Source organism: Paenibacillus sp. FSL R5-0475 (assembly GCF_038004585.1).
Classification (GTDB): domain Bacteria; phylum Bacillota; class Bacilli; order Paenibacillales; family Paenibacillaceae; genus Paenibacillus_AQ.
In genome coordinates this window covers 6,572,683-6,630,353 of record NZ_JBBORK010000001.1, presented here as the reverse complement: position 1 = coordinate 6,630,353, position 57,671 = coordinate 6,572,683, and the positions used below count along the sequence as shown (strand labels likewise).

Below are 57,671 nucleotides of genomic sequence, written 5' to 3'. Positions count from 1 at the left end.
GTATGACCGGAACCCGCGAGCCTTCAACTGGAACTGTGAATTGGGGGACTAAGGTAAAGGTCGCTTATTATGATCAGGAACAGACCCGCCTCAATCCAAAGAACACAGTAATGGAAGAGCTATGGAGTGAATATCCAATGATTGAGGAAGCCAGAATCCGTACGATCCTTGGCAACTTCCTCTTCAGCGGTGAAGATGTTCTTAAGAAGATATCCGCGCTGAGCGGCGGCGAAAAAGCACGCGTTGCATTATCAAAGCTCATGTTGCGCGGCGCAAATATGCTCATCCTAGATGAGCCAACCAACCATTTGGATTTAGTCAGTCGTGAGGTTCTAGAATCAGCTTTAATTGATTTTGAGGGCACATTGCTCTTCATTTCTCATGACCGTTATTTTCTCAATAAAATGGCTGAACGGGTGCTTGAGCTTCATCCCGAGGGGATCGATCAATACCTTGGCAACTACGATGACTATATCGAGAAAAAACGAGAATTAGAAGAAATTGCGAAAGATGCCGCTGAATTAGCCGCCAAAAACGTCAACAAGGATGCTGCAGTTCCTGAAAAAAACGCTGTTTCCTCCTTCGAAGCGGACAAGCAAGCCAAGCGTGAAGAGCGTAACCGGAAGCGGCGTATTGCTGAGCTAGAGGAAGGCATTGCCTCACTAGAAGAGTCGATCGCTTTTATAGAGAATGAAATGACTAAACCTGAAGTTTATCAGGATTATTTAGCACTTCAAGGTCATGAAGAGGATCTGAAGAACAAAAAAACTCAGCTTACCGATTTATTTAACGAATGGGAAATCCTTGCTGACGAATAATGTAAAATCCGCTTCATAAATATTTTTTCATATTTCTTATTTTGTTCATAAAGAGTTATCCACAGCTCTATGCACAGGTTTCGTGTATAACTCCCTACTAAAAAAGCCCCTTAGGGGCTTTTTTTATGCGTTAAATCGGTATTTTCGAATTACAGGAATTATTATCCACCGAATTATCCACATTATCCACAATTCACACAAGGTTTCATTGCTAACAAAAATGGTTATAAGGCCATTTTAAAAAGAGCTGACATTGCTGATTTTACGCACTTTTTACACAATTCGTAGAGAATATGTGGATAACGTTGTCCACAACTTGACAAAAGACATAACCCCACCTAAAACCTGTCATCAAAAGCTAAAAAAGAACCCGCCATCTCTAAATCAGACAGCGGGTCGATGTATATTAAACGATTTGTGTAGAGAGCAGGGCAGCGTTACAGGCTGCAATATAGGCAATCCCTGCTGCCATGATAATATCTTGATGCGTAGCTGTGCCTCTAAATTTAAGACCTTCCCACTCTACCATCACAGCCGCCTCCGCCTGGGCGTTCTCTCCACTTCCAAGTGAATGCAGCTCAAGTCCCGCAAAATCGATGTCCTCTGAGATGCCTTGCCCAATAGCAGCGATAATGGCTTCAAGCGGACCATCTCCAGTACTAGTATGAGAAGTTTCCTGTCCAGACTTCAAATGGCGAACCGTAACCGCGGCCACCCGGCGCTGAGCACTGCCTGCCAATACCTGAACCTCACCCAGTTCATAGACCTGAGCTTGCTGTCCAGTTGTACTGCTCACCATTTGCAGCAACTGGTCATCACTCACTACCTTTTGGCGATCAGCGGTCTCTTTAAACGATTCATAAAGTGCATCCAGCTCCGCAGGCTCCAGCGTAATACCATACTTCGCCGCCCGGTCCTTCAGCGCATGTCTGCCAGAATGCTTGCCCAGAATGATCATGCTACGCGGGATACCCAGCCGCTCTGGGTCCATAATCTCATAGGTGCTACGATCCTTCAGCAAACCATCCTGATGAATCCCTGACTCATGCTGGAAGGCATTTCTTCCGACGACTGGTTTGTTATAGGCGATTGGAAAATGCATCGCTCCGCTGATCAGCCGCGAAGTATCATACAGCTTATCAAGCACAATGCCTGTTTCTGCTCCAATCGCATCCCCGCGGGTTTCGAGCGCCATCACAAGCTCTTCCAGTGCGCAGTTCCCGGTACGCTCGCCGACTCCGTTCACAGTGACTTCGATCTGCGTCGCACCTCCATCAATTGCTGCCAGACTGTTGGCTACAGCCAGCCCCAAATCATTGTGACAGTGGGCACTGTAGCTTACCGTTTCTCCACCTCTTGCTCCTAGCCGCACACGTCGGAACATTTCCCCATATTCATGTGGCAATGCGTAACCGACCGTATCGGGCAGATTGATAATAGAAGCGCCCTCCTCAATAACAGCTTCAATCATTTCAATCAGATCATCGATTCCTGTTCGCGCAGCATCCATCGCCGTGAATTCAACGACATCAGAGAATTGACGCGCATAAGCCGTCATCTCGCGGGCTTTGGCTACGACTTCAGCTCTGCTCATACGCAATTGATGCTGCAAATGAATATCAGAAGAGGAGATGAACAGGTGAATCCGCCGGCGTTCAGCATCTTGGGTTGCCCGGACTGCCGCGTCAATATCCCCTTTAACCGCCCGTGCAAAACCGCAAATTTCCACATTTCGCACCTTACGAGAAATCGTCTGTACTGCTGCAAAATCACCAGGGCTCGATATCGGAAATCCAGGCTCCATCACATCAACACCCAGATCCGCAAGCTTATAGGCCAGCAGTATTTTTTGCTCTGGGGTTAGACTTGCACCCGGAGCCTGTTCACCATCTCGCAGAGTCGTATCGAAAATTTGTATACGTTTCTTTACTGGAATAATCATCTGAATTCCTCCTGTTTTCCTCTTATTAGATTCCTTACCCTAACCTATGCTTCAGCGCAGATCCACACGTCGACTTGTGGTCCTGCTAAATTCCCCACCCACTGCTGCCGGCAGCTGATACGAATGAATCCTCTCACAATTTGGAATGTGCAGAAGGTTCACTCTTGGCGTCTTATATAGCGCCTGAGTCCATAACCCGAGTCGCTTCAATAAGAACGCAAAAACCCGCCGTCTCTAATAAAGAGACGGCGGGTTACCCCTCCGCGGTACCACTCTTTTTGACGCATAGGCTATTCATATAATCAAGCCGTTAAGCTGCGTCCAGCTCTTCTTCCCGGTCCATCCTGAGGGAGTCAGGATATCTGGAAAGGTCCGATAACGGGGACAGCCGTAGGCAGCGTACTCTTATTTCCGCCGCTCCGCTCCCGGGCGAGATTCAAGACTTTCGGTGACTGCGTCGCACCACCCCGCAGCTCTCTGTTCACCGTCATTCCCTACTACTCCCGTTCTTAGCGTGTATTATATACATTCTCACTACTCAAAATCCATACAAAAAAGCCTGCCATCTCATTCAAGAGACGACAGGCTGTTAACCTTCGCGGTACCACTCTTGTTGATGCTCTGTACCGGTTAAGTTACTGCCGATTCCAATTGAACATCCACTTTACGGTCCAGTATTTAGATACTCGACCACCCTTTCACGGAGGTTACCCGTAGACGGTGTACGAACGTTCCGGCGACAATTGCCGGTAATGCTTCCACCGTTCCGCTCCCAGACGAGTTCAGGTCCCCTTCGACTGCGTCGCACCTACCCGCAGCTCTCTTATCCCAGAGTATCCTTACTACTTCCGCTCATCGCGTTTCCTTGTATAATTGAACTGATTATACTCGTTAGCTCCAAATGATGTCAATAGGCGGATACAGACCATTGTTCCAATGAGAATCCAGGGTCTGCTACCATATCCAGCGGAGTACCGCCATCATGCTGCCACTTCACGTATGCAGCAGCTCCAATCATAGCTGCATTATCCGTGCAGTATACCGGAGGTGGAATAATAAGCTCAATCCCCTCCGCTTCACAGCGTGAGATCAAAGCCGTGCGCAGGCCAGCATTAGCAGCAACACCTCCACACAGCAATAACTGCTTGGAGCTAGTAGCTTTAACAGCGCGTACCGCTTTTTCCACCAGCACCTCAACCACAGATTCTTGGAACCCGCGGGCAATGCCTGCGACATCTGGTGTGAGACCCTTCATCTTGCTCTGATTCACAACGTTCAGCACAGCCGACTTTAAGCCACTGAAGCTGAAATCATAAGAACCCGGCTCCAGCCATACTCTTGGTAACGGTACAACCTCAGTCGCCTCGCGGGCCAGACGATCCACATGAGGTCCACCGGGATAAGGGAATCCTAGTGCTCGTGCCACTTTATCATATGCTTCGCCTACGGCATCATCACGGGTGCGTCCGATAATTCGAAACTCACCCTCCCGCTCCATATGAACCAGTTCAGTATGTCCGCCGGACACCACTAGTGTCATGCATGGATACTGTAACTCTGCCACTAAACGGTTAGCATAAATATGCCCTGCAATATGATGTGTGCCAATTAGCGGCTTACCCCATGCGAGGGCAAGGCTCTTGGCAGCTACTACCCCGACAAGTAAAGCCCCCACCAAACCTGGGCCTTGTGTAACCGCCACCGCCGACAACTGATCTGGTGTAACCCCTGCTGTAGCGAGTGCTTCTTCTATCACCAGTGTAATTACTTCCACATGCTTACGGGAAGCTACTTCTGGTACTACGCCGCCGAAGGCGCGATGTGTCTCAATCTGACTCGAGATGATGTTGGATAACACTTCAGAGCCATCTTTGACTACAGCGACCGACGTTTCATCACAACTCGTCTCAATAGCAAGTATTAGTACAGGCTGAGCTGCGCCCGTTTCTGTCTTCATTTCAAGTCCACGCTTCCTTCCATATTCCCATGCTCCTCGTACTCTGGCAGATCCGCCCACATAATGAGCGCATCCTCACGATTATCGGAATAATATCCTTTGCGTGTGCCAGCAGATCGAAAGCCTTTTTTACGATATAAATTCTGTGCTACCTCGTTCGATACCCGTACCTCAAGCGTAATGGATTTCATCCCCACATAAGATGCCGTCTTCATAAGTTCTTCAAGCAGGCGCTCGCCCCATTTACGTCCACGATAGGCTTCAAGCAGGGCTATATTCGTCACATGCGCCTCATCCACGATGGCCCACATACCGGCATAACCGATAATATGACCTGCCAGCTCCATAACCATATATTTTGCAAAATGATTATGCGTCAGCTCGTTGCGAAAAGCTTCCTCTGTCCAAGGCATCGTGAAGGCTTCCCGTTCAATGATAAGAATGTCAGGAATATCCGTTAGCTTCATCAAACGAAAAACAAGTTCAGCCTCTTGAGCTATCATTGATTCCGCTTCCGTCATGGTTTCTTTAAGCCCCCTTCTCTGCTTAACCGCAGATTGGCCTCCGCTTCTGAGATCTGAGTATAGTTAGGGATCAAGCTATGGATATCATCTTTCTCTACCTGAAGCCGCGCTTCTCCAAGAAATCCTGTCCAGCGGCCTTCCATTTCATAAGGAACTGCAATAGGAACACCAAGATCCTTCAATGGACGAAGCGAATCCTCACTGCCATGAACTGCAGTCTCCCCAACAAACCAAAGAACAGCGGGCTTATTGCCTTCGACTGAAGCCTGTCCTAAACGTTCAGCTAAGTACTCCACCCAATCTGCCATCAGGCGGATGGCATCAGGTTCAAGACGGCTAGGAGCATTATTTCCCTCAGCTGCGAATAATCCTGTATACACCTGTCCTCGGCGCGCATCCATTAGTGGAATGATCCAATCAGGCCCGTAGCTGTTATTCTCGGTAGTTTGTTCCGACGCTTTGGTCATCACGTTATTCTTGAGGGCTGTTTGATATCCGCCCCATGCTACTGCATGTAGACTCGAAATACCGACCACTGGGACATCCCATGCCCATGCCAGCGTTTTGGCAGCGGTAACTGCGATACGCGTCCCCGTATACGATCCGGGACCCACACCAACAGAAATCCCGTCCAGCATTGCAGCAGTAGTTCCTGTTGCTTGCAGCGCCTGCTCAATGATCGGGAGTAAATGCACCGAATGATTCCGTTCTCCGGAAGCATTTATTTCATGCAGTAGTTCCCCATTCTCTGTAACTGCCACGCCTAATACTGCAGTTGATGTATCCAGCGCTAAAAGCCGCTTGCGCGGCTCTGTATTCTGATTCGTCATATTCCTTAACCCCACTTCTGGATCAGCTGCCGGCAAAGCTCACCATACGGCTCCCCGATTCCGGTCACCGTAATCATTCTTTCATCTGGCCCCACTGTTTCCATGTATATATGCATATGCCGCGGCGGCATTAAATCCGTAATAATACTGCTCCATTCCACCAAACAGACCCCTTGCCCGTAGAAATACTCATCAAGTCCAAGCTCGTCCGCTTCCTGAAGCGAAATCCGATATACATCCATATGATATAGGGGCAGACGGCCCTCGTACTCTTTAATAATTGTAAAAGTAGGACTGTTTACGATCCCCTTTACGCCGAGATGCCGAGCGTACCCTTGCGAGAATGCTGTTTTTCCTGCGCCCAGATCGCCGTCCAAACCGATAATCATCCCTGGTGTTGAAGCAGTAGCTAGAGCAGCTGCAAGCAACTCCGTATCCTGGAGGCTGTAAGAACGGTAAGTGAACACCGTTTCGTCTGTATTGTCCAACTACAACTACCACCTTTTAAAATATACCTGCCAAAAACCATTACTATTAATTATATCGGTATGCTCCATCCATCGCAACAACTGTCCCAATTCAATCTCCCATGCCAGTATGCCAACAATAGAAAAAGAGACCTCTACGCAAAAATAAGCATAAAGAGTCTCTTTTATAAAAGTGTAATTTAGCTTATCTCAGCTCTTTGAACAAACGCTTGTTAATGATCTTGCTCCTCTAACCGTTCAACGCCTACCGTATGCGTATTCGTTGGTCGAGAGCCCACTTGAACCGTAGCCATTCCGTTCTGTGCATCCACATGCTCAATCCATACAGGTTCTCCATCCAAATGTACACTTACCGTCTCTTTAGAAGCATAAATATCCTGTGCTCGTTTGACGTCCACCACTGTTCTCCTCCTTTATTTTACCTAAATCTCACGATTCTAATGGCGAAGTTTCTTCGAGGGTTGATTCCGCATCAAGCTTCTCCGAGTCCGAGACCTGACTTGCTTCCGATGGAGCTATAATGCTGTCCCAATCCACAACTGTCGCTGGAATATCCTGCTCGCTCAGCGCATCGATCCACTCGTTTCCACGCGGTTCCATGACTTAGTATTCTCCTCCTCAGCTTTATTAGCCTGATTTTATATTTTCCCATGCTTCACAAAAAATGCACCCGGCTAGAAAAGCCTTTCCTGCCTCATACTAACCCAAAGCAAATAACTTAGATCAGGAGGCGTTTCTCATGCATACCGTTTGGAAAGGAGCCATCAGCTTCGGGCTAGTGCATGTTCCGGTTAAAATGTTCTCCGCTACGGAAGACAAGGACATTTCTCTGCGTTATATCCATAAGGAATGCGGCAGCCCACTGTCGTATGTACGTAAATGTCCGGTGTGTGACAAAGAGGTGGCTTGGGAAGAAATCGGCAAGGGGTATGAATATGAAAAAGGGAAGTTTGTTCTATTCGACAAAGAGGAACTGGATCAATTGACCGACGAAAGCAGCAAAAGCATTACCATACTCGACTTTGTTGATCTGACGGAGATCGATCCAATTTATTTTCAAAAAACCTATTACTTATCTCCGGATCAGGCTGGTACAAATGCATATCGGCTTCTTATGGAGGCCATGCGTCAAACTGGTAAAATTGGCATCGCCAAAATATCGATTCGTTCAAAAAGCAGTCTGGCTGCTATTCGTGTGCTGGAGGATTGCCTCGCTATCGAGACTATTTTTTATCCTGATGAAGTGCGACCGGTCTCGCAAGTGCCTGGCCTGCCAGAAGCAGGGACGGTGAATGATAAAGAGCTGGATATGGCCAAGCTGCTCATTTCACAGCTATCCACGCCTTTTGATCCGGCAAAATATACCGATGATTATCGCCAGCGTATGCTTGATCTAATCTCACATAAAATTGCAGGCGAGGAATTTCATATCGCTCCTGCCAAACAGGAAAGCAATGTAATTGATCTAATGGCAGCATTACAGGCCAGTATTCAGGCTGTACAGCATATCCCTACAGATCCGGGTCCTTCATTAACAGGTACTAAGAAAACAAAAACTAAAGCGGCTCCGGCTGCCAAAAGAAAAACAGCCAAGTCTAAAGCAGCTGAGCCTGCTGATCAGCAAAACGAGGCTTCTGGAACTATTCCTGTCATTGCACCAAAACCGAAACGCCGTAGCCCAAAAAGTAAAACAACCGTATCTTAGGAGGCTCTGCTGATGAAGCTTCAGCCTATTATTCCTTTTGAACCCATACTGGCTGGGCAGCTTCCAGCAGGCAACCAGTGGATCGCACAGATTAAATGGGATGGCGTTCGTATGTTGTCCTATTACGACGGAAGCACTACTCAGCTTATTAACAGACGTGGCAACTATCGTACAGCGCAATATCCTGAGCTTACTGATGTATCTGCTTACTGCAAGGCTGATTCCGTTATTCTTGATGGTGAAATCATTGCACTCAAGGACGGCAAGCCCTCATTTCACGAAGTTATGCGGAGGGATAGCTTAAAGAATGGCTCCACCATTTCCGTCGTTAGGTATCAGGTTCCTGTCATTTATATGATTTTTGATATTCTGTTTTATAATGGCCAATCGACGATGGATCAGCCTTTATTCTCACGGCAGCAGCTGCTAAACGATATTCTGCTGCCGCATCCCCATGTACAGGCCGTACCCAGTTATACCGATCCCACAGAATTATTCGCCGCTGCTCAGAGTCAGAGCTTAGAGGGAATCGTCTGTAAGGATATCAACAGTACTTATGCTCCCGGTGGAAAAGATAAACGCTGGCAGAAACGCAAAATCATTTCTGATCTTACGGCAGTAGCCGGGGGTGTAACGTTCCGAGACGGCATCGTCAATGCGCTACTTCTTGGGCTGTATGATGATAAAGGGAATTTGCATTATATCGGACATGCCGGGCCAGGAAAATTGACTGTACAGGATAAACGCGACTTAACTGCAGAGGTACAGCATTTAAAAATAGATCAAATGCCCTTTACAGCTGATCCCCAGCGAGGGAAGGGTGCTTTTTGGATAAAACCGAAGCTTGTCTTCAAAGTTCATTTTTTGGAATGGAATACCTCAGGCACTCTTCGTCAGCCGGTTACTCAAGCTAGGGTAGATCTTCCTCCCGAATCATGTACTATGGAGCAAAAAGGATAAACTCTTTCCAAAAAAACGTCCTCCCGAATTTATCGAGAGGACGTTTCTTATTGCGCTGTAAGACTCGTTACAATGGTCTCCAGCTCTGCTTTTGTCTGCGCAGTATTTTTCGTATTCGTAAGCGTATAATCAATACTTCCATCCGCACTGGACCATACAAGCTGGACTTTTAGATCTCCATGGTGAGGACCAAACACCGTGTAAACTGCTTCAACCCCGTTGATGGTCAAATTTTCATCCTGGTCGCCAGGCAGCTGCGCTAAAGTAACCCCTTCCGGAAGCGTATATGCTGGAGCTGATTTTAGATTCAATCTCTCCCCATTTCGCAGATAAGTGATAGAAGTTTCTGTATCGCTCCACTTTAAGCTTTGTGAGATTACTTTTTTACCAGCAGCTTGTGCTTTAGCTTTTACCTGATCTCTGAGGGTTTTATACTCTGTACTGAAAAACTTCGGAAGCACTGGATTTAAAATGACATCCTGTAGCTTATATTCGTCTGGTAGAGCAGCGGGTATCAGGAGTGAATTCCCAGTTAATGAAGATAGCTTCTGTGCTGCTTCGTTTATAGAGCTGAATCTGTATGGCATATAGCTTACACTCAAATCTTCCTCTGGATTAGATTTTTTGTCATTAACATAGAGAGCCTTAATTTCTCCCGTTTGTAGGGGAACAGCATATTCTTTGGCAATCAAATCCTTAATCGTTGGCGATACCGGTGGTGATTTCTGCTCAACTGGAACCGTACCTTTGCTTTTATTATTGCTCCCTGCAGGCACTGCGCCTGCTGTTCCACTTACCGCGCTCATTAACACTAGCAGACTCAAAACCGTGATAGCCGCACTTTTTTTAATCATCTTTATAATATCCTCCTTTAACCCCTTGGTTATTTGATCATGCTTTTAGCTACAGCCAACATTTCATTTGTCGTCAGTTTACTGACCCGATTGTCTGAAAGGGTATATTGTATCGCGCCTGATTTATCCAGCCACACTAGCTTAGTGTTGAAACTTGCTTCTTTAGCCGAATCGGTTGTAAGAATTACTTTCCTACCGTTGACCGTCAGTTCTTTCTTAGTTTCCGAAGCTCGTACAAAAGGCACCGCTCCTTCGGGAAGTTTGGCGGGCGGCACTCCAGTTACAATGCTAAAATTGGCTTTTCCTTTGGCATACAGCTGCATAGACAAGTTCGTCTGGCTCCAGCTGATGATCTTGCTAAACAACTGTTTGTTGGGATCACCTGCCGCCGCTGCTGCCTTTAGTTCCTGCTCTAATTGCAAATACAGCTCTGAATCGTTTGCTACAGACGGTGGATAAATGATGGCTGTCGCCAGAGCAAAGCCCTTAGGAAGATTTCCAGGCTGTGGTGTAGCTGGACCCTTCAACGCTTTGAATTTAGCAGCAAAGGATTTGTAGTCTTTAAAAACAAATCCTTTGCCAGAGAAGCTGATCGTATCCTGAGGGTTAGAGACTTTGTCACGTACGTAGTAGGCCAAGTACGTCCCTTCCTTCAATCCCGCTACCAGGGCCTGCAGTTCCTTCTGGAGCTTCTGATCGGTTGGTACTGCAGTCTGCTGCCCAGAGGCAGCTGCGACCGAAAGAAACAAGCCAGGCGCAACCCCACTTACAACTACTCCTGTTCCTAACAAGGTTGCTGCCGAGAGCGCGATCAGTGTTTTTTTGAGTTCATCATTTAGCTTCAATTTCTAACATCCTCTCCTTCTAATAGGGTGAATGTAAGCTCACCCTGTTTTCAACTACACTTCTATAACACTCCAGCATGAGAAAAAGGGACTTTTTCTCACAAAAAAAGAGGCCGCCCCAAGCAACCATCATGGCTTTTGGGACAGCCTCTTTTTTTGTTCTTAATATTACAAGTGACGCGCCAAGTGATGCAATATGTGAAGCACCTATAGAGTAATTGGGGAATTTCTCCCTAAAATTCAGCGATTTCTGTTCATCGGACTTATAATTAGGGAAAACTTCCCTGAAATTTGGCCTATTCGGCAATGAATAAAGAAATTCATATGATTATTAGGGAGGAATTCCCTGATTTCGTTCATTTAGAGCGAATATCGGTTATTTTTAGGGAGTTTTTCCCTAATTAGTTTAAAGCACGTAAATCACACATAGCATATCGCCCCAACCAGTAACATAGAACACTACGCGTGGCATATCGTCACATGGCACAGTAAAATCCATTACTTTTCCTATTCCATAAAAAAAGCTGCCTCCCAAGTAGATTTCACTACTTTTGAGAGACAGCTTCTCATATTGTACGGATAGAACAACAGTAACTAGCGAATAAAACTATTGGCAATCACTTGCCATTGTTCACGGGTTAAACTGTTATTCAATCCATCATTTAGACTACGAATCGTCTGGCTGGATTCATCATACCAATACAAACGATTCTGGGAAGACCAAGTCTGCTCCCCCTTCTCTGTACTCGCAGCGATAAAAACTGCTTCTTTACCAGTACCTGTCACAGACCATTTTTCGGCAGTCTGACCTTCCAAGATAGACACTTGCGTTATACCACCCATATAGGCGCTCTGACTTAAGGATAGTTCAATTGTTTGATCCTCCTTATGGTAGGAAACCTCAGCACTCTCTATGGCATTCACAGCGATCTTCTCCATAAACAGCTTTTGGCCTGTTTTATCGACCTTTGCTTTTTTTTGAAATTGTTCAAGCATTTCTTTATATTCCTTGTCTATCGGCCAGTAAGGAGGAGCGGCTTTAAAAGTGGCGTACTCAAATTCATAACCATTAGCGAGTATGGAAGGCAGCTCGGGCCAGAAATCGCCAGTCCCTTTTAATTCTTTTACGAAATCTTGATATTTAGAATACACCGGAGAACTGAAAGCGAACTGCAATTGATTTCCATAGCCTAAACCTTTGGCCAACTTAGTAAACTCAGTATCATTCACATAATAAGCAGCCATTTCTCCAGCATTCAAGTGAGCAAGCACCTGCTCTTTATAAGTCGCTAATAAACTCAGATACTTCTCTATCGCAGGAGAGGTCGAAGGAATAGGGGTATTATAGTGCACCGTCTGTACAATAGCCTTCCCTCCGCTGTTCACTAGCGTAATAGCTCCATCCGGAGGCTTGGTGATATCAATTGTAGACTGGCTACCATGCTCCGTTAAACCTCCAAGTCCAGACAGCTGAAGGGCACCAAATCCGATCATCCCCAGCAATATAGCTGCGGAGACCCCTGAGAGAATTCTTTTCCTAAATTTAGATGGAAGCGGGATAGTCTTCTCTTGCATCTGCATAACGGGATCTCCCGGTTCTCCGAATGACTCCAGCTCGTCTCTGAGGTTCGTCATTTCTCCGTCCATCGTTTTCTGTTGATCATGAATTGCCCTTACCCGATTCATAACTGCTGCTTTTACATCTAGTTCGTCGCAGTTCCCCAATGCGTCCATTTTCTTTATCATTTTCTCTTCAACACAGCTTCGTTGCCCCACCATTCCGTCCCCCCTTTTTGAGCATTCATCATTTTGCCAAGCTTCGTAATCGTACGCCTGTATTTCTTCTTCACAGCATCAGTATTCTTATCGAGGATCTCCGCAATCTCCGGGAAGCTCTGTTCCTCAAAGATTCGCAGAACTAACAGATTTCGTTCATCTAATTTCAATTTCAAGAGGGCAAAGGTGAGATGTTCGTTAAATATGTAACGGTCCATCAACTGTTCCGGGCTTTCTGCAGGAGGATCCGGTTGAAAAAGCGCCATAATCTTCAAATGTCTTTGACGTTTGCGGATCAGGCTGAGGCAATGATGATAGGCAATTTTATATAGCCAAGAAGAAAAGCTCGTGATAGGGCGATATGTGCCTATGTGCTGATATGCCTTCACTAGAATATCCTGTACCGCATCCTCCGCTTCTGTTCGACTCCCAAGCAGCCGGCAGCAATAGCGGTAAATCGGCTTTTGAAACGCTTCGACGATAAGGGCATAGGACTCTACCTCGCCTGCCTGTACCCGAACGACGGTGTGTTCGATCCCGTCCAAAATCAGCAAACTCCCCTTTCACATAACCGTATAACCTTATAACTCTTATGATCATCCAAAAGGGACACTTTGGAAATATTTTTTTCATGAAAAGGAACAGACTGGCACATAATACCCTCATTCCTATAACAGAGAGGAGGTTCAGGATGCCAGCAGCCATCAAAGGCACAATTACTGTAGACGGCCAAGAGATAACCATCACCAACCCAGAGAAGCTGCTATGGCCGGATTGCGGGATTACGAAGCGGATCTATCTGGAAAAGCTCGCCGCCCTCTCTCCCTACCTGCTGCGTTATTGTCGAGATCGGCTGCTAACCGTAATACGTTATCCGCACGGTATCTCTGGAATGTCCTTTTATCAGAAAAATGCACCTGATCCTCTTCCAGCCTTTGTCCAGACCGCTGTTCACGAGAATATTAACTATATTAAGCTGCAAGGTTTACCTGAGCTGATCTGGCTGGGTAATCTGGCTGCTTTGGAGTTTCATCCTTCTTTGCATTATGTAGGTAGCGAGCTGCCTTGTGAATGGATGATTGATCTAGACCCGTCACGTGAGGTCGAGCCCCGTATCATGGAAGCAACTGCAATCGTAGGGACGGTCCTAACCTCCCTTGGTTTATCCTCTGTGCCCAAAACCTCCGGGGCTACCGGGGTACAGATCATCGTGCCTATCGAGACTGGCGTTACTTTTGATGGATTGCGAAAAATCGGACACTTTGTGGGTCGTTATGTTACTGAAAAGCACCCCGATTTATTCACCTTGGAGCGTCTGAAGAAGAATCGGGGAGATAAAATCTATTTTGACTACCTCCAGCATTACAGTGGCAAAACATTAGCTGCACCTTACACACCACGTGCCAGGCCGCTTGCTACAGTATCCACACCATTGCTCTGGAAAGAGGTTCAGCAGAACGTATCTCCTACTGATTTTCATCTGCTCAATATTGAGGAACGCCTGCAACAGATGGGAGATCTTTTGGAAAAAGTGCCACCTCAGCCCGTCAAACAACTCATTGCTAAGCTTCCATAGGGATGGAATGCCACGAATAATGAGCCCCAAAACAGCAATAAGCCCGCAGCATCATTTCATGCTACGGGCTTATCAGGCGTCCCACTCAAGGACAGAAGGTATATTGTATAAGAATACGGCATATCGAGTCTTGTTCACCGTATTTATTGCTCCATTATTCGTAAAAATACCTTCTTTCAGTTAATAGTACTAAAGTGCCAAGCTAAAACGCCTGCGGCGTCCTTTTAGGATGGTAAGCTAATGAATTGCTTTCTTCTTGAAACGGCCACCTTTAACATCATGAATGTTACCTATTGCGATGAATGCACCAGTATCCCAATCCTCAACAATGGATTTAAGCTTAGCTTCTTCCAAACGGGTGATAACCACGAAGATCACTTTCTTATTCTCCCCGGAAAATCCGCCTTCTCCATCTAAATAAGTAACACCACGTCCAAGACGTTCCGTCAAGGCTTCACCGATATCACGGAATTTATCACTAATAATCCATACCGATTTCGACTGATCCAGACCCTCAAGTGTAATGTCAATTACCTTGAATGCAATGTAATAAGCAATTAGTGAGAACATCGCATTATTCCAACCGAACACAAATCCAGCTCCGGATAAGATGAACAGGTTGAAGAACATAACAACTTCACCTACAGAGAAGGGAAGCTTCTTGGCTACTAGAATCGCAACAATTTCTGTACCATCTAGAGATCCGCCAAAACGTACAACTAGCCCTACACCTACACCAAGAATGATCCCCCCAAAAACGGCAGCAAGCATTGGCTCAACCGTAAAAGCATTCACATGATGCAACATTGAAGTACCAATAGACATAAGCACAATTGCATATAAGGTAGATAAGGCAAAGGTCTTACCGATTTGCTTATACCCGATTAACAAGAACGGAAGGTTTAACAGCGTCAATAAAATCCCCAGAGGAATGTCGAATAGATGTGATAAAATAATGGAGATACCGGTAATCCCACCATCAATCATTTGATTCGGTACGAGGAATATCTCAAGTGCAACAGCCATCATTGCTGCCCCAATGGATAACATGATCATTCGCTGCGCGAACTTAGCCATTTTATGTGTTCCGGTCTTCTGCAGCTTGTTCTTTTCCTCTTTGGCAATCATTTGTGGACTCACATTCATAGAACTCCCCCTACAATTTAACAGTATAGTGTTGAAACATTCGGAAGTATAATTATAATCTATACTTTCTTACATTTCTTCTTATACAATTATTATATCACAAAATAAGCCCTAATAATGAATGGAACACGTTATATCCTTCGAAAAATTCAGATTTAGTCCTCTTTCCGCTCATAATAGCGGAGATAACAACTGACACAGCCCTTCACCGAGTTTGACAATTCGCCCTCTCTCCTTAAACTTTACAGGATCAATAAATTCACTGTGCTTTTGATCCTTCTCAAACCCTGTGACTAGAGGGGATATAGCATCAGGATGTAGCAGCACAGCAGTCAATTCAAAGTTAGAATAAAAGCTGCGCATATCCAGATTTGCACTCCCCACTGTAGCGAGCAGATTATCGATAATCATGATTTTGGCATGCATAAATCCTTTAGTATAGCGGTAGAATTTCACTCCAGCGTCTTGTAAATTTTCTAAATAAGACAAAGAAGCATGATAGACAAGCACATTATCAGGCTTCGCAGGAATGATAATTCTTACATCCACTCCACGAAGTACTGCACTTTTCAAGGCCCGGCAGATGGCAGGATCAGGAATAAAATACGGTGAAGTAATCCAAATCCGCTGTTTAGCTGCACATAAGGCGGCAAAATACATCTCTTGAGAGGCGTCCATTGCAGCATCCGGACCACTCCCTACAATCTGCACGGCTTCTTGTGACTCACAATTATGTTTTGGGAACAGACGCGGATGGCTTGTGCTTTCGCCAGAGGCCAATCTCCAATCCTTTAAGAAGACATACTGAATATAATATACTGAGTCTCCTTCGAGACGCAGATGGGTATCACGCCAGTATCCCATTTTGAGATCCTTCCCCAAATAATCATCCCCTATATTCATTCCACCCGTGAAGCCAACGAGGCCATCTACCACCAGGATCTTCCGATGATTACGGAAATTAAAACGACGGTCTAACAGAGAACTAATCGGAGGTAAAAAAAAGTGGAACTCCACCCCAGCATTTCTCATCGTTCGAATAAACCTACGACTTAATTTATGACTGCCCAGACCATCACAAAGCAAGCGTACTTTAACGCCCTGTCGCGCCTTCCGAATCATAACATCTTGAAATTGCTCACCGATCTCATCATCACGATAAATATAAAATTCCATATGTATATGTTCTTTCGCTTCTTCCATAGCTTCCAGCATAGCATCATACGCTTCTCTCGCAGATGATAATACCCTGCTCTTGTTATGACCAGTAATTGGTCCTTCTGCGATCTTAGAAAGCAAACCCAATAGACCCTTATTATTCTCAAACTGAGCGTTCCCACTCTCAGTAACATCCTTTACTACCTTAATATTGCCAGAGACATGCGAACGAATTTCACGAAATAGTGTAGTACATCTTTTGTTTAATTTTCGATTCTGTCTATAATCACGGCCCAGAAAATAATAGAATGCCAGACCCAGCGGCGGACAACAGAATGAAATGAACAACCACGCCAAAGCCCTTTGCGGGCGACGAAACTCCATAAATACAATTACTGCGACCTGAATAATAAAAAGACTTAGAATTATCGCAAAAATCTTCAATTCCCTACCCCCTTCATTAATAAAACAGTTACCAATAGACTCGCTGCGACGATTCTATTACTGGTTTTGCCGTAACTCTCTTTCTTTATTCAAACAAACCGTTGTCATGTTCCTGAAAGATATGGAATACATAGAGTAGTAAGACAATTCGGGATGAGCCTAATGCAAGTAAGGTCGTTAGCTTCGTGTATCGTAAGGCGGCTGCCATATGCCGCAGAAAGGAGAAGCCATGAAGAGTCAGCCAGATCATAACCGGATTACGCTGCTCGTCGTAAGGGATGCCGGACGCCCAGTCAAACAACTCCAGATCTCCAAGCCACTTGCGTTCGCCCTGCCGGCAGCAGCAGCCCTGTCCCTCTCCAGTCTGGTCACCTCTATGCATTTCCATGCCTCGCAGTCGATCTCACAACTGGAAGCTGAGGCAGCCGCACTATCACTAACCAATCTCCGCATGGAAATGAAGGTCGCTGACAAGGATAAGGATCTAATGCAGCTTCGTACTCAAGTCAGCGAGCTATCAGAAGAGGCAGATAATATTAAAGACAAGCTGAAGAGTGTAAATGCGCTGGAACAGGAGTTGCAGTCTTTGATTAACAAAAGCAAAGGCTCCGCCGCTGAAACAAAAGAATCAAAAAAGGGATCAACCGCTTCAAACTCAACCTTAGGCTTATCGAGCCGTAACGCTGTGCCAATCCCAAATGAGACATCTTCTAAAGCTACAATCACATCACAGGTAGGCGGAGAATATATCGCGTCTTATCAGAACGAATCGCTGAATCTAGTGGAGGAAACAAAAGACGATTTCGAAGAGATCCACGGTATGCTCGATGAAATGGTGGAAAGTATTACTCAAACTATCACTCTGGCGGAGCATGCGAATAACGTTCAAGCAAATCAACAGGCAAAAAAAGCTCAAGCTGAAAAAGCCAGACTAAATGCAGCGGTACTCTGGCCAACCGATTCTAGGGTCATCTCCTCAAGCTTCGGCTACCGAACAGATCCTTTCAAAGGCTTATCCGCATTCCATTCAGGTGTCGATATTGCCGGGAACTTAGGCGATCCTGTATATGCCGCCTTAGACGGGGAGGTCGTTACCTCCGAGCAGATGGGTGCGAGAGGCAAGTATGTCGTGATCAAGCATTCGAACGGGCTTGAAACCTGGTATATGCATCTGCAGGCAATGAATGTATCTGCGGGAGACAAGGTTAATAAGGGGCAGAAGATCGGCTTGCTTGGAAACACTGGTCGAAGCACAGGACCTCATCTTCATTTCCAGGTAGTGAAGCAGAATAAAACTGTGGATCCATTGGATTATGTTAAACCCTAAACGTTAATGTAAAAATATATGAAATAGGAGGAATATATACATGTGGAATAAGCGGCAGCAGCGTGCCTCTATCAAGTCTACTGACTCTCTGATTGGGCATGGGGGTACGCTCGAGGGTAAAGTACATTGCGATACGAACCTGAGGATTGAAGGTACCTTTAGCGGAGAAATTATATGCAGTGGTGTAGTCACTGTAGGTGAGGAAGGCACGGTGCGCTCCAGTATTAGAGCAGAAGAGATCGTTATCGCTGGTAAAGTATATGGAGATGTTACCGCAGACCGTAGGCTCATTATGACCGGTACTGGCGAGCTGCACGGTAATATTTCTGCAGGAGCACTCAGTATTATGGAAGGCAGCCTGCTTAATGGGTCCATCGCCATGCAAGAACAGCCCACCTCTGAACAAGCAGGTGAGCTCAAAAGTAGTACGAAAAAGGACAAGACAGCAAAACGTTCCTCCAAAGCAGAAGAAACGCTTGAAGCCGGTTAATCCTATTTTTATCCAGCAACGTCCCGTTTACGGAAGACAAACCAGGAAACTGCTAAGAATATAACATAATACACTGCCAGCACAGCAATGGAGAAGCCTAGTGTAGCACCACCTGGACCAATATCAGATCCCATGTAGACCCTTAGATCCATATGAGTGAAAATTAAATATCTGGCCCATTCGAACACATCCGGATTAAGCAAAGCAGCGAAAATACCTTGGGCAAACATGATAAACATAGATAACCCTATCGCCAATCCACTTGCACGGAATACGGAAGAGATCATAAAAGCAAGCGTAACCGTCAAGAAAAGAGTGACATAGCGGCATAGGAGATCTATAAAGGAATACTCAGCAGGACTCCAAGCTGTAATCGAAGACAGTGTGTCTCCAGTTGGTGAGGCGAAAATAAACGATGAAGCTAAACCAAAAACAATCAATACTGCAGTACAAAGCAAGCTAAACAACACAATGCTAATGTATTTCGAGAGCAAGATCTGGGAACGGCTCCACGGGCGAATCAGCAGCATTTTGATGGTTCCCCAGGTAAATTCGCCCGCTACGGAGTCAGCGGCTATAACAACAACGAAGATCGTATTCAGGAAGAATACAACACTCACTATCATTTGGAAGCTGTCCCAAACGCCTAAGCGCGATGCAGGGTTATCCGTTGTGAAATACATAAGAGCCGGAAGAAACGCACTAAACACTGCTAGAATAATCAGCATAATCCATGTGCGAGCACGACTATATATCTTGATGTTCTCATTATGTATCAACGCTGTAAAATTACTCAATTCCTTCACCTCCTGTAACCTCTAAGAATTGATCCTCTAGCGTACGGGCAAGTGATTTGATACTGTACACTTTAATCCCACCAGCCACTAGTCTGGCATTAAACTCAGCAATTTCTTCACGTGCGGCCTCAACTACAAGCCCACCGCTCTTTAATGTTCCTTGTCCAATGAGAGCAAGTGCAGCTTCGGCATCGTCAACCTCAAACAAGGTTTCTCCGATAGGCATTGTAACATTGCCTACCTCTTTTAGCTGTTTTACCTCAAGCAGTTGCCCATTCTGAATAATGGCTACACTATCACACATGAGCTCCATTTCGGAAAGTAAATGGCTAGAGACAAATACGGTTGTTCCTTCTTCACGACAGAGTAGGCGCAGATAGTCACGAAGCTCACGTATGCCTTGTGGATCAAGCCCATTGGTTGGCTCATCTAGAACCAGTAGCTTTGGTCGGTTTAGTAGCGCCTGAGCTACTCCAAGTCTCTGACGCATACCTAGGGAATAAGTCTTCACTTTGTCATGAATTCTTTGACCAAGCCCGACCAGCTCCACAACCTCATCAATCCGTTGCTTACTGACTCCCGGTACCATCCGTGCAAATTGTCTAAGATTCTGATACCCGGACAGAAACTTGTACATTTCAGGATTCTCAACAATAGCCCCAACACTTGCAATAGCCTCTTTATAATTATTTTTAATACTATGACCACTAATCAGGACATCCCCACTACTAATGGAAATTAATCCCACCATCATTCGTATTGTTGTCGTCTTCCCTGCTCCGTTTGGTCCCAAAAACCCGAATATTTGACCCGGTGGGATATCCAGCGTTAAATCGCTCACCAGCGTCTTAGAGCCTATTTTCTTGGTAACTCCCTGCAGACGGGCAACAGGTTCAGACAGTATTTCTGTATTTGACACAGTATCACTCCCTTTCATTTACAAACAAGTTTACCATACCGTTTTTTTCAGAAAATTACAAAAAAGAAACAGTCTAACGTTGTTTAGACCGAGGATTCGATTCGATTTGAACAAAAAGGGACCTGGCCTCCCGCAAACGAAAGAGTCCAAGTCCCTTATATCTCTTCATTCAATATTACCTGTTTTTTTCAGAATGCAGGTATTTAGCCACCTACACGTGCAAGCTCCCGCATATTCGCTTCAAATGCGGCCATCAAAGCAGCCTCGCCGGTCAATCCGGTTTGCTCCACTTTGCGAATCTGCTCCATCATCCGTTTGTAATCCTTCGGAATGACACGAACAAACTTCGGCAAGCTATCTGCCCACTGATCCAATACCCGCGCTCCCGCCTTACTGCCTGTAAGCTCTACATGACGGCTAATCAGCTCGCGCAGCTCTTCGATCTCTTCTGGCTCTTCCACTCTCTCGAGAAGTACCATCTCGAGATTGCAGCGGCCGATGAAGGATCTCTCTGGATCGTAAACATAAGCGATACCACCTGACATCCCTGCCGCAAAGTTACGGCCTGTTTCACCAAGAACAACCACACGGCCTCCAGTCATGTATTCACAACCGTGGTCACCCACACCTTCTACAACAACCTTCGCTCCAGAATTACGAACGGCAAAGCGTTCACCGGCGATACCGTTGATATAAGCTTCTCCAGCTGTTGCTCCGTAGAATGCAGTATTTCCGATAATGATATTGTCCTCAGCTGCAAAGGTAGCTTTTGGAGATGGTTTGATAATAATCTTACCACCCGACAGTCCCTTACCAACGTAGTCATTGGAATCGCCTTCCACCGTAAGTGTGATCCCCTTAGGAACGAATGCACCCAAGCTTTGACCAGCAGAACCGGTGAAATGAAGACGAATTGTATCATCAGGCAAGCCGGCTGCCCCGTATTTACGTGTCAGCTCGCTACCAAGAATGGTTCCAACGGCACGATTAACGTTCGTAATCGGTAACGATGCTTCTACAGCCGTTCCAGATTCCAGTGCAGATGCAGCCAGATCCAGCAGTTTAGAGACATCAAGCGTCTCTTCCAGACCATGATTCTGACGTTTACTGCAGAAGCGTGTGCTTCCCTCTGGCATTTCCGGTACATGCAGCAGACTACTCAAATCTACGCCCTTCTTCTTCCAATGCTGCGAAGCTTGAGCAGCGTCTAAGCAATCTGTACGGCCAACCATCTCTTGAATCGTACGGAAGCCAAGACTCGCCATAATTTCGCGTAAATCCTGTGCCACAAAGGTCATAAAGTTAACTACATGCTGTGGATCACCCGTAAAGTTCTTACGAAGATCTGGATTTTGTGTCGCTACACCAACCGGACAAGTATCCATTTGGCAGACACGCATCATGATACAACCCACAGCTACTAACGGAGCAGTAGCGAAACCATACTCTTCAGCACCCAGTAATACAGCTACGGCTAGATCGCGTCCGCTAAGCATTTTTCCGTCTGTTTCCAGTACAACGCGGTCACGCAGATTGTTCAGCATCAACGTCTGATGCGTTTCGGCCAAGCCAAGTTCCCATGGAAGACCTGCATGACGAATGGAGTTCATCGGAGATGCACCTGTCCCCCCGTCATAGCCACTTACCAGGATAATATCAGCGCGCCCTTTGGCTACGCCAGCAGCAATCGTACCTACTCCGACTTCAGAGACGAGCTTAACATTAATGTTTGCACGTGGATTGGCATTCTTCAGATCGTAGATCAGCTCTGCCAAATCCTCAATCGAATAAATATCATGATGCGGCGGAGGTGAAATCAAGCCCACACCAGCTGTTGAACCGCGCACTTCAGCCACCCATGGATAAACTTTACGTCCTGGAAGCTGTCCGCCTTCCCCTGGTTTAGCACCCTGAGCCATCTTAATCTGGATCTCATCAGCGTTAACAAGGTAGTTAGATGTAACTCCAAAACGTCCGGAAGCTACTTGTTTAATCGCACTGCGACGGGAATCGCCGTTGCTGTCCGGGATATAGCGGGCTGGATCTTCTCCGCCCTCACCAGTATTACTCTTACCACCGATCCGGTTCATTGCAATAGCGAGGGTCTCATGCGCTTCCTTACTAATGGAACCAAAGGACATCGCACCCGTCTTGAACCGTTTCATAATGGACTCCACTGGCTCTACTTCTTCTAATGGAATCGGTTCATAAGCTGACTTGAACTGTAATAAGGAACGAATCGTCAGATGCTTCTCACTTTCACCTTGAACAAGTGCAGCATATTTCTTGTACATCTTATAATCTCCACTACGCACGGAGTGCTGAAGCAGATGAATGGTCTGTGGGTTGAACAAATGATCTTCCCCATCGTTTCGCCATTGATAATCACCACCGGAATCAAGCACTTTATCATTTCCGTCTTTTTCCGTGAAAGCACGGTTATGATGGATAAGTGCCTCGGTTGCTACTTCCTCCAGACCAATACCGCCAATGCGGGAAGGTGTCCAAGTAAAGTAACGATCCACGAATTCCGAGTTCAGACCCACAGCTTCAAAGATCTGCGCGCCCCGGTAGGATTGAATAGTCGAAATCCCCATTTTGGAAAGAATCTTAACTACGCTCTTAGTCGCAGCTTTAATATAGTTCTTCACAGCCTTCTCATGCGAGATTCCCCGCAGTAAGCCTTGGCCGATCATATCATCCAAGCTTTCAAAGGCCAGATACGGATTGACTGCACTCACACCATAACCAAGCAGAAGTGCATAATGATGGACTTCACGAGGTTCACCGGATTCAAGCAAAATACTAACTTTTGTCCGTGTTCCTTGCCGGATCAGATGGTGATGCAAGCTCGATACCGCAAGTAGAGCAGGAATCGCAGCATTCTCACGGTCCACACCGCGGTCCGTCAGAATCAGAATGTTATGACCTTTAGCCATAACGCGATCAGCAGCCTCGTTCATACGCTCAAGTGCGATACGCATTCCTTCTGCTCCGAGCTCAGCTGGGAAAAGAATCGGAATAGACATCGACTTGAAGCCTGCACGACGAACATGACGAATTTTAGCAAAGTCTTCATTCGAAAGAATCGGTGTGTGCAGCGAGATTTGGCGACAGCTTTCTGGTTCTGGTTTAAGCAAGTTACGCTCTGGTCCAATTGTAGTCGTAGTAGAGGTAACCAGCTCTTCGCGAATAGCATCGATTGGTGGATTCGTTACCTGAGCAAACATTTGTTTGAAATAGTTATATAGACGCTGCGGACGGTCTGAAAGCACAGCGAGCGGCGCATCATAACCCATGGAACCTACAGCTTCAGCGCCAGTAGATGCCATTGGTTCAAGCACCTTGCGCAAGTCCTCAAAAGTATAGCCGAACGCTTGCTGCAGCTGCTGCACATTGTCATGCTTAGGATTTGGTAGCTCAGGCGCATCTGGAAGCTCTTCGAGACTAATCAAATGCTCATCCAGCCATTGGCGGTAAGGCTTCTCAGTCGCGATAGCCGATTTGACTTCCTCATCGGAGATAATACGGCCTTCCTTCGTATCCACGAGCAGCATGCGTCCAGGCTTCAGGCGGTCTTTATATAAGATGTCCTCTGCTGGAATGTCCAGTACACCCGCTTCGGAGGATAGAATAATCATGTCGTCCTTTGTTACATAATAACGAGCAGGTCGCAAGCCGTTACGGTCCAGAATAGCGCCGATTTGCACACCATCTGTAAAGCCCATTGCAGCAGGTCCGTCCCATGGCTCCATCAAAGTGCTGTGGTATTCGTAAAAAGCTTTCTTGTCGGCGTCCATACTGTCATGATTGCTCCATGGTTCAGGAACCATCATCATGGCTACTTGTGTCAAGGAGCGTCCGCTCAAATAAAGAAACTCAAAGGTATTATCGAACATTGCAGTGTCCGATCCATCCGGGTTTATAACAGGTTTGATCTTACTCAGATCTTCGCCGAACACTTCACTCTTGAACAGCGACTGGCGAGCATGCATCCAGTTCACATTTCCGCGCAAGGTATTGATCTCACCATTGTGGATCATAAAGCGGTAGGGATGCGCACGTTCCCAGCTTGGGAAGGTATTCGTACTGAAACGGGAGTGAACTAACGCGATTGCTGATTCCAGCTCTTCGTTCTGCAAATCCAGGTAGAATTGTCCGACTTGTTCTGTAGTCAGCATGCCTTTGTACACGATCTTACGACATGACAAGCTTGGGATATAGAAGGCTTCAGCCTCTTCTACACCACCGTAGCGAATCGCAAGCTCTGCACGTTTGCGGATGACATAAAGCTTACGCTCAAAAGACAATTCGTTCGTAACCGAGGCCGAGCGACCGATAAACACTTGGCGCACAAAAGGCTTTGCAGCCTTCGCAGTTTTGCCAAGCATTTCATCATAGGTAGGTACATCACGATAGCCGAGTACTTCCTGACCTTCTTCAGCAATAATTTTGCTTAAGAGAGCCTCATGTTGAGCCCGAACTTTCTCGTTATGAGATAGAAAAATCATACCTACGCCATAATGGCCTTGTTCCGGCAAAGCAAAGCCAAGCTTCTGGGCTTCACTAGCAAAGAAACGGTGCGGAATTTGAAGCATGATACCTGCTCCGTCACCAGAGTTGGGTTCGCTACCTTGTCCGCCACGATGCTCCATATTAAAGAGCATTGTTAAAGCGTTACTAACAATATCATGGGACGGTTTGCCTTTAATATGGGCTACAAATCCCATGCCGCAAGCATCTTTTTCGAACTGGGGATCATACAGGCCCTGTTTTCCGGGCAGTTCAGTGTGTCTCATCGAACGCAACCTTTCTATTATAAAGTATGGCGTAATCTTTGGAAAATTTTTCAGATTAAAATTTTAATAATTATTCAAGCCAGATTAGTGCTATTATTTTATCACCGGGGTGACAACAGCGCAATTTAAACTTTTTTATGATGCTGATTAACATTTCTTTTTGCGACACAGCTTTAGTGGACAAAAGTTTAAAAAAACTCATCTATGTATAATTATGCATAAATGACGCATAAGAACTTATGCAATGAAAGCGTTTCAAGAATTTTCATCACCCTTGAATGTTTGCAAGAAAAAGGGTTCTATGATTTAAACTCAAAAAAAAAGCGCCTCCCGGAGGAGACGCTTTTTAATTACTTTTTTTCAAATTATACAGTCATAGCTTGTTCACTGTTCATTCCAGCTTCATTGTCCCGACTGCGGGTCATGAAGTAAGCGAAAGTAAGAGCAAGGAACCCAAGACCGAAGATTGCAAGAACACCTACGTCACTCCACATTGCACTGAAGTCCCCTGTAGAAATTACTGATTTAAGACCACTAACTGTGTAAGTCATAGGAAGCAGTGGGTTAAAGAATTTCATCCAGTTCGGGATCAATTCAAGTGGGAATGTTCCGGCACTAGTTGTTAATTGGAAAATAAGAATAACGATAACAACAAAACGTCCCGGTTGATCCAACCAAGTAACAATGGATTGAACTACCCATGTGTAAACTAGACTAGTCAAGAATGTAAATAGGAAGAATAGCGGTACACTTTGTACTTCTAGTCCAAGTCCGTACAATACAACCACAGCAGCCAGCATAGACTGGATAAAGCTCATGATTGAGAACGTAAGCGTACGGCTGATAAAACGATTCATACGGCTTGCGCCTATTACAGCTGATTCACGCATTGGAATAACAATTGTAGAAATCAGTGCACCTACGAACAAACCAAGAGATAAGAAGTAAGGAGCAAACCCTGTTCCGTAGTTTGGTACATGATTTACAACTTGATCCTCAATCACAACCGGTTGTGCGAACATTTCCATCATTTTATCTGACTTATTCACGCTGCCTGTTTTTTCAGCAGCATCGCTAAGCTTAGTTGCCAGTTCTGTTGATCCAGATTTCAGATCATCCATACCATCTTTCAGCTCGCCTGCACCGTCAGCCAGTTTTTTCGAACCATCTGCTACAGCACTGATACCGGAACCTAGTTCGCCTACACCACTTAGCAGTTTTGAGGTACCATCGCCAAGCGCTTTACCGCCTTCAGCCAGCTTGCTGCCTCCAGCTGCAGCTTCTTTAAGCTTCGCACCAAATTGTTGCATCCCTGCATTCAGCTTATTGCCACCTGTTACAAGTGCAGATGCGCCTTGTGCCAGTTTTTGCTGTCCTGTCAAAAGCTGTGTGCTACCAGCATTTAATTGCTGTGCTCCATCATGCAACTGAGTTACACCAGCAGCTACCTGCTGTGAACCTGAGTGCAGTTGAGTTGCACCTTGTGCCAGTTGCTCTTGCCCACTGTGGAGTGCAGTAGCACCCTGTGCCAGCTGCTCTTGACTTTGTTGCAGTTGCTCACTACCTTGTGCAACAGCTGCACTAGCTGCTAGGAGCTTCTGTACGGCCGGATTCTGTGCCAACTCAGGACTAGCCTGTGCCAATTGCTGCAAGCCTTGAGCGACCGCTTTAGCGCCCTCAGTAACCTTTGTGCTACCTTCTGCGGAAGCCTGCAAGCCTGCCTCTAGCTTCGCGCTGCCATCCACGGAAGAGGTTAGACCTGCTTCCAGCTTCGCGCTGCCGTCAACTAAAGATTGTGTTCCTGCTTGTAATTTAGTAGTACCATCTACAGCAGACTTCGTACCTGCTTGAAGCTGTGTGGCACCTGTTACAGCTTGCTTCAAGCCGTCACTAAGCTGTTTACTGCCGGCAGCGCTTTGTGCAACGCCATCTTGAAGCTGTGTATGAGCAGCCGACAATTGTTGCAAACCGCCTGCCAAAGTGCTAGAACCCGTTTGAATTGCAGTAGCACCTGAATTTAAATCAGACACACCTTTAGTAAGTGGTTCTACACCATTTTGAAGTTTACCTGTACCATCTGTCAGTACAAGAAGATTATCTTTCAGCTTCAAGGCTCCGTCATCTAGCTTACCAGCGCCATCTGCGATCTTGGAAGCTCCATCTCCCGCCTCGCCCAATCCATCAGAAACTTCTGTAATCTGATTGAATACAGACTCCACATAAGCCTCTGTTACCTTAGCGGATACTTTAGATTTAATTTCTGATACAGCCGTTCCACCGATCTGTCCGGCCAGGAAGTTGTAGCCTTCATTTGGCTCATAAATAATTTTTGCCGGTTGTGGTTCATCATCCAAAAGCGTTGTTGCTTTAGCAGAGAAGTCTTCTGGAACAATAATCGCCATATAATAGGTATTGTCCTTCATTCCTGCTTGCGCTTCTTCTAGTGAAACAAAGTTCCATTGAAAGCCATCGGTTACCTTAAGCTCCTCAACCAGATCATCTCCGGCCTGAAGTTGTTTTCCTTCATAATTAGCACCGACGTCTTGGTTGACCACAGCAACCGGTAACTCATTCATCTTGCCATACGGATCCCAGAATGCCTTTAGGAAGAATCCGCTATACATCACCGGAATAAATAGGATGGCAATCATCGGAATCAGCACCTTTGGATTTCTCAGTGCTGCGCCAAGATCCTTGGTAAATACGGATAATGATTTCATTCTGGTTCTCTCCTTATGAGCTTATGCTCTCTTTAAAATGCTTTGTTTGCGAAATATTACGTAACACTAGGTGACCGTTTTCCCCATTCGGTCAATTTAGGGGATAAAAAAACGCCTTTCGGCTCTTCTTCAATGCCTAAAACAGCTTGGAAATTGTTAAGGGAAAGCAATCTAATCACGCCATCCCTATCCTGAATCAACGCTTACTGTGCCAGTCCTTCGGCGAGAAACAAATGAAAGTACATCTTGATCTGTTCCTTGTCCAAGGGAGTATGTGTTTTATTCAGTTCAGCAGTCAATACAATATATAGCCTGAACATGACTACAGATACGATTTTAGGATCGCAAGGTTTGATTTCTCCCTTTTCAAGGGCTTGTTGCACCTCCCGTTCTAAATATTCTAAAACTAAGTTCTCGATCTTCTCGAGCCCTTCTCCTGCCTGCGGCGTTCCGAATTCGCGACTCTCCTGGGAAAGCTTGATGAATAGCTCCTGCTCACTTCGAAATTCCAGCAGGGCATCCAGCACACGATGCAGGTTATCAAAGAAAGGTCTGTCTCGCCTGATCTCGCGATCAGCAATCATCTTCATTTCTACCATCATATCGCGCAGGATCTCATCAAACAATTGCTCTTTGTTTGTAAAAAAGGTGTAGATGGTTCCTTTCCCGACATTTGCGATCTTAGCAACCTGATCCATGGTAGTCGCCTTATATCCGAATAATGAAAATGATTTTGCTGCGGCCTGAAGCACCTGCTGTCTTCGATCCACCACTGCCACCTGTGCCCACTTCCTTTCTCCAGAAAATATCATTACCGCTGACTATCTGACCACTTTACTAATCCGGTCAATTGGTCATTCATTACTTTAACATGTAGCTTTGCAGTTTGCAATACTTTAGAAAATCTTTTATTTTTTTATTTATTGCAGGGTTTTAACTTTCTATTTACGTCTTATTTGTATAATGTGAGTAGAGAACAGTTTTCCCTCATCTATTTAAGAAGAAATTCCGCATTTCTATTGAAAAGGAAAGTAGCAGGTGAACTTATGCGAAAGAAAAGAGTACTGCTGTTTTCGGAAGGCTTCGGTACGGGCCACACAGGAGCAGCCTATGCTCTGGCCGAAGGAATAAAGCTGCTGAATCCGGATGTCCAGTGCCGAGTCATCGAGCTAGGTAAATTTCTTAACCCGATGGTCGCCCCATGGATTCTTTCCGCTTACCGAAAAACAGTTAGCAGCCAGCCTAAGCTGGTCGGCATGATGTATAAGACACAATATCATAAATCATTGAACCCGTTGACTAAGATGGCACTTCACCGGATTTTTTATACACATGCCTCTCAAGTGATCGAACAGCTAAAGCCTGATTTGATTATTTGCACACACCCCATTCCGGCCGCTGTCATTTCCAGACTAAAGCGTCGTGGATTGGAGGTTCCGCTGTATACGTTAATTACAGATTATGATGCACATGGTAGCTGGGTAAATTCCGAGGTCAATCGATATCTCGTCTCTACCCCACGCGTCAAATCAATTCTAACAGGCCGAGGGATTGCTCCTGAGCTTGTAACGGTCACAGGCATTCCTGTGCATCCGAAGTTCTGGGAACGATCCAACAAGACGCTGCTCCGCAAGGAACTAGGTCTAGCCGATATCCCTACTGTTCTCATAATGGGTGGAGGCTGGGGACTTATGTTCGGCAAAGAGATTATGAATTCACTCACAGCCAGAATGGATAACATCCAACTCATCTTCTGTATGGGCAGTAACGAGAAGCTTATAGCCAAAATGAAGTCCAATCCAAGGCTTAATCATCCTAACGTCAGGATTCTTGGATACACCAGTGAAATCAATAAACTGATGGATGCTTCCGACCTTCTAATCACAAAGCCTGGCGGTATGACCTGTACCGAAGGTCAGGCTAAGGGAATTCCAATGCTCTTCTATAAAGCTATTCCAGGTCAGGAAGAGAAAAACTGCCAATATTTCGTAGAGCTAGGACTAGCAGAGGTACTTGACTGTGAGGTAGTGAACAAATGGTTCTCTATGATGCTTCGTGAGTATTCTGTTCTCGAAGAGCAGCGTAAACTCCGTCTAGCCCCTGATAAACATCAACCGCAAAGTTGCGCGACTACCGTTCTGCAGATGTTAGGCAACCCCGCAGACAAAACAGCTGATATCAGAGGAGCAAGATCTCAAGCCCGAGGCGAAGAGCCTGTGTGCATTACACCATAAAGAAAAGCAGGTAGCCAGGGAAATTCCCGGCTATCTGCTTTTTTTTGTATAGACATGTAATCAGGATTTATTAAATTTCTATACTTTCACCAGCTTTAAGCGGGAATCCCTCTATCCCCTCTTGTCGCAGACGATTACAGAAATCCATAGCATCCTGAGCAATATCCGGAAATGTATTGTAATGAAGTGGTATGACCTTGTCCGCTTGAAGCCAGCGCGCAGCAAGGAGCGCATCATCCGGTCCCATGGTCAGCATATCGCCAATTGGCAGAGCCGCCAAATCAATCGCAGTTCTTTCACCAATCAGACGCAGATCGCTGAATAGTGCGGTATCACCTGCATGGAATAACGTCTTCCCCTCAATCGTCAATAAAATACCTGCGGGTTGTCCAGCATAAATCCAAACGTCGCCTTCCTGAATCGATGAGGAATGAAACGCCTGAGTATATTTAACGGTAATAGCATCATAAATATGACTGCCGCCTATATTCATATGTTTAACCTTGGCACCCTTCATTCGGCAGTATTCTGCAAGCTCAAAAACAGCAAAGATCGGACAATCATTCTGTTTGGCAATTTGCACAGCATCACCTAAATGATCCGAGTGACCGTGAGTCAGCAGGACAGCATCTACAGTAATGTCATCAGGTGAAATACCGGAGTTCGGATTTCCTGACAAAAAAGGGTCAATAATAACTTTCGCTTGCTCTGTTTCTACCAGCAGCGCTGAGTGTCCGTAATAAGTGATCTTCATGACAATTCTTCCACCTCCAGGGTTATATAGTCTAGTTTACCCTATAAATAGCTGAGGTTCACAGATAAGGTCAATTATTTATAAAACGTATGATTACCAATGGTCTTCACATACTCCTGCGAATGATGTACGGTAAGATCCTGCGCAAGCTTAAGCGATAGGAAAAAATAAGTACTATCGGGAACTTCCTTCACCCCAGAGAGCGCCGCGTTCACCGCTTTAATACTATCATCATTAGGCTTGACACGTTTAAGACGCCCGTTAGCTACAGGACTGAATTGATGCTTTTGATAAATGACCTTATATATCGTGTCGGGGAAATTGGCTGACCGTAGCCTATTCAGAACAACGTTGGCAACTGCCACCTTGCCCTGGTACGGTTCACCTTCCGCCTCTGCCATTACAATTTTTTGTAGCAGAAGCAGTTCTTCTTCGGATACTGCGTAGCGCCGGGTTGCTTTACTTTGCTGCTCCTGGCTTAATAGCTCGGTCCGAGAGAAGTATAATGTTGTGAGGGGATTTTTCTGAGATGCCGAGACTGTCTTAACTACAGTCTGAGCGCTCTTTTTCGCTGTCGCTTTCTGCGCAGCTGAATTAGATTGTGCTACATCAGCCTTTACCCGAACTATGGAAGCCTGCGATGTATTTTGTGGCTTTATTTTATTCTTACTAAGCCATTCTACACTCTGCTCTGGTTTCCAAGTGGAACTGAACAGGTTGACTGTGCTGTAAAGCTTATTCGTTTGTGAAACTTTTGTAGTGCCCCTCGTCTTACTAGATTTTGATTCTTCTTGCAAATAATTAATTACCGATGCTCGGCTGGTGGATTGCAGCTTATCCATCTGCAGATTATCTATTTTCCCCTCGGCAACCTGATTAGGCTGCATTAAGCTTATGGCAGAGAAACACACTAGTATAACGCCAACAAGCAACGCGATACAGCGGTTTTGTTTAAAGATTAACATGATATTCCTCCTATTTCACGGCACATTCCTATTGTATGTAACCGAAAACGGAAGCTTTGAAAACTTAAATACCGATTTTAAAATGTAATATTTTCAATCATTTCATACATAGGAATGGCATACATTCTGGTAGCATACAACACAAAACTATCAATCGTCCAGTCTCTATGAAAGATTTTTGATCTTTTTTCATCATCCAATTTCAGTAAATTTTCCAGCAATTTATCATCAAATGAAATTTTTCCAAGGTACTTTCGAGCCACTGTGAGATGTGGTTTGTACTCCCTGGATTCGGCCGAAAAACCTAAAGGAAGTGTAGCAGTGTGTACTCTCGCAGCCAGTAAATTCAGCTCTTCTAGTTCGCCAGAAACCCCTACCCATAAAACTTTTGGAGCCTTTGGCAGACCAAATGTATTCCATTTGTCTAAGGATAGTTTGAAGGGGCTGCATTGCTCTGACATCTGCTTCAACGACATGATTAAATCCGGGATTTTCGTCTTTGGGGTGTCTCCTAAAAATTGCAGGGTAATATGATAATCCTCTGGATGAGTCCATTTTGCAAAATGAAACTTTTGAGATAGGTTAGAGCACTCTTCCGCCACAACTTGCCCAAGTTCTGAGGGTAATTTCACAGCAATAAATAATCGTTCTGAATCTTTATCCGACACGTTAGCATCCATATCAATTTCACCTTCTCCTATAGATTTGGTATCCTTATCCTATAACATTATCCATTTCCATCAAACCTTAGAGCAGGAGGAATACATCATGACTAAGTCCATAGTATGTCTACAACCACTTACAGTCGAGCAACAAGAAAGGATCAAAGCATCAGCCCCCGGTTATACATTCATACAAGGTGACGGCAAAAATCCGGATTTACAGCTGCTAGCTGATGCTGAAATCGTAATCGGCTGGGCTAAAGGCATCGCCGATACGCTTCTTCGTCCAGATTCGCCCCTTCGCTGGGTCCAATCCTGGTCTGCTGGAATTGAGAAGCTCCCGTTAGAGCGTTTTAAGGAACGTGGAATCCTATTGACTAGTGGGAGCGGAGTGCATGCCGAGCCTATTTCTGCGGTAATCTTTGGCTTCATGCTTCTCTTCACACGTAATTTGCATACAGCCGTTCGCAATCAGATGAACCGCTACTGGAATTCTGACGGAAGTGAGAGTGAATTGTTCGGAAAGACAGCCGTTATTGTTGGAACTGGAGCCATCGGCAGCGAAACTGCCAGAATCGCTAAAGCTTTCCGGATGAAGACGATCGGAGTAAGCCGCTCAGGCAAGCCACTCGCTGATTTTGATCAAGTATATACCACTGACCATCTGCCAGAAGCTGTGAGCCAAGGCGACTTCATCATCAATATTCTCCCTATCACCGATGAAACTAAGCAATTATTTAATACTGCAATCTTCTCTGCCTTTAAACAAGGCTCCTATTACATAAACGTTGGACGTGGAGCAACTACTGATACTGAGGCTCTAATCCACGCACTGAATCGCGGTCAGCTTCGTGGTGCGGGATTGGATGTATTCGAAACCGAACCCCTCCCGCAGGATCATCCACTTTGGACTATGGAGCAGGTAGTCATCACTCCTCATTCTGCTGGCATAACCGATCAATACGCTAATCGAATCGTAAATATTTTTACCGAAAATATAAATTCCTATTTATCTACTGGCACTCCATCCCTAAATCTCGTTGATTATGCCCGCCAATATTAAATTTAGCATTTGATTATTAAGAACACTTGTTCTATAATAAAAAAATCCAGGAATCAAACATAAAGAGAGGTTAGCGAAATGGATGTTACTGTCACACAATACAATGAGGAATGGAATCTTATCTTCCAAGAAGAATCTCGTAAGATTAAAGAGATCTTCGCTGATGCACTTATTGATATTCACCATATTGGCAGCACTTCTGTTCCTGGGCTAAAAGCTAAACCAATCATTGATATGATGCCTGTTGTACGAAATATCGAAGTCATTGATGACTTCAACGCGCAAATGACAGAGCTCGGTTACGAATGTATGGGCGAGTTCGGTATGAGTGGCGAGGCAGCAGAACAATACGGTAATCTAAAAGAGGATCTTGCGAATCAATTTCCGAAGGACATTGAAGCTTATATGGATGGGAAAGAAGCATTTGTCACCGAACTAGAAAGAACAGTGCTTGAATACTATTCAACTTTATCTATAAACTGATCATACAAAATAGTCCCTGCATATCTATTAGGCAATCCTAATGGACATGCAGGGACCCTTATTTCATACCTGGATCGCAGCGCGCTTAATTAGAAGCTATGATCTCGTCAATATAAGCTGTAGCGGTTCCAGCCGTAGAAGGTGTAACAAACTGAATGCCAATGGCATCTACTTTCTTCAAATTCTCAGGCGATAGAATGGAATTGTTGCTGAGATCAATCGTGAACTCCGTGAATCCATCCTGAGCAGCTATCTTCGCACCCGAATCTACCCATACTGCATAGCCACCTAATTGAAGAAACAGCTTCGCTTGAACATCAGGCTGGTCAGAGACGATTCTAACTTTAGCAGTAAGCTTGGAGAATGAGCTCAGATCAAGTGCAGCTACTTTTGATGCTGCTATAAAAGGATCTTTATCCTCTCCATTCCATGCGAAATCAAGCTTCAAAGATTGATTACCTTCAGCATATACATCAGAAGATACTGTGGCTGTACCAGAATTGATAGCCCAACCGTCATTCCCCGTCTCGAAGCCATAGTGAACATCCGGGACAGCTTTCTCCAGAGATACTTCCTTCAAATAAAGCTTCGCAGTTCCTCCATCATTGGAAACATCCTCAATTTTAATCCCAATCGTCTTTACAGCAGCCAAATCTACGCCCACCCCTGCTGCTGCAGTAGGCAGTGAAATAGATAAGGTCGTATAACCCTTAGAATCTACAGGCACAGGATCACCGCTGTCGCTCCATTTCCAGTCCGCACCTGTCTTGATGAATAGACGCGCTTTAGCTGCACCACTCGAGAGCTTAACCTTAGCGCTGATCGTATCCAGCCCTGTAATATTCAGTTTCTCAGGATTAATAGCAAGTTCAAAGGATTCTTTGGAGCTGCCATTTGTATCATTGCCAGTATTAATCAAATCAAATTGTACACTTGCCGCTTCTTCATTGGTATCAAATACTGGAGGTTGAGCGTTGGCAGACGAACCGTTTGTTGTAGCCCATCCTGCAATATCAGCTTCTGTAGCGAAGGTGTATAACACGCCAGGCGCATGTCCCTGCGAACCTCCATTTCCTTCTTCCGACATATCCGGAAGTGTCCCGTCATAGACCGCTTGAATATCGTCAAAGTAGAGCGAACCTTCGTGGCTCTGTCCGTCCATCGCATTCACATACAAATTAAAGCTCTGAACTTGCTTCAATCTTTCCTGTGTAAGCTCTCCGGCTTTTCCCCAGCTCATCTCCGTCAAATTCTTCAAACTTAATACTATTTTACCGTTCTTGTCTGGATTAATGACCGGATAGGCTTCGAAATATCCTCCATCAACGACAAGCTGCACCACTAGCTTAAGCGGCTCACCTTTCTCAGCATAAGCGTTGTCTCCATCGGAAGCTACCCACATACTGAGTGCATTATAGTCGGACCAGTCCAGCGAACCCAGACTTTTACCTACTCCGGTATAACCTGCATTATTAATCGTATAGTGCAGTTTCATTCCGTAATCCCCAGATGCCTTATGCTCGGAGCTTAAAGATACGCTCACGTCATCTCCGCCAGCCTTAGGATATTTGGCTATCAGTGCTTCATCACTTGAGCCATAAGATTCAAAATTATCTACCAGTGCTTTGTCAGCAACAGGTGCAGTATACGTATTATAAAGACCGATATTATCTACATAGATTGGCAATTCACCTTGCACTTCCAAACCACTGCCAACCAGAGATATCGCTAGACCAGTGGCTTCGGTTGATTTAGCGGCATTATCCAGAACAATCGAAACATCAAATTTATAATACTGTGATCCACCCACGTTAACTTTCTCAAGATCGGACAAAGATTTATAGGATGAGTCCATGCCATACTTTGTATCCCAATCTGGTGGCAACTGAATCACACTGCGTACCGCAGCATTGTTTGCCTCATTCTGAGCAGCCTCCGGAATTAACACGGAGAACTTCAGACGTGTAACTTGAGACAGTTCCACTCCATCCAGTGCAAGATCATTCAATTGCAGCTTCAGTTCCTGCCAAGTATCCTCAGCAGACAGCCCTTCAGTAATGTTAATAACTAGCTTACCGTCAGCATCTAGTGACGCATGCTGCAAGACCGTCTTGATCGTCTCTGCGTTATTGGCGAGCCCTGACCAAGTACCATTGTTTTGGATTTGCTCCAAATCCTTGTCAGTATCAAAATTAAGTACCTTTATTGGCGCTTCATTGATTTTTAAGAATACAGAATTAGTCTGTGTAAGTGTAGCATCTCCAGTTCCATATGCCCTCACTGTAATCTCTGCTGAACTGCCATTCAGACTAGCGTCTGGCTGCCATGAAGCGCTATAGTAACCGTCCGCACCGAGCGTCATTTCCACCTCTACTCCAGAATCACCCACAGTATAAGTCACTTTGCTAGGCACTGCATTTAATACCTTGGCCCGAATGACGGTTACGGCATCTGTTATTGTACTGATATTATTCGGAGTTACAATGTGGAGGAAAGGTTTCTTTCCTGCCACTTCAACCTCGAGATTGTACTTATTATCATCTTTCACATCGCTCGCAAAAGCCGTGAAATCATCTTTATAGAAATTCACAAAATCAGGAAGCAACTCATGATCTGCTTTGTTAGGAACATTCTTATAAGGAACATACAGATTATTACCTTCACCAAAGTTCGCCCAAGTCAGCATATAAGATATTTTTGCCGCATCAGGGTCAGCCTTGATCGCATTCAATACTTTAGTGAACCATTCCAGCTCATTATTGCCTGTTGTTTTCATACCAGCAGCACTATAACCATACTCAGATAGGGTAACAATCTTACCTTTGTCTTGAGCAAGCTGAGAAATCATCTTAAGGTCTTTAACAAGACCACTGAGGAAAGCCTCCGAACCCGCATTCTCCTTGTTGTCATACTGATCCATTCCAAGAATATCAACAAATTGATCACCTGGATAAGTCGTTAAATATTCACTTTCATTTCCATTAAAAGATCCGTTTGGTGAGAATACATAAAGGAAGTTATGAACGCCTTTAACATCACGTAGGTATTCAACTGTATATCTGTACAGTTCCGCGTATTCACTCTTTGTCGTTGTAGCCGCACCCCACCAGAACCAACCTCCATTTTGTTCGTGGAAAGGACGGAACAGAACTGGAATCAGGTTGCCATCGTCATCCTTAAGATTGTTCGCAAAATCAGAGATGCGATCCAGATATTTATTAAACTCTCCATTCTTATCTCCGCCCGGCAAAATACGTGATACTACCGAGCGCGTTGCTCCTTTGGAATTCCCTGTATCGTTAAAGCTTCCACCCGTAACAAAATTGTACGGATGTGTACTTAGCGTTACAATACCACCCAAATCATAAGCCTGCTTCATGGCAGCAGATAATCCTAATCTACTCGCTTCATAATCTCCGCTAACTCCAGGAGGATTCTCATATCCATCTAAACTAAGGGTGTCCCAACCAAAAACCCCAGGATAATCACCAGTGGAGCTGTATACGTCAGAAATAACATTTCCGTTCTTATCCTTTCCGGCAAAAGAGACGGTAGTATCATGCTGATGACCGAACATAACTTGTTTACCGCTCATGCTATCCAGATAAGCAAATAACGATTTGGTAGCAGCCGATGCATCTACGTCAACGATATGAACCCCAGCTTCTGGTGTTGCCGTTGGAGCAGCCGTTGCTGTAGGTTCCGGAGTAGCCGTCGGTACTGGCGTTGCTGTAGGCTCTACACTAGTTCCACCTGAGCCCCCAGGCGCCGGTGTGCTTGTTCCCTGTCCTACAAGAACTCCATCCTTCACAGTGTATGTTCCTTCTACTATAGTCACTCCATTTAAGACTACAGAGGAAGCACTTACTACAAGCTTGCTAATGGTACCTTTTGTTGTAATCAACGTTCCCGTTGCACCGTTACCAATCACAAGCTGATCGATTGTAGAACCTGAGCCTACTTCTATAATAGAAGCACTATCAATAGTCAGTTGAGTGATGACCATACGGTCCTCTATAACGACCCGAACTTTTCCTTCAGGACGATTCACTTTTACAGCAGCCAATTTAGAATTTTTTAAATGAATCGAATGCTCGCCACCACCAGATATAAGTACATTACCTTGTACTTTTACATTCTCCAAGACACCCTCACCATCACCAATACCGGAGGTAAAATAAAGGTTGCCTGATGCAGCTACATTCTTTAGTTCAACCCCACTTTGGTTAATGACAATATTCCCATGGATATCTCCCCCAGTGAATGTACCGGCTGTGTTGTAGTAGCCGCTAATCAATCTGTCAACGATAGTGACTACCTCCGCTCTTGTAATTGGGTCGTTCGGACGAAATGTACCATCTGGATATCCGGATAGAATTCCACTCAATGCTAGGGTAGCCTCTTTAGCGTAAGCGCTGATGGATGCTTGGTCTGTAAAGGCACTCGCTTTAGTGCCTGGCTCCAGTGAAAAAACAGAAGCAATTAATGTTGCAGCATCTTGACGAGTTACTTCAGTATCCGCTTTCGCTTTATTATCAGGAAAACCTTTGTAATAGCCAGCTTGCTTTGCTATAGATAAAGCGCTTGCATACCAAGCTTTAGCAGGTACATCCGAGAATGACATTTCCGAAAGAGTGCTAAATCCAAATAGCTTATTAATAATACTTACAAGCTCAGCACGCGTTACTTTATGATCCGGCTTAAAAGAGCCGTCCGGATAACCTTGAATAACACCATTACCCTGCCACTTCTCTACACTTTCTCCAGCCCAGTGCGCCTTGAGGTTTTCATTTGTTTTTCCGTTAGCTAGCGCAGGCACAGCCATTGTAACGAGCATTACTGCTGTAAGAAATAGAGCAAAGCTTTTTTTGAACCTCTTCATTCGTTTTACCCTCCCGTTTTGTAAAGGTTTTCATTATTACTCAAGCAGAAGATTCGACTTCTTTATCAACCACCTCCCCATTTATTACCAATAACAATTTAGTTATTATATTAGCACCAAAATAGCATACAAACAATAACTTATTTTTATAAATAGCTATTTTGTTATAATAAACACTGAATATCAGGGTTAAGAAACATAAATATAGTCGAATTAATAATAACAAAATACTAACAAAATATTCCCCGTTCTATAAAAAACAAACAAAAGGCCAGTCTCCAATGGATTGGAGGCTGGCCTTAACTTAATCTTCTGTTTTATCTAATCCAAGTCATAAATCGATCCGACTTTCAACCCGTATAGCTCATTGTATATTTTCTCAGCAAAGGCATCCGTCATCCCTGCGATATAATCAATCACCATATGTTCCCACGTCCAAATAGGATTCGCTTGTTTCTGATCCTTCTCAAAGCGTTGCAGCCAGTCCGATGGAATAATGGCTTTGGATGTCTGCGGATCAAGAAAAGCTCCCCATAGACGGCGCAGAATCCATTCACTACGTTTCTGAAGCCGCTGTACTCGTAAATCACGAATCATCGTGACCCAAGCGAAGCTCTTCAGCACACTTACGGTCCGTAGCATATCCTCATCTTCTTTTCCTTCCTTTATAAAGGTGACCTTCTTCCAGTCTCCATCAGGAATCACCCCAAGACTTGCGACAAAGGTGCTAACCCAATAAGCCTTAACTTCACGCCGAGTTCTGGAATAGTCGTTCTCGCAGGTTGGCATCTTTTCCATCCATACTCGAAGAAATGAACTAAGCACCTCTTCAACCTTAGCACGGATACCTTCCTCCTCCCAACCCTTCCAGAAGAAATCCTCTAACGTTGAAATTTTCTCTACGATCAGCCGCTGAATATAGGAATCATGCATAAAGTGTTCATGCACTTCAATCTTTCCAGCCTTAATTCCATCCTCCAAATCATGTGCAGAATAAGCGATATCGTCGCAAAGGTCCATCAGCTGAGCTTCCAACGTTTTCTTACCTGCTGGTATTCCCCACTCTTTGCGAATCTCCGAAATATATGCCCATTCGTGAAGGTACATTCCCTTCTTAAGTGAGGTACCGGGAAACGGATATTTATTTATTCCGAGAAGCACTGCATCCGACAGATTTAGTCCATCAATGTTCTCACGCTTCTCCAGAAACATAATCAGCCGATAATTATGAGCATTGCCTTCAAAATGCTCATAGCGCTGCTTCATCTGCTCATGAATGAGCAGCCTATCTGCACCCGTTGCTCCTGATTGCAGGGCAGCCTCATTCGTCTTCTTTTCAATAAGCTGGTCCAGAATGTTATCCAGTACCTCTTCCCCTTTATGCCCGAAAGGAGGATGACCAAAATCATGAGCAATGGCCGCGCATTCTACAACCTCTGGATCTATTACAAGTCCTGGGTTCTCCGCTTTACTTGTCTCCACCTCTGGATAAGATCTAAGCAGACTTTTCGCTGCCTCACGTGCAATCTGAGCGACTTCAAGTGAATGAGTTAGACGCGTCCGGTAATAATCACCCGTGCCAGCCCCGAACACTTGAGATTTGCCTTGCAGCCTACGAAAAGTAGGCGAATGAATCAAGCGTGAATAATCACGCTCATAAGCAGCTCTCGACGTTTCTAGGCGGGTAATTTCCGGATATTGCCGGTGTTCTCTTTTTTCAATAAGTGTCATATTCCCACCCCTAACCAAATGTCTATATATTGAACTTCATTATAAGGCATTTTCATAACAATTTTCACATCAAAATACAACGTTATCCCAATCCCAAACTGCAATGGAAGCAATCCACCAATCTAAAAGCAATTGAAATGGAGATATTAATCTTCGTAGGCAAAAAACATCTAGGAGGAATCCACTAAATGATAATGAAGAAATTGTCCGTAGCTCTTTTATCCACTTGCTTGATGCTATCCGTTGCTTCTGCGGCTTCTGCTTCTGCTGCACCAGCCGAAACGAAACATGAGAAAAAAGTACATGCTGAGAAAATGAAGAAAGAAAAAGAACATAAAATGCATGAAAAGAAAATGCATATGAAGAGCCACTCCACTAAAGGAATTCATGCAAAGAGCATGAAGGCTAAAAGCATTAACACTAAGAGCATTCACATGAAAGCAACAAAAATGCCAAAAACAGGCCATGGCGGTGCTAGCGAACAAACTGAATAGGGAGGATGAAAGAGGGGGAATCCCCTCTTTCTTTTCTTACACATGAAAAAATGGATATCTTCATTTATATTAACCTTCATCACTTTAACCACTGCCAGTTGTACTGACTCACATTCGCAGGAAAGCAGACCAGACACGAAGTCACTACAAACACAGCAGCAAGAAACGATAACTCCTACTAAAACTATTCAAAAGATCGATATTAAACCATCATTACCCAAACCTATCCTGCCTACTCAGCTTAGCATTCCAGCTATTAAAGTAAGCGCCAAAATAGAGACCGTTACATTGCTTCCAGATGGACAAATGGATGTCCCTAAGGATAGCAATATTGCAGGAATTCTGTACCCAGGAATATTACCAGGTGCTAAGGGAAATGTAATTTTAGACGGGCATGTGGATAGTTATATTGGTCCAGCTATTTTTTTCAACCTCAAAAAGCTTAAGCACGGTGATGAAATAACGGTATCCAATGCGGACGGGCGAAAACTAACTTATATTGTAGAATCTGTAGAAATCTTCACCACTGCTGAAGCACCCTTGGAACGAATTTTTGGAAAGTCTACTGAAGCCAGAATGAATCTTATTACTTGTACAGGGAGATATAGCAGAAAGAAGAAAGAACATGAAAAAAGGCTGATTGTCTTTACAAAACTGAAACTATGAATATTTTGACCCTCCAAAGGAGCATTCTAAAATAAAAAAAACAGGTGAATTCATGAAAACTAGCAGCAAAATTATGATGACTACCCTCTCTCTCTTGTTATGCTTCACGAACTCCGCTCTAGGTAGCCCGAGCAAGAACCGCGACTACTACGAAAAAAGAGGAGACATGATTTGGGAAGTACATACTAACCAAAAAGTGATTGCATTAACGTTTGATGACGGTCCTGACCCTTCTGAAACCGATCAAATATTAAAGGTATTGAGTCAATATCATGCGAAATGCACCTTCTTTGCCATAGGAAAAAGAATTGCAGCGTATCCAGATGTGGCGAAACGAGTCATTTCCGAAGGACATGAATTAGCTAACCATACCTACAATCACGTCTATTTTAGAAAACCTATTAATAAAGCCCAGTTTGAGCGGGAGCTTAATTTAACCGAAGAAGAAATCATAAAGGTTTCTGGAAAGCATAGTGCTTTGTTCAGACCCCCGGGTGGCATGTATGACGAGACACTAGTTGATACTTCAAATAACATGGGCCTAAAGCCTATTTTATGGTCCTGGCATCAAGATACACGTGACTGGAATCGCCCTGGCGTGCAGAGTATCGCGAACAAGGTTATTCGAAATGCACATAACGGTGACATCGTCCTGTTTCATGATCATGTGCATGGACAATCCCAAACCAGGGAAGCGCTCAAAATTATTTTGCCGGAATTAGAAAAGCAAGGTTTTCGATTTGTCACCGTTTCAGAATTAATCAAATTATCCAATACACAGCAGGCAGGTAAAGCACAATAGCCTAATTGCACAGGACTTCAAAATAAGGTAGTCTTGTCCTATTATGAAGTTCTGGAGGCTTTTGTCATGTCTGATAACACATCCTATACGACTGAGGAAATTGCCCGTTTACTGAAGATCTCGAAATTAAAAGTATATGATCTGATTAAAAAAGGGGAGCTTCCCTCCTACCGTGTAGGAAAACAGATGCGTGTGGATCAATCCGATTTAGAAGCCTACAAACAGAATGCTCGAAGTGGCATGACCCTATCGACATCGCCGCTGACTTTTGCTGGAGCAAATCTAACACAAGTTGCCACACATTCTGGCCAATTTAATAGTAAAGCTACAGGACACAGCCTCGTGATTACGGGTCAGGATATGTCACTCGATATTCTAGCCACCTATTTGGAGCGTTGCCTGCCCACTGAGCGCCCTCTTCGTTCTTACGCTGGCAGTCTAGATAGTCTGATTGCCATGTATCAGGGCGAATCGGACATCGTCAGTACGCATCTGCTCGACGGGGATACTGGAGAATATAACCTTCCCTATATTCGTAAAATCCTTGTAGGCTTCTCTTATGTTGTAGTGCGTCTGTTGACCCGAAGTGCAGGATTGTATGTTCAAAAGGGAAATCCTAAAGGTCTTCATGAATGGTCTCATCTGCAACAGGATGGACTTACACTGATTAATAGAGAACGAGGCGCTGGTGCACGTGTGTTATTGGATGAGCAACTCCGATTGCACGGCATTCCTGCCGCAAGCCTATCTGGATATGCGCAGGAGGAGAATAGTCATTTGGCAGTCGCTGGTAAAGTGGCACGAGGGGAAGCTGATGTGGCCATCGGTACCGAGAAAGCTGCTCAGATTGTCGATGGCATTGATTTCATTCCCTTGATTCAGGAGTCTTACGATCTAGTGATGCTTAAGAAACCGGAGCATGAGCAATGGATCGCCACCGTGATTAATATTTTACGCTCGCCAGCCTTTCAAAGTGAGCTTGGGTCCATTCACGGATATGATCTCACGGAAATCGGGACGATTATTTACGAAACCTGATAGTCACAGGCTTGCTTCTTATTAAAGAGGTTTTGTTTTAACGGTGCGTTTCTAAAGAAAAAAAAAACCTAGTCCATCCCAGGTTACTCCTGGATGGGCTAGGTTTTTTTAAATTTATCAAGATTTCCAATCGACATTCCCACTGAAGTCAGCGGAGCGATCTCACTCGAGCATAATTAAGTACGCCGGTTCACAAACATCAACATCACAGCAGACATAACAATAATGGAGCACACCCACATCCAAGCAAGGGTCATGTTGCCGCCATCCACCGCGACATAGATCGCTGTAGGTACAGTCTGCGTGCGGCCAGGAATATTTCCAGCTACCATGATCGTTGCGCCAAATTCTCCTAAACCGCGGGCAAAACCTAGAACATACCCAGCAGCGAGTGACCGACCTGCAAGGGGCAATGTGACATAACGCAGTACCTGCAGTTCGCTCGCTCCCTGCGCACGCGCCGCATCCTCAAGATCCGCTTCCACGCCTTCAAAGCCCGCCTTCACCGTACGGTAAACGAGAGGAAAAGCTACGACAACCGCGGCGATAACCGCAACCCCCCATGTAAAAAGGATCGTATGCTCCGTCATTTGTTCATACCATCTGCCAATCCAGCTGCGACGACCTAAGACGACCAATAATACAAATCCGACAACTGTCGGCGGCAATACGAGAGGAAGAAGCATTACAGTCTCAACCAAGCTATAACCAGGAAATTTCCGACCCGCCATAGCCTTGGCCGCGGCCGTTGCAAGAATAAATACAATGATGCTGGTAATTACAGAAATTTTAACGGAAAGCCATACCGGGGCGAAGAAATCAGTCCAATTTATTTCCATCCTTATTCACCCCGCTTCTACTCATGATTTCTTATTTAAGAAAGCAAGAAGCCATAGCTTGCAAAAATATCACTAGCCTCTTTGCTTTGAAGATAATTGTAAAATTCTTTAGCTTCCTTCTGATTCTTCGAATCCTTCACGATACCCGCCGGATAATTAATGGCTTTGTGAACATGCGGGCCTACAGTAAGGGCAATCTTCGTCTTTTTTGAAGTCAATGCATCTGTCTTATATACAAAGCCTGCATCGACATTCCCCGTTTCGACGTAAGACAGAACCTGACGTACATCCTTCGCAAATACAAGTTTGTTTTGCAGCGTATCCCATACCTTCTTCGCAGTTAACGATTGCTGAGCATATTGCCCAGCGGGCACAGATTCAGGCTGCCCTACCGCTACCTTCTTAAAGGATTTATCCGTAAGTTGAGTGATTGTATTTAATGAAGCTTTTGAATTCGAAGGTACGACTAGAACCAACTGATTCTTAAGCAGAACCTTATGGTCAGAGATCAGTCCAGCATCCACTAACGCATTCATCTGTTTATCCCCTGCAGAGAAGAACAGATCAGCCGGAGCACCCTGCTCAATCTGCTTCTGTAATGTTCCAGATGCAGCATAATTAAAGACCAAATCAATATCGGGATGCTTCTTCTCATAGAGAAGCGCCATTTTATCTAAGCTATCTTGCAAGCTGGCTGCAGCGGATACTATAATCTCTGTCTTCTTGGCGGCTGCCTCTACCTCCAACCCTGCGCCCGCAGATAAATTCACAACCAAAAAAATTGCTAATACACCAAAGATCCTGACTGACCATTTCTTAAACATTTCCATTCCTCCCATTTTCACATGTATATATGTAGATGCTATTCTAGCATACGTTTTTTCGATTTTCTATAGATTGAGTTGTGTTTGGATATGTTTAGTTATATATTGTTATAATTAGATAGTTAGAAATGAGTATCTTGGACTTACTCGCAAAAAAAGGATGCCACCGGCAACCATTTAAATGGTTGCTCAAGCACCCCATCTTTCGAATTGAACGAAGGTCAAATGAGCGTATCACTATTTATAGTGCGAACTCCATTTTTCCAACTGCTGCCTGATTACTTCACGATAATAGTACGGTTCAATGATTTCCGCTTCCTCTTCGAATCTCTTAATCCAGCGGACAAATCCTATATCTTGTTCCACGGCAACCTTAAAGTGAAAACATCTAGATTGACGATCCACTTTACTTGGCTTAAAAGGCAATTCGTCCTTCTTAATTCCTTCCATTACCCGTTCCGAGAATTTCACTTTGAATTCTACCTGTAAACTATCCCTATCGAGTGACCATTTCTGCTTCATAAAGGCTTGCACATCAAACGCTTCCTTCGAAAAAAAACGATTTAATGGCTTCACATTAGAAAAATCGTTGATATGATATGTACGAATAACACCCTGACGATGACAAAATCCAATGAGATGAAAACGACTTTCCAGCGGGACCAGACAATAAGGATCAATGGTGATCCCTTTCTCTTCTAATGCATTCTCACTATAATTCGCTTGAATACTCTTTTGCTTTAATAAAGCCTCCAGGATCGGAGTAAGAAATGAGTGTTGTTCCATATGCGAACTGCTTCTTTCTGCCCACCCCACCCCTACTTCTCTTCTTGCACGTTCTATTGTTTCTTCTCTCTCCGCCTTACGTTTATATTCAGCTGCGACTACTTTTTCATACGCGCTTTCAAAATCTATGGGTAATGCTGGTTTTATATCTTCCATAATATAGCGTAATTGCGAAAATGCGTTTGCTTCTTCTTCCGACCAATCCAAGGGATAGAGTGCAAAATTCCCAATAAAAGCATAACCTTTTCCATGCCCCAGGTGGGTTATGGGAATATGCATGGCGCTAAGCGCGTCCATATCCCGGTAAATCGTTCTCTCGCTGTTGCCGCAGCGTTCCGCCAATTCGCGGGCTAATATCCCTGGCTTGGCTTGAACAAGTGTAATAATGCGCATCAGTCGGATTAATCGGTCTGTCATATTCAGTTCCCCTTGATTTATGGTTAAATAGACCCATTATTTTATGAAAAAAAGTAAAATTGTGATAGAACTTTTTTACTATGTTACCACATTTTATATTACAATTCTTCTTATAATTTTCCGCCGAATCCGCTGAAAAATCCAATTTATGTATAGGTCTTTTTTCGCTTATGTGCATCCTCGTGCAGTGAGTCCTATATTAAATTCCACCAACGGCTTTACTTCGTTGCTGATGCTCGAACCCGATCTGTTTATACAACATTTCAGCCTCTTTAAGCAGCAAAGGATCTCCAGAGCGTACTGCGAGTAGCAACATCTTATCCGCATGTCGATTGAGCATTTCGTGAGCTTCACTATGCTGGCCTTTACTTCGTAGTGCCTCTGCTGCTTCAACCGTTTCAGCCGTCTTCAACAATTCCAGATGCTTCTCAACATAAAAGCAGCAAGTATCGCTCAGAATGCGCGTATGATGCGCGTACTCCAGCTCAAGTACCTTCACGGGAAGTTCACGAACACGCTCTACGGTTGGTTTTTTATACTTCCACTGTAGGGATAATGCTTCATATTTACCTGCTACAGAACTAGAAGTAGTGAACTCCAATCCTATGAATTTGCGTTGTCCTGTTTTTATTTTTCCAAGCTTAAGCAAGAGTGAATTCCCTTCTCCAGCCTCCATTTCACATCCATAACAGCGCTTAAAAGTTACATGTGGCTCAAGCCAAACTCGTAGTTCAATATCACGTGCAACCACTTTGTGGCTGCTTGGTCGGCTATTTTCTGAAGGCAAATTTCCTTTCCATTCGACAAGTAAAACAACATCCCGATTTCCACCTGCAAAAATACGATCTTGACCCCACGTAAATATAGGAGTAATACTTTCCATCATATTTTCCACCTCTTTCTTTTTTTGGGTCTTCTATTAATGTACCAATAATGGCGGACAACTCCATGTCATGGAATGTATGTTCGGTTCTATATTATCGACAAAAAAAGAGCCATTCTACATACTAAGTAGACTGACTCTCGCAAAAACAGCCCCTTTTGTCTGTTTATGACGAAAATTTTATGTTTTTAACTTTAACGACTCTGAAGTTTAGGCTGCACTCGCTCCCGCTTAAAAAATAGTCCCAGCGCCCATTTGGCGCAAAGCAGAGAAAATATAAAAAATAGGACTGCCCAAAATATGGCCGGCACCGATGTCATCCTTGCCAGGTTACTGGCATCTCCCGCACGAGATGGGGATACAACGGCCGCATATACGAGAAATAAACTTCCCATTACAGACTCTTCCAAGGTCAAAAAAGCTAATAACAAATAATAATATTTGCTGGCCTTTTTCCACACCACCAGCATTAAAACATTCAGTGCAATAAACCCGCCTAACCACATCATTCCGAAGCTTCCCCGCACGTACATTACCAGCATAATCAATGCTACTGTAGTAGCTAATATAAGTCCCCAATCATGCCGTCCTTTACTGTAGAGATAGAAGAGCAGCAATGCGAATAAGGAAGCAAGCACATACCCGGATAGCGACACCAGTATCGCTCTGCCTCCATCTTGAATGGCTGAATAGGTGACCCCACTATGATTCGCGTATAGCTCAATCCGCAGCACACTGCCAGACAGCAGTAAAGTCACCAGCGCATGACCAAATTCATGAATCATCGTGTCCAAATTCCGAAACAAAGATGAGAATGGAATCAACCTCGTCAAAAAAGCAGATCCGACCAAAAATAACATTGTCTTAAGCCATTTATTCATTCCGCAGCAGCCCCTTTCCGTCCAAAGTATACGATAAATAGTCCCTCTTCTCAATCATGTTGAGCACAGCCAAATCGTTCTTTACAAGGAAGTGTAACCTCACTTCAAACAGGCAAATATTACTGACCCAAGAAGCCCTATTCACGTTTAGCGTACGCTGTCAGAAGCTGTCAAGCTGTGTTAAAATAAAAGAAATACAAGCCTAAATTGGGTGGTGATTATATAGATGAAACAACGTAAATACCGTAAATATCTACAGCTGTTATGTTCGCTCCTGCTTCTGCTGACTCTTTCCATATCTCTTCCGGCCCCAGTAGCACAAGCCAATATATTCAGTGATATCTATAATGGATTCAAAAGCTTCTCTGAGCTTCCAAATGAAGTCAATGAATTGAAAGAAGGATTTCAGCAGACAGCTGAAGAGCTACAACAGGCGAAGGATAAGCTTACGAATACCATGCAGGAAATGGAGGCCTACCGGACACAGAACGAAGCCCTTCAGGAGCAGAATCGCCAACTAACGCAGATGGTTGATGAGTTGCAAAATGACCGGACGGCACGCGAAGAATATTATCATAAAATCAAAGTGACTATTTTTACGGGGATTGGTCTAATTCTGGGGTATTTTATACTCATCCGTATTGTTCGTTTCAGCATGCTTCACCGTTCTAGAAAAGGAGACCGCCTGCGCTAATCTTGAACATTCAGTAAAGATCACGTCTACAGCATGAGGGAGATGAAAAATGAACATCGATGTCCAAGATGAAAGCGACAGCGGGAGCGGACAAGCCGTAGCCTTCACCCTTGGGGAGAAGGAAGAGGTTCATGTGCTGCACCCACAACAAATTATCGCTTATCAAGGGCCTGCCACTGGACGGGCAGACAGATTTATGGATGTAAAGGGCATCTATCGCAAGCGAAAACTGATTCGTTCGGATATGTCTGGCCCTTGCCATTTTGTCGCCGCCCTTCCACCAGGTTATCGGGTAAAGATTCTGCAGCTTGATGGAAAGAGCGATTTATTGTACGACTTTAAACATCTCTTCTTCTACAGCAAGGGAGTTACGATGGATACACGAGTGCTAAGTATGAAGAATGTGCTCGTTACACGAGATATTGTGAAAGTGAAATTTACGGGTAACGGCATCATTGGTATATTGACTGAAGGTACGGTATGTGAAGCTGAGCTTCATCCTTACAATCCGCTCTATGTGGATGCAGGCAGCATTATTGCCTATCCTGAGAATGCGAAGCTGGAGCTTACCGTTTACGGCAACCATTTAGCTAGCCAGCATATGAGTTATCATTGGAAGATGACGGGCCACGGCCCTGTGTTGTTTCAAGCCGGACGCCAGAATCGCCGATTTGAAAGAGATAATAACGATGATGGAATTATTAAACGATTTCTGCGCGAAGCCGTGCCATTTGGTGGAGTATTTATTAAATAGAATGCTTCAAAAAAAGAGCGCCATGCGTTAACCATACGCAGGCGCTCTTTGTGTATTCTATCCCTATAAGGATGTTGTCTTAACCGATAAAGGCATTCAGCATCCAAGCATGTTTCTCAATGCTGCTTCTGATGCCAATCAGCAGATCCGCAGTTGGTTGATCGCTCAATTCTTCAGCAGTAGCAATTGCATCTTGCAGTTCTTTAGCAACAGTCTTAAAGTCTCTCACGAGCTCAAGTACCATACCTTTAGCATCTTCGCCGCCGCGAGCTTCTTGTAAGTCGGACAATTCAAGATATTGCTTCATTGTGGAGGCTGGTTGTCCACCAATAGAAAGCAAACGCTCAGCCAAATCATCTGCATAACCCGCAGCTTCATTGTATAGCTCTTCAAACTTCTCATGCAGTGTGAAGAATTGAGATCCGCTAACATACCAGTGATAATGATGAAGCTTTACCCCGAGCAGGAACCAGTTCGCAGTTTGGCGGTTCAAAGCAGCTTGCAGTTCAGTATGGTTCTTTAATTGTGTTGTCATTAATAAAACCTCCTATGGTTCATTTATTATAATTGTATTTAGACTCGTTCTAAATCTATATACAATTTAACACACTCTTTCGTGTTTTGCAACTATTCTGGAGATTATATGTTGTGCCGATTCTAGCACAGCTTATGTTATGAAGCCTATTATGTGTGTCACACTTTGGTAAAAGAGTCTCTTCTCTAGATTAAAGAAACATCCTCCTCCGCGGTCTTTCCTTTCCTGCTGCGGAAGAAAGCCCTCATCTCATCACGCTTACTCTTCGGACTTAGGACATACACAGTATCCCCAGGCTCAATAACAGTACTTCCATGCGGAGTGACAATCTTTTTATTGCGGATAATTGCCGTAAATAAGATATCATCTGGCAGACCTATTTCTGAAATCATCTGTCCAGCAATGGACATATAAGGGTTAATTCCAATATGGTTAAACTCCGAATCTGTCTTGCCAAGAGCAACCAGCTCCATCAGGGAAGGCTGATCTGAATCTTCTTGCCCCACAAGCTTCAATCGGGATGCTAGCGGGGAAATACTAGTTCCCTGAATCACCGCCGAGGTCAGTACGACAAAGAATACAACATTAAAGAATAGTCGTCCGTGAGGCAGATCAGCCAGCAGCGGATAAGTTGCTAACACAATCGGAACGGCTCCACGAAGTCCGGCCCAAGAAATCAAAGTCTTCTCGCGGATCGTAAATTTGGAAAAGTGCAGGCTTATAAATACACCGATTGGTCTAGCTACAACCATCAGAATGACGGATAACAAGATACCTTGCCATGCCACTTCCGCCAGCTCCTGTGGAAATACTAACAAACCAAGCAGTATGAACATAAATATTTGCATCATCCAAGCAAAACCATGACTAAAATTCATAATGGTACGGTGATACATTAGCTCGGAATTCCCAAGCGTAAGGCCCATAACATAAACAGCCAGCAGCCCGCTGCTATGTACCCATGCTGATAAACCATAGGTCAGAACAGCAAAGCCAATCGCCATTACTGGATAAAGACCTGTAGAATCCAGGTTAATTCGATTGATACAGAAAACTGCGATCTTCCCCAGCACAAAACCCAGTACTAAGCCAATGCCCATCTCCCATATAAAAGACAACAGCAGCCCCCATATCGCCATATCCGGATGCTGTATCCATTCGATTAGCGAGACTGTCAAGAATACCGCCATTGGATCGTTGCTTCCTGATTCTGCTTCTAACGTCGAGGTCAGACGTTTATCAATGTTCTTACCGCCAAGTACCGAGAAGACTGCAGCCGCATCTGTCGATCCAACGATCGCTCCAAACAGAAAGCTTTCTGGCCATGACACATCAAGGATCAGCTTAGCGAATACCCCTACAATGGCTGTCGTCATGATTACGCCTACCGTTGATAAGGATAATGCCGGCCGAATAACAGGTTTAATATCCTTAATATTCGTCTGCATGCCACCTTCGAATAATATGACAACCAATGCGAAGATCCCGGCCATTTGCGTTAAGGAAGCATTGTTAAAAAAAACAAATTGGCTTAGCACCATCCCCGCAGCAAGAAACAGCACTAAAGCTGGCATTCCAAATTTAGTGGAGAACTTGGTGGAAAATACGCCTACAAGCAGGAGTGCTGCCAGTAATAATATAATATTATCTGCAAGTTGGGACACCGATTATTCACTTCCCTTTCTCTTCTAGCTTTAAAATATAAGAAGCTTCCTTATTTATGTACTTTATTACCCTTTTCGATATCCTTTTGAGACATTGAATAATATAAACAAGATTGGAGATTTCATTCCCCGGGCCTTATACTTTATGTAAATGCTTTCTCCCCATCGTGTGTACATATAGGAGGTTGAATGTTATGCAATTGAGATTAATTAAACCTGCGGAGCTAGACCAAGCGGCTCTGCTCGCAGATTCTGTCTTTCGTGAACCGGGTGCCACTTCAATGAAAGAACTGTTTCCACTTATTTTCCGTCCTGGGCTCAGTCATTCCTACGCGGCTATTGCCGATGACGGAACGGTTGCTGCTTTCATGGGGCTCGTACCCTCCACGATCAAGACTGGAGATGCTTTCCTGAATGTATTCTCCATAGGTGCTGTCTGCACCGATCCCGCTTTTCGGGGCCAAGGACTGGCGGGCCAACTTCTACAGCTATGCCAGAGTCACGCTGCCGAGGCCGAGGCATCACTGATTTTTGTCTCGGGTGATCGTTCGCTATACACCCGAGCTGGGTGCGTACCGTTCGGAGGTACGCAATTTGCCGAGCTGAACGCAAGCTCAGCTCAGGCTCTTGCAGCCGCAGCAGGAGAAGAATGGACGCTGCGGCCAATGCAGCCGGGCGACTTCTTCGCCGTCTACCGGCTGCTCAATGAACGGGAAGCCGGACATGTATATAGTCCGGGTGAGCTGGCGCTGCTGCTGGGGACCGAGGCTTACGCGGGTGTGATGGGCTTAGCCCAGCGCACACTCGTAGCCGTTCGGGACGGCAGCATCGAGGGGTTCGCCGCAGTGGCTGTGCCCGCGGCTGCGGACGTACCAGCGCCGAACGCGGCGACGGCGGTGGAATGGGCCGGCCAGCCGAGCGCGGTAGCGGCATTGCTGACCAAGGCGGCCTTGTGCGGCGGCGTTGGCACGCTGCAAGTGCCTGTGCCGTGGCAGGAGCGCGGCTTGCTCGCGCTCCTGCGGGACGCCGGCGCCAGCTTAAGCGGCGGCGCGAACAGCGGGACGGTCTGCATCGCAGACCGGGAAGCGCTATTGCGGCAGACCGAAGGCTGCCGCAAGGGCCTCGACTTGTCGTCCGTGCAGGACGACAAGGAGCTGATCTCGCTGCTCTTTGATCCAGCGAGATCAGAGGATTCGGATGCTATTACTTTGCCTTTGCCGTATATGTCTGGACTTCGTTTCATTTAACGGATTTAAACAAGAATAAACGGAAGCCGTCCTTTTAAGGACGGCTTCCGTTTATTGTACGATGCTCCTAATTCCGCATGGTGTCTCTGCCGTGAGCTACTTGGTGTATTTTGCAGGTTATTTAGTATGCGCTATAAATGATTATATAAATTCAAATGATACCCTTATTCTCTGGAATACACCTGCAACTCTTGAATGGACCAATAATTCCCGCCGGATCCGGTCTGTACAATTTTGATATACCTCGTCTTTACTTTAGAAAAGGATATCTTAGTAAGCTCTTTCGTACCTTTTCCAGACGTGAGTTTGTTCCAGTTTTGAGTATCGTCAGAAATATAAACTACATAGTCTCTTGGATAATCAAACGGTGATAACGTGCTATCCAAATCTATTCTTTCAATTTCATGTGCTTCACCCAGATCAATCTGAAAATACTCTCCGGAAGCCTGATGTTTCCCCGTATCCCAGCGCGTGCGCCGATCCCCATCGATAGCCAGACTAGGAGCTGATGCTGCCGTATTCACATTTGAGGATACCTTCCATTTAGTACGATCCAGAGGAACCAGTCCGGTGGCTGTAATCTGAACTTTATCGGACAGTAAATTAGAGCCGGATACCCTTACCGCGTAGGTATATAACGTCCCTTCACGTAAATTATGATCCGTATATTCTGTAAGCTTCACATCGGTGGCTACCACCTTCATTTCCCCGCCGCTACCTTCAGCGCGAAGCAGTTCATAGCTTGCTCCTGGTGCCTCCAACCAATTTAATTTTACAGCTAAACCTTTTGTTGCTGCGGCTTTGAATCCTTTAGGTGCCAACGGCTTTACTTCAGAGGAAGGCTGCAAAATATACTGCACAGCCTCTCCTGGAGCAAGTGTCTCCGTAAAGGTTAACGTGGGAGTAGCCTTTTTGCCTATTACATAACTTCTTGCTTTTTCATACGTATCCCCGTTTCCAAAACGTTCCCCTTCATACACCCCGTTTTTCGGCATAGTCACATTTACACTCACGGTCTGTGGAGTAGACTCAAAGTTAACGAAATTAACCAGTACCTTATTTGAAGTCGCCCCGCTTCCAGCAAGAGGCTTCAATGTAGAAGTATCCACGGCCCGAACATATACCAGCTTGTCGGCTAACACATCTTTGTTTGCAACTTGGTAAGTTAATGGAGCTCCATGTGTAGCATAGGCAAGACTGAGCCTTCTCATGATGCTGACACGTGAATCCTCATTTTCTTTTGTATAATAAATCTCTGTGGTTGCCGGATCATGCTCTTCTAAATTAAATCCGTATTTGAATAAACTGAAATCCTTAAAAAAAGCAGCATGCTGCACAAACATATCCGCATAACCAATATGTGCACGCATGATCCGGTCGAATACAGCCGCTGTCCGCTCCGTTGCCCCGTATTGATAGGCATCCACATGACTGTCCGAGGTACCAAATTCAGTGGTCAGCATTTTTTTGCCGAGTCCATTGTCTGCGCCAGTGAAGGTCTTCAAATTCTCAGTAAAGCTTCCTCCATTACTAAAAATATAAGAGTCGCCGTAGGAGTGTCCATTGGTCAAATCCGTAACCTTCTCCAGCTCCATACGTTGCTCTGGATCACGTTCCCAGCCATCTGGATCTCCACATTCCTTCCCGGTTCCCTTCTGATTACCGCAGGAATCTTCACTGTAGCTCGGCCAATACGCCCAGCCCGGAGCAACAGTTTGTAAATGGGGCGCGATTTGCTTACCCTTTTTATTCAACCAGTCCGCAATCGCCAGGTTCACTGCCTTAGAACGATTAAATAACCCTGGCTCATTATCTACCTCATAATATTGAAAATAAGGGCTATATTGTTCAAAATAATCTGTCAGCTTTTTCTCCGCATCAGCAGGCAACGATCCATCTGCCTTAAGCTTAATATCACCAGTATGCAAATACAGAGCAACCGCCTGCATGTTGTAATCCTTCAATACCTTGTAATATTCCAGCATATCTGAGCAGGATCTCCCGACATCACTGGCGCAGCTGGTACGCATCACATTGCCGCTATAAGCCATCCCTAGCCATTTGATAACATAAGGCAAGTGCGTAACCGCACCATCATCAAAGTAAAACTGCTTATTATTCACTACTGTTCCGGTCAGTGTATAGCTGCCATGAATAGGCTCGGAAATTGGAGCGTTAAGAGATTCTAAACGGAGATTATCCCAAGTCCACCAGGAATATTCGTCTTCTTTGTCACTGCAATATAAACAGCGAACCGTTTGCAGCTTCAATTCGTTCGTTCCCAGCTTCAATTGCTCCTTGGGAATGTATAATTCATAGGATTTTTGAAAGCTATATTCACTTTCTGTGCCCGATACGCCCGCAATTTGAATGATCCCTGACAATTGACGATTGGAAAACACACTCATTTGCGGCACGGATTTATAAGCATCCAGAATTCCTACGCTAAATAAGACCCCATTCTCCGGGATCTTATTTAGCTGATAGGTGATCGTTAATTCCGGCTGGGTCTTTCCATTCAAGCCTGCAGGCAAGCTCTGAAGAGCCGATGATTTGAGCGCTGAAGAAGGAACATTAAATATCTTCTTACTGCCAGAAGTGCCACTCGCAGCGAACTCAGCTGCTGAGCCATCATGTTGTCCCAGATTCCAGATCACAGTACCATCCGGTATTTCTGCTGCAACATCACTTCCTGTAGCTAATCTTGGTATATTGGCACCTGCCTTATAATCGTTCGTCTTATTCGTTCCGAAAACAGAGACAGACAACAGAAACAAGACGGTTAATGCGGTGAATTTCAGTAATAACAGTAATGGTTTGTTTGCAGTTATCCTATTTTTTCTATTAGATATTCTCCTCGTTATTCCCATCCATAGGTCCTCTCTTTCTTCCGGAATGTCTAACCCTATCATTTCATTAGATTAAGGAAGGAACAATGCCCCTTGTGGAATCACCTGCTGCTTCTGGCTGGAACTCTCCCACAGCAAGCGAAGATTAGCATCTCCTTCATTCTCATAATATTCAATTTGGATATCATAAAGTGTTCCGGCTGTGAGCGGGATACTTCCTTTATGAAGGGTTGCACTTTGATTTTTCCAATTATCGATGATCAGCTTTCCGTCAATCCAGACACGGACTCCATCATCAGAGGATGCCGAAATCGTATATTTTTCACTGAATTTGGGTTTGAGCTTCCCTTTCCAGCGAACAGAAAAATGATCTTCATCTATCTCCTGTGCAGGTGACCCGCCATGCCAATTAAAATCAATCTTACGATCATCGCGGATAAGTACCGCTTCTCCCTCTAAATCAGTATTGTTATAGTATTCTCCAGTCAAACCCGTTGGAGTTACCGGGATTACCGGTGCTATCGAAGGGCCTCCTGTTGTGAGAACGTAATCCTCTCTCGATACTATAAACGAGTCATTCATAAAGCTTTTAATTGACTGTAGCGTATTATTTTCTGTCAGTAATTTTCCCCAGGTCATCATATAGACCCATTTATTTTGTTTCTCGGTTAATACTTCCGGGTTCGGCAGCTGTCCACTCTCCCCGATTCCGATAGGTTTACCATCAGCAAGTGCGAGCAGATCCTCATAGTAGGACTGCTTATAATCGTTATTGTAGATATCCACAGCAAGAACATCGAGTTTATCCGCACCGGGATAATATGCAGCATAAGGATCTGCCCATTCATTCGGCGCATTCGGATTCCACACCCACAGTAGATTATTCAGTTGATGTGTATTTACAAAACGATCATAGACAATATTCCAAAGCGCTGAAAAATTGTCCTTTTTCCCCCACCAAAACCAACCGCCGTTCATTTCATGGTAAGGTCGCCATAAGACTGGAACTCCGGCATCACGCAGCTGTCCCAAATAGCCAGCGATCTCGTCTAGATCAGAGATTAGACTCTTATACTGAGCCGTCCCAGGCGTAACATAAGTATTAAACTTCTCTTGACTGAGACTTCTGTTTACATTGGACCACTCCGGAGAAGTCCCCGGCAAACTCTGATGGAATGTCATGGCTACAATGCCACCCTCTTGATGCCACTCCATTGCACTGTCTATAACAGCTTGTCGCTGTTCTGCGATCGTCCCTTCGGGTTGATTATTAATTGCCCCCAATTCATAACCATGTAGAACGGCATTTTGTCCCGATGTATTCTTCAGCTTATGAACCAGTTCATCTGGACTTTCTAGATAATCGTGCTGGCCAGACAGGATTCCTTTGCCACGTAGATTCACCAAAGTACTCAGCAGTTGCTTGGCTTCTTCAGAAGCTGATGGATT

At 44.9% G+C, this 57,671-nt stretch carries 48 protein-coding genes and 1 other annotated feature (2 of these 49 only partly in view); of the genes, 16 read left to right on the top strand and 32 right to left on the bottom strand.

Going from position 1 to position 57,671, the window contains the following annotated elements:
• Positions 1-818: the 3' portion of an ABC-F family ATP-binding cassette domain-containing protein gene (locus tag MKX41_RS29570; RefSeq protein WP_076299165.1), read on the top strand. 1,123 nt of this gene lie to the left of the window's left edge; 818 of the gene's 1,941 nt are visible here — the last part of the coding sequence; its start codon lies off the left edge, out of view; its stop codon occupies positions 816-818.
• A gap of 406 nt (positions 819-1,224) precedes the next feature.
• On the opposite strand, the gene MKX41_RS29565 is transcribed toward MKX41_RS29570, so the two are convergent.
• The 7 genes from MKX41_RS29565 to MKX41_RS29535 all read right to left on the bottom strand — a co-directional run bounded on the left by MKX41_RS29565 (position 1,225) and on the right by MKX41_RS29535 (position 7,159).
• Positions 1,225-2,760 carry a 2-isopropylmalate synthase gene (locus MKX41_RS29565; RefSeq protein WP_042185267.1) on the bottom strand — a complete coding sequence of 512 codons (1,536 nt, stop codon included), beginning with the start codon at positions 2,758-2,760 and terminating at the stop codon, positions 1,225-1,227.
• Between the two features lie 238 nt (positions 2,761-2,998).
• Positions 2,999-3,280 (bottom strand) — a binding site (T-box leader).
• A 387-nt stretch (positions 3,281-3,667) separates the two neighbouring features.
• A complete protein-coding gene (gene tsaD, locus MKX41_RS29560) occupies positions 3,668-4,717 on the bottom strand; it encodes a tRNA (adenosine(37)-N6)-threonylcarbamoyltransferase complex transferase subunit TsaD (RefSeq protein WP_340974327.1) in 1,050 nt (349 codons plus the stop codon).
• Positions 4,714-5,238: a ribosomal protein S18-alanine N-acetyltransferase gene (gene rimI, locus MKX41_RS29555; RefSeq protein WP_042185263.1), complete on the bottom strand. Its 525-nt coding sequence runs from the start codon at positions 5,236-5,238 to the stop codon at positions 4,714-4,716. Before rimI ends, tsaD begins: the two co-directional genes overlap by 4 nt.
• Positions 5,235-6,071, bottom strand: coding sequence for a tRNA (adenosine(37)-N6)-threonylcarbamoyltransferase complex dimerization subunit type 1 TsaB (tsaB, locus tag MKX41_RS29550; RefSeq protein WP_340974324.1), 837 nt, complete (start codon positions 6,069-6,071; stop codon positions 5,235-5,237). Before tsaB ends, rimI begins: the two co-directional genes overlap by 4 nt.
• Before the next feature lie 5 nt (positions 6,072-6,076).
• Positions 6,077-6,559 (bottom strand): tRNA (adenosine(37)-N6)-threonylcarbamoyltransferase complex ATPase subunit type 1 TsaE, encoded by a 483-nt coding sequence (tsaE, locus tag MKX41_RS29545; RefSeq protein ID WP_042185258.1) that lies wholly within the window; start codon positions 6,557-6,559, stop codon positions 6,077-6,079.
• 212 nt (positions 6,560-6,771) lie between these two features.
• Positions 6,772-6,957, bottom strand: coding sequence for an H-type small acid-soluble spore protein (locus MKX41_RS29540; protein WP_042193364.1), 186 nt, complete (start codon positions 6,955-6,957; stop codon positions 6,772-6,774).
• 31 nt (positions 6,958-6,988) lie between these two features.
• Complete coding sequence (locus MKX41_RS29535) at positions 6,989-7,159, bottom strand: hypothetical protein (protein WP_340974322.1); 171 nt, start codon at positions 7,157-7,159, stop codon at positions 6,989-6,991.
• A gap of 139 nt (positions 7,160-7,298) precedes the next feature.
• On the opposite strand from MKX41_RS29535, the gene ku reads away from it, so the two are divergent.
• On the top strand, positions 7,299-8,264 hold the full coding sequence (gene ku / locus MKX41_RS29530) for a non-homologous end joining protein Ku (RefSeq protein WP_340974320.1): 966 nt from the start codon (positions 7,299-7,301) through the stop codon (positions 8,262-8,264).
• 12 nt (positions 8,265-8,276) lie between these two features.
• Positions 8,277-9,224 (top strand): ATP-dependent DNA ligase, encoded by a 948-nt coding sequence (locus tag MKX41_RS29525; RefSeq protein WP_339269052.1) that lies wholly within the window; start codon positions 8,277-8,279, stop codon positions 9,222-9,224.
• A 47-nt stretch (positions 9,225-9,271) separates the two neighbouring features.
• Here MKX41_RS29525 and MKX41_RS29520 read toward each other — a convergent pair whose 3' ends face one another.
• The 4 genes from MKX41_RS29520 to MKX41_RS29505 all read right to left on the bottom strand — a co-directional run bounded on the left by MKX41_RS29520 (position 9,272) and on the right by MKX41_RS29505 (position 13,247).
• Complete coding sequence (locus MKX41_RS29520) at positions 9,272-10,078, bottom strand: hypothetical protein (protein WP_340974318.1); 807 nt, start codon at positions 10,076-10,078, stop codon at positions 9,272-9,274.
• A gap of 29 nt (positions 10,079-10,107) precedes the next feature.
• On the bottom strand, positions 10,108-10,923 hold the full coding sequence (locus MKX41_RS29515; RefSeq protein WP_076283923.1) for a hypothetical protein: 816 nt from the start codon (positions 10,921-10,923) through the stop codon (positions 10,108-10,110).
• Positions 10,924-11,517: 594 nt separating this feature from the next.
• Complete coding sequence (locus tag MKX41_RS29510; protein ID WP_340974317.1) at positions 11,518-12,702, bottom strand: hypothetical protein; 1,185 nt, start codon at positions 12,700-12,702, stop codon at positions 11,518-11,520.
• A complete protein-coding gene (locus tag MKX41_RS29505; RefSeq protein WP_445164927.1) occupies positions 12,666-13,247 on the bottom strand; it encodes an RNA polymerase sigma factor in 582 nt (193 codons plus the stop codon). The genes MKX41_RS29510 and MKX41_RS29505 overlap by 37 nt, the downstream gene beginning before the upstream one ends.
• Before the next feature lie 143 nt (positions 13,248-13,390).
• Here MKX41_RS29505 and ligD point away from each other — a divergent pair, with 143 nt between their 5' ends.
• On the top strand, positions 13,391-14,275 hold the full coding sequence (ligD, locus tag MKX41_RS29500) for a non-homologous end-joining DNA ligase (RefSeq protein ID WP_149646489.1): 885 nt from the start codon (positions 13,391-13,393) through the stop codon (positions 14,273-14,275).
• A 237-nt stretch (positions 14,276-14,512) separates the two neighbouring features.
• Here ligD and MKX41_RS29495 read toward each other — a convergent pair whose 3' ends face one another.
• Positions 14,513-15,352, bottom strand: a complete 840-nt coding sequence (locus MKX41_RS29495; RefSeq protein ID WP_231573468.1) for a YitT family protein — start codon at positions 15,350-15,352, stop codon at positions 14,513-14,515.
• 240 nt (positions 15,353-15,592) lie between these two features.
• Positions 15,593-17,023, bottom strand: a complete 1,431-nt coding sequence (gene cls / locus MKX41_RS29490; RefSeq protein ID WP_339800823.1) for a cardiolipin synthase — start codon at positions 17,021-17,023, stop codon at positions 15,593-15,595.
• A 208-nt stretch (positions 17,024-17,231) separates the two neighbouring features.
• Between cls and MKX41_RS29485 the strand changes: the two genes are divergently transcribed.
• The gene (locus MKX41_RS29485; protein WP_340974315.1) at positions 17,232-18,350 is read left to right on the top strand and encodes a peptidoglycan DD-metalloendopeptidase family protein; all 1,119 of its coding nucleotides are present in this window, start codon (positions 17,232-17,234) and stop codon (positions 18,348-18,350) included.
• Between the two features lie 40 nt (positions 18,351-18,390).
• Positions 18,391-18,840, top strand: a complete 450-nt coding sequence (locus MKX41_RS29480) for a bactofilin family protein (protein ID WP_340974312.1) — start codon at positions 18,391-18,393, stop codon at positions 18,838-18,840.
• A gap of 8 nt (positions 18,841-18,848) precedes the next feature.
• On the opposite strand, the gene MKX41_RS29475 is transcribed toward MKX41_RS29480, so the two are convergent.
• The 5 genes from MKX41_RS29475 to MKX41_RS29455 form a co-directional block, all read right to left on the bottom strand.
• Positions 18,849-19,637 carry an ABC transporter permease gene (locus MKX41_RS29475; protein ID WP_042185240.1) on the bottom strand — a complete coding sequence of 263 codons (789 nt, stop codon included), beginning with the start codon at positions 19,635-19,637 and terminating at the stop codon, positions 18,849-18,851.
• A complete protein-coding gene (locus MKX41_RS29470) occupies positions 19,630-20,541 on the bottom strand; it encodes an ABC transporter ATP-binding protein (protein ID WP_256721606.1) in 912 nt (303 codons plus the stop codon). Before MKX41_RS29470 ends, MKX41_RS29475 begins: the two co-directional genes overlap by 8 nt.
• Positions 20,542-20,759: 218 nt before the next feature.
• Positions 20,760-25,355, bottom strand: coding sequence for a glutamate synthase large subunit (gltB, locus tag MKX41_RS29465; protein ID WP_340974311.1), 4,596 nt, complete (start codon positions 25,353-25,355; stop codon positions 20,760-20,762).
• A gap of 365 nt (positions 25,356-25,720) precedes the next feature.
• The gene (locus tag MKX41_RS29460; RefSeq protein ID WP_042185237.1) at positions 25,721-28,075 is read right to left on the bottom strand and encodes a YhgE/Pip domain-containing protein; all 2,355 of its coding nucleotides are present in this window, start codon (positions 28,073-28,075) and stop codon (positions 25,721-25,723) included.
• Between the two features lie 203 nt (positions 28,076-28,278).
• Positions 28,279-28,854 carry a TetR/AcrR family transcriptional regulator gene (locus MKX41_RS29455; protein ID WP_179085738.1) on the bottom strand — a complete coding sequence of 192 codons (576 nt, stop codon included), beginning with the start codon at positions 28,852-28,854 and terminating at the stop codon, positions 28,279-28,281.
• Positions 28,855-29,121: 267 nt separating this feature from the next.
• Here MKX41_RS29455 and MKX41_RS29450 point away from each other — a divergent pair, with 267 nt between their 5' ends.
• Entirely contained in the window at positions 29,122-30,309 is a 1,188-nt protein-coding gene (locus MKX41_RS29450) for an MGDG synthase family glycosyltransferase (RefSeq protein ID WP_340974308.1), read from the top strand.
• Positions 30,310-30,379: 70 nt separating this feature from the next.
• On the opposite strand, the gene MKX41_RS29445 is transcribed toward MKX41_RS29450, so the two are convergent.
• The 3 genes from MKX41_RS29445 to thpR all read right to left on the bottom strand — a co-directional run bounded on the left by MKX41_RS29445 (position 30,380) and on the right by thpR (position 32,708).
• Positions 30,380-31,063 carry a metal-dependent hydrolase gene (locus MKX41_RS29445; RefSeq protein ID WP_339245178.1) on the bottom strand — a complete coding sequence of 228 codons (684 nt, stop codon included), beginning with the start codon at positions 31,061-31,063 and terminating at the stop codon, positions 30,380-30,382.
• A 74-nt stretch (positions 31,064-31,137) separates the two neighbouring features.
• Entirely contained in the window at positions 31,138-32,028 is an 891-nt protein-coding gene (locus MKX41_RS29440) for a cell wall hydrolase (protein ID WP_076283914.1), read from the bottom strand.
• 77 nt (positions 32,029-32,105) lie between these two features.
• Positions 32,106-32,708 (bottom strand): RNA 2',3'-cyclic phosphodiesterase, encoded by a 603-nt coding sequence (gene thpR, locus MKX41_RS29435; RefSeq protein WP_339269029.1) that lies wholly within the window; start codon positions 32,706-32,708, stop codon positions 32,106-32,108.
• Between the two features lie 88 nt (positions 32,709-32,796).
• Here thpR and MKX41_RS29430 point away from each other — a divergent pair, with 88 nt between their 5' ends.
• Together MKX41_RS29430 and MKX41_RS29425 are read left to right on the top strand one after the other, a co-directional pair.
• Positions 32,797-33,753, top strand: a complete 957-nt coding sequence (locus MKX41_RS29430; RefSeq protein ID WP_340974307.1) for a D-2-hydroxyacid dehydrogenase — start codon at positions 32,797-32,799, stop codon at positions 33,751-33,753.
• A 78-nt stretch (positions 33,754-33,831) separates the two neighbouring features.
• Positions 33,832-34,236 carry a GrpB family protein gene (locus MKX41_RS29425; protein WP_340974306.1) on the top strand — a complete coding sequence of 135 codons (405 nt, stop codon included), beginning with the start codon at positions 33,832-33,834 and terminating at the stop codon, positions 34,234-34,236.
• Positions 34,237-34,321: 85 nt separating this feature from the next.
• Here the strand turns inward: MKX41_RS29425 and MKX41_RS29420 are convergent, their stop codons facing one another.
• Positions 34,322-39,118 carry a glycosyl hydrolase gene (locus tag MKX41_RS29420; RefSeq protein ID WP_340974305.1) on the bottom strand — a complete coding sequence of 1,599 codons (4,797 nt, stop codon included), beginning with the start codon at positions 39,116-39,118 and terminating at the stop codon, positions 34,322-34,324.
• 321 nt (positions 39,119-39,439) lie between these two features.
• Entirely contained in the window at positions 39,440-40,849 is a 1,410-nt protein-coding gene (locus MKX41_RS29415; protein WP_339245170.1) for a deoxyguanosinetriphosphate triphosphohydrolase family protein, read from the bottom strand.
• Positions 40,850-41,037: 188 nt separating this feature from the next.
• Between MKX41_RS29415 and MKX41_RS29410 the strand changes: the two genes are divergently transcribed.
• The 4 genes from MKX41_RS29410 to MKX41_RS29395 all read left to right on the top strand — a co-directional run bounded on the left by MKX41_RS29410 (position 41,038) and on the right by MKX41_RS29395 (position 43,849).
• Positions 41,038-41,343, top strand: a complete 306-nt coding sequence (locus tag MKX41_RS29410; protein ID WP_339269021.1) for a hypothetical protein — start codon at positions 41,038-41,040, stop codon at positions 41,341-41,343.
• 42 nt (positions 41,344-41,385) lie between these two features.
• Entirely contained in the window at positions 41,386-42,009 is a 624-nt protein-coding gene (locus tag MKX41_RS29405; protein WP_340974302.1) for a class F sortase, read from the top strand.
• Between the two features lie 166 nt (positions 42,010-42,175).
• On the top strand, positions 42,176-42,811 hold the full coding sequence (locus tag MKX41_RS29400; protein ID WP_231573388.1) for a polysaccharide deacetylase family protein: 636 nt from the start codon (positions 42,176-42,178) through the stop codon (positions 42,809-42,811).
• Between the two features lie 66 nt (positions 42,812-42,877).
• The gene (locus MKX41_RS29395) at positions 42,878-43,849 is read left to right on the top strand and encodes a helix-turn-helix transcriptional regulator (protein WP_340974300.1); all 972 of its coding nucleotides are present in this window, start codon (positions 42,878-42,880) and stop codon (positions 43,847-43,849) included.
• Between the two features lie 176 nt (positions 43,850-44,025).
• Here MKX41_RS29395 and modB read toward each other — a convergent pair whose 3' ends face one another.
• The 5 genes from modB to MKX41_RS29370 all read right to left on the bottom strand — a co-directional run bounded on the left by modB (position 44,026) and on the right by MKX41_RS29370 (position 48,479).
• On the bottom strand, positions 44,026-44,688 hold the full coding sequence (modB, locus tag MKX41_RS29390) for a molybdate ABC transporter permease subunit (protein ID WP_340974298.1): 663 nt from the start codon (positions 44,686-44,688) through the stop codon (positions 44,026-44,028).
• 35 nt (positions 44,689-44,723) lie between these two features.
• Positions 44,724-45,512, bottom strand: a complete 789-nt coding sequence (modA, locus tag MKX41_RS29385) for a molybdate ABC transporter substrate-binding protein (protein WP_340974297.1) — start codon at positions 45,510-45,512, stop codon at positions 44,724-44,726.
• 237 nt (positions 45,513-45,749) lie between these two features.
• A complete protein-coding gene (locus MKX41_RS29380; RefSeq protein WP_042185208.1) occupies positions 45,750-46,715 on the bottom strand; it encodes a helix-turn-helix transcriptional regulator in 966 nt (321 codons plus the stop codon).
• A 199-nt stretch (positions 46,716-46,914) separates the two neighbouring features.
• Complete coding sequence (locus tag MKX41_RS29375; protein ID WP_042185207.1) at positions 46,915-47,601, bottom strand: hypothetical protein; 687 nt, start codon at positions 47,599-47,601, stop codon at positions 46,915-46,917.
• Between the two features lie 191 nt (positions 47,602-47,792).
• The gene (locus MKX41_RS29370) at positions 47,793-48,479 is read right to left on the bottom strand and encodes a M50 family metallopeptidase (RefSeq protein WP_076283905.1); all 687 of its coding nucleotides are present in this window, start codon (positions 48,477-48,479) and stop codon (positions 47,793-47,795) included.
• A 226-nt stretch (positions 48,480-48,705) separates the two neighbouring features.
• Here MKX41_RS29370 and MKX41_RS29365 point away from each other — a divergent pair, with 226 nt between their 5' ends.
• On the top strand, positions 48,706-49,173 hold the full coding sequence (locus tag MKX41_RS29365) for a hypothetical protein (protein WP_042185202.1): 468 nt from the start codon (positions 48,706-48,708) through the stop codon (positions 49,171-49,173).
• 49 nt (positions 49,174-49,222) lie between these two features.
• Entirely contained in the window at positions 49,223-49,927 is a 705-nt protein-coding gene (locus MKX41_RS29360) for an AIM24 family protein (RefSeq protein WP_042185200.1), read from the top strand.
• 79 nt (positions 49,928-50,006) lie between these two features.
• On the opposite strand, the gene MKX41_RS29355 is transcribed toward MKX41_RS29360, so the two are convergent.
• Together MKX41_RS29355 and MKX41_RS29350 are read right to left on the bottom strand one after the other, a co-directional pair.
• Positions 50,007-50,462 (bottom strand): Dps family protein, encoded by a 456-nt coding sequence (locus tag MKX41_RS29355; RefSeq protein WP_042185198.1) that lies wholly within the window; start codon positions 50,460-50,462, stop codon positions 50,007-50,009.
• 185 nt (positions 50,463-50,647) lie between these two features.
• A complete protein-coding gene (locus MKX41_RS29350) occupies positions 50,648-52,126 on the bottom strand; it encodes a potassium/proton antiporter (protein WP_340974290.1) in 1,479 nt (492 codons plus the stop codon).
• A 194-nt stretch (positions 52,127-52,320) separates the two neighbouring features.
• On the opposite strand from MKX41_RS29350, the gene MKX41_RS29345 reads away from it, so the two are divergent.
• Entirely contained in the window at positions 52,321-53,373 is a 1,053-nt protein-coding gene (locus MKX41_RS29345) for a GNAT family N-acetyltransferase (protein ID WP_340974288.1), read from the top strand.
• A gap of 164 nt (positions 53,374-53,537) precedes the next feature.
• Here the strand turns inward: MKX41_RS29345 and MKX41_RS29340 are convergent, their stop codons facing one another.
• On the bottom strand, positions 53,538-56,243 hold the full coding sequence (locus MKX41_RS29340) for a discoidin domain-containing protein (protein WP_340974287.1): 2,706 nt from the start codon (positions 56,241-56,243) through the stop codon (positions 53,538-53,540).
• A gap of 51 nt (positions 56,244-56,294) precedes the next feature.
• Positions 56,295-57,671: the 3' portion of a glycosyl hydrolase gene (locus MKX41_RS29335; protein ID WP_340974284.1), read on the bottom strand. The gene runs 144 nt beyond the window's last position; the window shows 1,377 of its 1,521 coding nt (coding positions 145-1,521); the start codon falls outside the window, past its right edge; its stop codon occupies positions 56,295-56,297.

Coding starts and splice junctions, on each gene's coding strand:
- MKX41_RS29565 (WP_042185267.1), bottom strand. CDS start 2,760: ATGATTATTCCAGTAAAGAAACGTATACAAATTTTCGATACGACTCTG.
- tsaD (WP_340974327.1), bottom strand. CDS start 4,717: ATGAAGACAGAAACGGGCGCAGCTCAGCCTGTACTAATACTTGCTATT.
- rimI (WP_042185263.1), bottom strand. CDS start 5,238: ATGACGGAAGCGGAATCAATGATAGCTCAAGAGGCTGAACTTGTTTTT.
- tsaB (WP_340974324.1), bottom strand. CDS start 6,071: ATGACGAATCAGAATACAGAGCCGCGCAAGCGGCTTTTAGCGCTGGAT.
- MKX41_RS29535 (WP_340974322.1), bottom strand. CDS start 7,159: ATGGAACCGCGTGGAAACGAGTGGATCGATGCGCTGAGCGAGCAGGAT.
- ku (WP_340974320.1), top strand. CDS start 7,299: ATGCATACCGTTTGGAAAGGAGCCATCAGCTTCGGGCTAGTGCATGTT.
- MKX41_RS29525 (WP_339269052.1), top strand. CDS start 8,277: ATGAAGCTTCAGCCTATTATTCCTTTTGAACCCATACTGGCTGGGCAG.
- MKX41_RS29520 (WP_340974318.1), bottom strand. CDS start 10,078: ATGATTAAAAAAAGTGCGGCTATCACGGTTTTGAGTCTGCTAGTGTTA.
- MKX41_RS29510 (WP_340974317.1), bottom strand. CDS start 12,702: ATGGTGGGGCAACGAAGCTGTGTTGAAGAGAAAATGATAAAGAAAATG.
- ligD (WP_149646489.1), top strand. CDS start 13,391: ATGCCAGCAGCCATCAAAGGCACAATTACTGTAGACGGCCAAGAGATA.
- MKX41_RS29495 (WP_231573468.1), bottom strand. CDS start 15,352: ATGGCTAAGTTCGCGCAGCGAATGATCATGTTATCCATTGGGGCAGCA.
- MKX41_RS29485 (WP_340974315.1), top strand. CDS start 17,232: ATGCCGCAGAAAGGAGAAGCCATGAAGAGTCAGCCAGATCATAACCGG.
- MKX41_RS29480 (WP_340974312.1), top strand. CDS start 18,391: ATGTGGAATAAGCGGCAGCAGCGTGCCTCTATCAAGTCTACTGACTCT.
- gltB (WP_340974311.1), bottom strand. CDS start 25,355: ATGAGACACACTGAACTGCCCGGAAAACAGGGCCTGTATGATCCCCAG.
- MKX41_RS29460 (WP_042185237.1), bottom strand. CDS start 28,075: ATGAAATCATTATCCGTATTTACCAAGGATCTTGGCGCAGCACTGAGA.
- MKX41_RS29450 (WP_340974308.1), top strand. CDS start 29,122: ATGCGAAAGAAAAGAGTACTGCTGTTTTCGGAAGGCTTCGGTACGGGC.
- MKX41_RS29445 (WP_339245178.1), bottom strand. CDS start 31,063: ATGAAGATCACTTATTACGGACACTCAGCGCTGCTGGTAGAAACAGAG.
- MKX41_RS29440 (WP_076283914.1), bottom strand. CDS start 32,028: ATGTTAATCTTTAAACAAAACCGCTGTATCGCGTTGCTTGTTGGCGTT.
- thpR (WP_339269029.1), bottom strand. CDS start 32,708: ATGGATGCTAACGTGTCGGATAAAGATTCAGAACGATTATTTATTGCT.
- MKX41_RS29430 (WP_340974307.1), top strand. CDS start 32,797: ATGACTAAGTCCATAGTATGTCTACAACCACTTACAGTCGAGCAACAA.
- MKX41_RS29425 (WP_340974306.1), top strand. CDS start 33,832: ATGGATGTTACTGTCACACAATACAATGAGGAATGGAATCTTATCTTC.
- MKX41_RS29420 (WP_340974305.1), bottom strand. CDS start 39,118: ATGAAGAGGTTCAAAAAAAGCTTTGCTCTATTTCTTACAGCAGTAATG.
- MKX41_RS29415 (WP_339245170.1), bottom strand. CDS start 40,849: ATGACACTTATTGAAAAAAGAGAACACCGGCAATATCCGGAAATTACC.
- MKX41_RS29410 (WP_339269021.1), top strand. CDS start 41,038: ATGATAATGAAGAAATTGTCCGTAGCTCTTTTATCCACTTGCTTGATG.
- MKX41_RS29405 (WP_340974302.1), top strand. CDS start 41,386: ATGAAAAAATGGATATCTTCATTTATATTAACCTTCATCACTTTAACC.
- MKX41_RS29400 (WP_231573388.1), top strand. CDS start 42,176: ATGATTTGGGAAGTACATACTAACCAAAAAGTGATTGCATTAACGTTT.
- MKX41_RS29395 (WP_340974300.1), top strand. CDS start 42,878: ATGTCTGATAACACATCCTATACGACTGAGGAAATTGCCCGTTTACTG.
- modB (WP_340974298.1), bottom strand. CDS start 44,688: ATGGAAATAAATTGGACTGATTTCTTCGCCCCGGTATGGCTTTCCGTT.
- modA (WP_340974297.1), bottom strand. CDS start 45,512: ATGTTTAAGAAATGGTCAGTCAGGATCTTTGGTGTATTAGCAATTTTT.
- MKX41_RS29380 (WP_042185208.1), bottom strand. CDS start 46,715: ATGACAGACCGATTAATCCGACTGATGCGCATTATTACACTTGTTCAA.
- MKX41_RS29375 (WP_042185207.1), bottom strand. CDS start 47,601: ATGATGGAAAGTATTACTCCTATATTTACGTGGGGTCAAGATCGTATT.
- MKX41_RS29370 (WP_076283905.1), bottom strand. CDS start 48,479: ATGAATAAATGGCTTAAGACAATGTTATTTTTGGTCGGATCTGCTTTT.
- MKX41_RS29365 (WP_042185202.1), top strand. CDS start 48,706: ATGAAACAACGTAAATACCGTAAATATCTACAGCTGTTATGTTCGCTC.
- MKX41_RS29360 (WP_042185200.1), top strand. CDS start 49,223: ATGAACATCGATGTCCAAGATGAAAGCGACAGCGGGAGCGGACAAGCC.
- MKX41_RS29355 (WP_042185198.1), bottom strand. CDS start 50,462: ATGACAACACAATTAAAGAACCATACTGAACTGCAAGCTGCTTTGAAC.
- MKX41_RS29345 (WP_340974288.1), top strand. CDS start 52,321: ATGCAATTGAGATTAATTAAACCTGCGGAGCTAGACCAAGCGGCTCTG.
- MKX41_RS29340 (WP_340974287.1), bottom strand. CDS start 56,243: ATGGGAATAACGAGGAGAATATCTAATAGAAAAAATAGGATAACTGCA.